Here is a 56,434-nt window from a genome sequence, read left to right as displayed (position 1 = left end):
GAATGGCTTCCAGGGTGTCGATGAACAACAGGTTGGACAGCGAAGGCACCAGAACCACCACCGAATGGCTCTGGGCCGAGGCCAGAGCGCGGGCGGCGGGGTTGACCACATAGTTGAGTTCCAGCGCGGCTTTCTGGACTTTCTCCACCAGTTCGGTGGCAACCGTGCTGACCCCACGCAGGGCGCGCGAGGCGGTAATCGGGCTGACGCCGGCCAGACGGGCGACTTCATTGAGGGTGGGACGGCCGGTGGTGCGGGTGTTTTTATCGTTTTTAGGGGTGGTCATCGGGCGGCTTGCCAAACAAAAATCAAGGCACTAAGGTAGCGCTGTCCTTATGCAGCTGCAAATGCGTAAGCGAGGTCCTGCCTGATCCTCGCTTTTTGGCGTACCGACAAAACCTGCTGCAACCCAAAAAAACGACAAGAAGGCGTCGGCAACTTCTGCCTGTGCACTAGAGTCATAGCTAGCAAAGGTAGCGCTGTCTGCGCGCTGAGGTGTTACATGAATCATCCCATCACCGCCCTGGTCATCATGGGCGTTGCCGGTTGCGGCAAGACGTGCGTCAGCGAGGCCCTGTGCCAATTGAGCGGCGCCACTGCCATTGAAGGCGATACTTTCCATCCGGCCGCGAACATCGAAAAGATGAGCGCGGGGATCCCCCTGAATGACGAAGACCGTGCCGGCTGGCTCGACAGCCTGTGCGATGAACTGCGTCGCGTCGATGCCCTGGGCGAACGCCCGGTGCTGACTTGCTCGGCCCTCAAACACAGTTATCGCGAAGTGCTGCGCAGCGCCTTGCCGGGCCTGGGTTTCGTGTTCCTCGAATTGACGCCTGAAGTCGCCGCCGAACGTGTGTCCCACCGTCCGGGCCACTTCATGCCGGCCACTTTGATCGAAAGCCAGTTCGCCACCCTCGAATCGCCCAAGGGCGAGCCGTTGACCCTGGCCCTGAATGCTTCGATCCACAGCGTTGAAGAACTGGCGTCGCAAGCCCACGTCTGGTGGCAGGCCCATGGCCTGAAACAGGCGGTATGAGTGTGATTGCGAAGATAGCGCTGTCCTTTCGACTTCTGATTAACCCGCTTTAATAACAACAACAAACCAGGAGACACCCCCAATGTTTGGCATGTCCCATGACGCCTATCTGCTGCTCGATGCAGTGGTTACGGTGATCGGACTCATCGTCCTGATCACCAAATTCAAGATTCACCCCTTCATTGCCCTGACCATCGCCGCCGCGTTCCTCGGCCTGACCTCCGGCATGCCGATCGGCACCATCATCAAGGCGTTCCAGGACGGCTTCGGTGGCGTGCTCGGTTTCGTCGGCATCATCCTTGCGCTGGGTACGATGCTCGGCAAGATGATGGCCGAATCCGGCGGTGCCGATCAGATCGCCCAGACCCTGATCCGCGCCTTTGGCAAGGACAAGGTTCAGTGGGCGATGATGTTCGCCGCGTTCCTGGTGGGCATTCCGCTGTTCTTCGAAATCGGCTTCGTGCTGCTGATTCCGCTGGTGTTCATCGTGGCTCGCCGCACCGGTGTGTCGATCATCAAGATCGGTATCCCGCTGCTCGCCGGCCTGTCCGCCGTGCACGGCCTGGTGCCGCCGCACCCGGGCCCGCTGCTGGCCATCGGCGTGTTCGGTGCCGACATCGGCAAGACCATTCTGTACGGTCTGATCGTCGCGCTGCCGACCGCCATCATTGCCGGTCCGATCTTCGGTACGTTCATCGCCAAGCACATTCCCGGTACGCCAAATCAGGAACTGGTCGATCAACTTGCCCGTGAGTCGGACTCGCAGGATCTGCCAAGTTTCGGCATCACCCTGGTCACCGTGCTGCTGCCGGTGTTCCTGATGCTGCTGAAAACCTTCGCCGACGTGGCGCTGCCGGACGGTCATTTCTTCCGCACCTGGATGGACATGATCGGTCACCCGATCTCGGCACTGTTGCTGGCATTGCTACTGTCGCTGTACACCTTCGGCTACAAGCAGGGCATCGGTTCTCAGCAGATGCTCAAATGGCTCGACGCGAGCCTGGCGCCAACTGCCGCGATCATCCTGATCATCGGTGCCGGCGGCGGCTTCAAGCAGATGCTGGTGACCAGCGGTGTGGGCGACGTGATCGGCCACATGGCGGTCAGCGCGCAGATCTCGCCGATCCTGCTGGCGTGGCTGGTGGCAGCGGTGATCCGCATCGCGACCGGTTCGGCCACCGTGGCGACCATCACGGGAGCGGGCATTGTGGTGCCGGTGGTGGGGATGATTCCGGGCGTGAACCGTGAGTTGCTGGTGCTGGCCACCGGTGCTGGCTCGCTGATCCTGTCCCACGTCAACGATGCCGGTTTCTGGCTGGTGAAGCAGTACTTCAACATGACCGTGGCCGAGACCTTCAAGACCTGGACGGCGATGGAAACCATCCTGTCGGTGGTGGGTTTGGGCTTTATTCTGTTGCTGTCGCTGTTCGTTTAACCTCGAACGCCAGACACAAAAAAACCGCAGCGATGCGGTTTTTTTGTGCCTGGATCGTTCCCACGCTCCGCGTGGGAATGCAGCCCGGGACGCTCTGCGTCCCAAAGCGGACGCGGAGCGTCCATTGAGGCATTCCCACGCAGACGGTTCGACGCCTCGACGTGGGAACGATCATCACCTCAGGATTTGGTCACGAGGCCATCCGCCCGGAACATCCCGCGAATCCCGCGTACTGCCTGGCGAATCCGGTCCTGGTTTTCGATCAGCGCAAAGCGCACGTGATCGTCGCCGTACTCACCAAAGCCGACACCCGGCGAGACGCAGACCTTGGCCTCGGCCAGCAGCTTCTTGGCGAATTCCAGCGAGCCGAGGTGCGCGTAGGCTTCGGGAATCTTCGCCCAGACGTACATCGAAGCTTTCGGGTTCTCGACCATCCAGCCCAGTTCATGCAGGCCTTTGACCAGTACGTTGCGGCGCTGGCGATATTGCTCGGCGATGTCGCGTACGCACTGCTGATCACCTTCCAGCGCAGCAATCGCGGCCACCTGCAGCGGGGTGAACGTGCCGTAGTCGTGGTAGCTCTTGATCCGCGCCAAAGCGCTGACCAGTTCCGGGTTGCCGACCATGAAGCCGATGCGCCAGCCCGCCATGTTGTAGCTCTTGGACAGGGTGAAGAACTCCACCGCGATGTCCTTGGCACCCGGCACCTGCATGATCGACGGGGCTTTCCAGCCGTCGTAGACGATGTCGGCGTAAGCCAGGTCGTGCACCACCAGCACGTCGTACTGTTTGGCGAGAGCAATCACCCGCTCGAAGAAATCGAGTTCCACGCACTGCGCGGTCGGGTTGGACGGGAAGCCGAGGATCATCATCTTCGGTTTCGGGATCGAGCCGCGAATCGCCCGTTCCAGCTCGGCGAAGAAGTCCACGCCCGGCACCAGCGGCACCGATCGCACCTGGGCGCCGGCAATCACGGCACCGTAGATGTGAATCGGGTAGCTCGGGTTAGGCACCAGTACCGTGTCGCCCTGATCCAGGGTCGCCAGCATCAAGTGCGCCAGGCCTTCCTTGGAACCGATGGTGACGATGGCTTCGCTTTCCGGGTCGATCTCGACCTCGTAGCGTTCCTTGTACCAGTTGGAAATCGCCCGGCGCAGGCGCGGAATGCCCTTGGACGTGGAGTAACCGTGGGTGTCTTCGCGTTGTGCAACCTGCACCAGTTTTTCAACGATGTGCGGCGGCGTGGCGCCGTCGGGGTTGCCCATGCTCAAGTCGATGATGTCTTCGCCGCGACGTCGGGCGGCCAACTTCAGCTCGGCGGTGATGTTGAAAACGTAAGGGGGGAGTCGATCTATGCGCGCAAAGCGGCGCGGCGAACCTTGTTCAGCCATTGTTGCCTCGGATAACGTAAGCGCCCGGAACCGTCCGAGCGACGCTGGTCACTGCGGTGACCTGTGGCGGACGATAAGGGCAGCGATGGCAGACTGTCCAGCGCCTTTGTAAACAAATTTTTCCCAAGGAAAACGGTTAATGGAATTCACCAGCGGCTTCTTGCTGAGCCTTTCGCTGTGCCTGGACATCGGCGTGGCCAACATCGCGATGATCACCCTGGCGATGCAGCGCGGCTATTTTCAGGGCTTCGCACTGGGCCTCGGCACCTGCGTCGGCGACCTGATCTACGCGGTGCTGGCGCTGGCCGGGATGACCGTTCTGCTGCAATACGAAACCGTGCGCTGGGTGTTGTGGATCGGCGGTTCGGCACTGTTGATCTACTTCGCGGCGAAGATGATCTATTCGGCGATCCATCACGAAGCGCAATTGGCGGCGACCGCCGAAGTGGGCCAGAACTCCCATCGCAAGGAATTCTTCCGTGGGATCTTTCTCGCCATGTCGTCACCCAGCGCCATCCTCTGGTTCGCGGCAGTGGGCGGCACGTTGATCGCCCGTTCCGGCGGCGGCGGTCCTTTGAGCTCGGCGCTGTTCCTCGGCGGCTTCCTGTGCGCCGGGCTGTTGTGGTCGGCAGGCCTGTGCTTCGCCGCGAGCCATGGCGGCAAGTTGCTGGGCGACAAACTCCTGCGCTATTCCTACATGGCATCTGCAGCGATCTTCTGCTATTTCGCGGTCTACGTGATCGTATCCGGTTATAACGAGTTCGTCGGTTCCGGCGCCGCCGAGGCCCTGCATACGCTGTAAATGTGCGAATCGGGTTTGGCTTCTATACTCCCAGCCGAACCCACTTTTTTCGTTCAAGGAGTCGAGTCATGGATGAGCAAAAACGCGTCGAAGTGGCTGAACCTCGCTTCGAACATGGACACTTCCTGCTGATTGCAGGATTTCGCGATCGCTTCACTCAAGAGACCGTTCAGGACATCCCTGCGCTGTGGGAAAAACTGATCCCGCACATCGGAAATATTCCGGGGCAGAAGGGTGAAGTGACCTACGGTGTCTGCAGCAATTTCGACGGCAACGGCGGTTTCGATTACATGGCCGGGGTCGAAATCCGCAAGCTGGACGACTTCCCGCAGGAAAAGTATCCGTGGATCGAAGTCCTGCCGCGTCAGTACGCGGTGTTCGAACACAAGGGTTCGCTGGATCAGTTGCCGCAGACCATTGACTACATCTACAACACCTGGCTGCCGAATTCCGAATACAAAGGGCTCAACGCCCCGGAGCTGGAACGCTACAGCGCCGATTTCAACCCGAAGCTCAATACCGGCAAGCTGGAAATCTGCGTCCCGGTGGAAAAGAAAACCTGATCGGCAACCGGCAGCGCGAACCCGCTTCGCGCTGCCGGTCGAGTTTCACTTGCCCTTGATCCGTCGTGCCCGCAACAGGTCGATGCCCAGGGTAATGAAGCCGAAGAAGCTGATGCCCAACACCATCAACAAACCGATTTCCACGCTGCTCATAAACGGTTCCCTCCTCGGGTGATCAGAGACAGGCGTCAGAAATAGACCGTCCCGAATCCGAAGAAAAGCGCTTATACGCAGGCTTTACGCCCCCTGCGCGGATCGATATGAACACCTTATTCCTTTATCCTTGGCGGCCTTGTTTCCACTGATTTCGAGCCGCCATGAACACCGTCATCCGCCACGTCACCGCCGCCGACCTGGACCGCTGCTACGCCATCGAAACCCTCGCCTATGAGGGCGACGAAGCCGCGACCCGCGAGAAGATCGCCACGCGCATCGCCACCTGGCCGGACGGTTTCATCGTCGCCGAGGTGGACGGGCAGGTGGCAGGGTTCATCAACTCCGGCGCGGCGTTTGATGTGCAGATGTCCGATGAGGCGTTCAAGGAACTGATCGGCCACGACCCGGCAGGGCCGAACGTGGTGATCATGTCGGTGGTGGTGCACCCGGACTATCAGGGCCTGGGCCTGGCCAAGCGTCTGCTGGGGGAATTCATCGAACGCATGCGCGAGCAGGGCAAGGCGACGATTCACCTGATGTGCAAGGAACGGCACATCCCGCTGTACGCCGGATTCGGTTTTGCCTACATCAAACCGTCCGAATCCGACCACGGCGGGATGGCGTGGCACGAGATGATCCTGACGCTCTGAAGAAGAACCCCTGACCTGATCGTTCCCACGCTCTGCGTTTGGGAATGCAGCCTTCGACGCTCTGCGTCATGACGGTGCCAGGCGTTGCATCAGCGGTGCGGCAGGAACGCGGAGCGTCCCGGTATGCGTTCCCACGCAGAGCGTGGGAACGAGGGTGGGCGGTGTCAGTAGAGGGTGTCCCGCACCCGCGTCGGGGCCTCGCGATCATAAGCCTCGGCATCAAACTGCCCATCATTCAGACGCTTGTGAAACGCGCCCGCCGTCGGCAGCGCCGAGCGCGGCAAGTGGGTTTCAGGGTTCCACGCATCCGAACGCACGAACGCTTTCGAGCAATGAAAGAACGCCGCCTCCACCGTCACCAGCAACACCGTACGCGCCGGTTTGCCGTTCACCGCGAAGCTTTCCAGCAACTCGGGATCAGCGCTGATGGTCGCCGTACTGTTGACCCGCAACGTCTCGCCGATCCCCGGAATGATGAACAGCAGCGACACCCGCGGATCGTGCAGCACGTTGCGCAAGGTATCGATGCGGTTGTTGCCCGGGCGATCCGGCAGGGCCAGGGTGCGCTCGTCGATGATCCGCACAAACCCCGGCGCATCGCCGCGCGGGGAACCGTCGATGCCATCGGCACCCACCGAGCTGACAATCACCAACGGCGAAACCCGGACCATCGCCTGATAGTCCTCGTTGAGAAAACCGATCTGCTTGCGCAGCGCCCGTTCGTGGGGCAAGCCGTAGATGGCTTCCAGCGCTTCGATTGAATCGATCATCGTTGCTCCCTCGACGATTAGAAGAACAGCCCCATGCGCCGCTCGTAACCGATGCGACCCTTGTAGGCCTCGCCGCTGTCGACAAAGCCGTACTTGGCGTACAGCGCAATCGCGGCGTCATTGTCGGCGTCCACCGACAGTTCCAGTCCTTTGATTTCAGGCCAGGCCTGGCGCGCAACTTCTGGCAACGCCAGCAGGCAGGCCTTGCCATAGCCCTTGCCTTGTGCGCGGTGATCGACCTGCAATGCATGCAGGGTGGCGCTGTGTTCATCGGCCCATTCCGGCAGAACCGGCGGGCGCTTGAGCAGCAGGAACGCCACTGGCTCATCTTCTGCCAGCAGGGCAAAACCCTTCACGCCAGGACCGGGTTTCGACAGCAGCGTATGCAGGGCGCCGTGGATATCGCCGGAGAACTTGATCTGCTCGGCGTGGATTTCAATCGCTTCGACTTGCTGACGCTGCAAGGCGTTAAGGCTCTCGTACGGTACGAGTTTGGCTGACACGGGAATTTCCTTTTTCCTACAAAGATGAGCCTCGGATTCTAGCGATTTTGTCTTCTCCGGAATTTTTTTGTTTCAACTGTCGATCCGGCAAATCGCCGAACGACTAAGGGTGTCTTCACAACAAAAACCAGGGAGAAACCCCATGAGTACGCAAGCGCAGATTCAAAGCCTGATCGACACCTACCGCGAGGCGGTGATGACCAAGGACGTGGAAAAAGTCATGGCCCTGTACGCCGACGACATCGTCTCCTTCGATGCGATCAAGGCCCTGCAATTCAAGGGCAAACCGGCCTACCGCGCGCACTGGGTGGATTGCATGGAAATGTGCCCCGGCCCGCACATTTTCGAATTCCACGAAATCGCCATCGAGACCGCCGACAACATCGCCTTCGCCCACTGGGTCGCCAACTGCGGCGGGACCAATGAAAAGGGCGAAACCCAGAGTTGCTGGATGCGCGTCACCGCGTGCTACCGGCAGGTGGGCGGGGCGTGGAAGATCGCCCACGAACACTGGTCAGCACCGTTCGACCCGATGAGCGGCGCGACCCTGTTCGATGTGAAACCCTGATCTTCAGCCATAGTTGATCCGTCCGATTCAGGAGAACGCCATGAAGTATTTATGCCTGGTCTACAGCGATGAGCGCCTGCTGCATTCGTCGCCCGACAGCCCGGAAGATGCCGAGTGCTGGGCCTACGCCGAGTCGATCCAGGGCAGCGGCCGGATGGTCGCCGCCGAAGCGCTGGAGTCGGTGCAGACCGCCACCACGGTGCGCATGCGCAACGGCAAGCTGTCGATCACCGACGGCCCGTTCGCCGAGACCAAGGAGCAGTTGGCCGGTTTCTACCTGATCGACGCACGGGATCTCAACGAAGCGATTCAGGTCGCCGGCAACATTCCGGCGGCCCGGGTCGGCAGTGTCGAAGTGCGTCCCGTGCGCCAGTTGAATGTCTGAGGTCGCGGCCCGGGTCGAGCAGGTCTATCGCGAAGACTCGCGGCGGATCCTCGCGACCCTGATCCGCCTGCTCGGCGATTTCGACCTCGCCGAAGAAGCCTTGCACGAGGCGTTCTTCGTCGCGGTCGAACGCTGGCAGCGCGACGGCGTGCCGGACAATCCGCGAACCTGGCTGGTGTCCACCGGGCGCTTCAAGGCGATCGACGTGTTGCGTCGGCGGGCGCGGTTCAAGGCCTCGCAGCCGTTATTGCTGGCGCAACTGGAAGAACTGGAACAGTCCGAATGGGACGCCGAAGACGTGGAAGACGACCGCCTGCGCCTGATCTTCACCTGCTGCCACCCGGCGCTGGCGGCGGACGCGCAAGTGCCGCTTACCCTGCGTGAAGTCTGCGACCTCACCACTGAAGAAATCGCCCGGGCATTCCTCTCGGCCCCGGCGGCGATTGCCCAGCGCATCGTGCGCGCCAAGGCGAAGATCCGCGATGCGAAAATCCCTTATCAAGTGCCGAGTCTGAGCGAACTGCCCGAGCGCCTCGACAGTGTGTTGCGGGTGATTTATCTGGTGTTCAACGAAGGCTATTCAGCATCCGGCGGCGCCCAGGTGACACGCGAAGACCTGACCCGCGAGGCGATTCGTCTCGGGCGATTGCTGCTGGAGTTGTTGCCGGATCCAGAGGTCATGGGGTTGCTGGCGTTGATGCTGCTGCATGAATCGCGGCGCTCGGCGCGCTCTTCGCCTGATGGTGAACTGATTCTGCTGGATGATCAGGATCGCGGATTGTGGAATGCCGAGTTGATTGCCGAAGGCTGCGATCTGGTGGAAAAAGCGCTGACCACGGGGCGCTTCGGGCCGTACTGCCTGCAGGCAGCGATTGCGGCGGTGCATGCCGAAGCGCCGACGGCAGGGGAGACGGACTGGGAGCAGATCGTCGGGCTGTATGACGTGTTGCTGCGGGCGGTACCGTCGCCGGTGATCGAGTTGAACCGGGCGGTGGCGGTGGCCAAGCGGGACGGGGCGCTGGCGGGGTTGACCCTGGTTGAAGGGATTCTGGACCGTGGGGAATTGCAGGATTACCACTTGGCGCATTCGGCGCGGGCGGAGTTTTGTCGGCAGTTGGGGCGGGTTGAGGAGGCGCGGGTGGCCTATTCACGGGCACTGGAGTTGACGCGGCAGGAGCCGGAGCGGCGGTTTATCGAGGGGCGGCTTTCGGCTTTGGATCGCTTGCCCTCACCCTAGCCCTCTCCCGGAGGGAGAGGGGACCGATCCGGGGATATTGGGGATATACGCCGACCTGAACGGTTCGCTGTGAATCCATAATCGACCAGATCTTTCAGGTCGATGTATGACGTAAGACACCTCGGTCAGTCCCCTCTCCCTCCGGGAGAGGGTTAGGGTGAGGGCGCTTTTGATTTTGCCTTTCGCCTTTCGCTTTTAGGCCTGCTGCCGAGTCGCAGCCATCACAATCTCGCGAATACAAACGCCCTGCGGCTGCCCATACGCATAAGCAATCGCCGTCGCCACATCCTCGGCACTCAACACCGTGCCACCCATGTCCTGCTTCCAGGCCTGATACCCGGTCTTGATCGCCTCATCCGTGGTGTGGCTCAGCAACTCGGTCTCCACTGCACCCGGCGCAATCGTGGTCACCCGCACATTGTGCGGCGACAACTCCTCACGCAGATTCTCGGACAATCCATGCACCGCAAACTTGGTGCCGACATACGCCACATGGTTCGGGAACGTCTTGCGCCCGGCCACCGAACTGACGTTGATGATGGTGCCGTGCTTGCGCTCGATCATCCCGGCAACCACCGCGTGCACGCCGTTGAGCAGGCCTTTTACGTTGACGTCGAGCATCTGGTCCCACTGCGCCGGGTCCTGTTTGCTCATCTCGCCCAGCAGCATCACCCCGGCGTTGTTGATCAGCGCATCGGCCGGCCCGAACTGCGCTTCCGCTTCGGCCACAGCGGCCAGCAATGCGGCGCGGTCGGTGATGTCGACGCGGCGGCTGAAGGTGTTCGGCAGTGCCAGTGCTTCAAGGCGTTCGATGCGCCGGGCCAACAACAGCAGCGGATGGCCGGCAGCGCTCAAGCGGCGGGCGGTGGCTTCGCCGATGCCCGAGCTGGCGCCGGTGATGATGATCAATGGCTTGCTCATGGTTGAACTCCTGAGATAAGAAAAACAAATGACCAGATTCGTGACGCAGTATATTTAGTCCGCTGGAGGCTGAAAAATGCCTTATTCCTCTGTCTGCTATCGGAATCTCCTATGGATATCCGCCATCTCAAAGCCTTCCTCGCGGTGTTCGAGGAACGCAACATCACCGCTGCCGCGCAACGGCTGTTCATCAGTCAGCCCACGTTGTCGGTGACCATCAAACAGCTGGAAGAAGAGCTCGGTGCGACGCTGTTCGTACGTCAGCCCCGTGGTGTGGAAGTCAGCGACGAAGCGCGTCTTCTATACCCGCAGGCACGGCGGATGGTGGCCGAGTCCGAGGCACTGAGCCGGATGTTTCGCGGCCGCGAAAACCGTGCGCCGCTGACCCTTGGTATCGAGGGCGACATCGCCGCAAGCCACATCGAAGCCTTTGTGCGCATGGCCCATCAGGCGTTGCCCAATCTGTTGCTGACCCTGGAAGAGGGCTGTCACGGCGATGGTCGATTGGCGGTCGAGGAAATGTGCTGCGAGGACGAACTGTTCCTGCCGCTGTGGGAAGAGTCCTATGTGATGGCGCTGCCTCTCGATCATCCGATGGCAAACGCGCAGGCCGGCTGGGCGCCGATCGAGGACTGGATCACCTGCCCACAGCATCCTTCACATCAGCGGTTGATGGCGCTGTACGGACGCTCGCCGGAAGCGGTGGCGGGGCATGCCGGTTCACTGCAACAGGCGTTGCACATGGTGGCGGCGGGTGTCGGCGTGGCGATGTTGCCGCAGTCACTGGTCAGCGGGCATGAACGCATCGTCGTGCGCGCGCTGCACCTGCCGGCGCCGACCCGGCGGGTGGGATTGTGCTATGCAGCGCAAGCGCTGGAGTTGCCGACGATGCGCGGGTTGCACGCGTATTTTCAGGTCAATCGCCCGGCAGCGATCGAGGCGGCCTGAGCTATTCCAGCATCTTGCTCAGCAACCAGCTGCCCGCCGGCCCCGGCGGGTACAGCCGCGACCACAGCGCATCGACGAACACCGGTTTCGGCCAGCCGCGCACCTTCAGTTCCACCAGCAAATCATTGCCGAAACGCTCCACCAGCCAGCGTGGCAGCGGGGCCCAGCCAAAACCTTTCTCGGCCATTTCCAGCAGCATCAGGTAACTCGGTGCCGACCACACCCGGCCTTTGCCGCGACTGTCATAGGGATTGACGATGGTGGCCAGGCGCAGTTCGCGATGCTGCTCAAGGACCGTTTGATCGATGGATTCCTGAGTCGCCAACGGATGCCCACGACCCACAAACAAGGCGATTTCAGTGCGCTCGGCGACGGTCGCGCTCGCCAGATCCGGCGGGTAGTTGTCCTGCATCTCGGCGAACGCCAGGTGCGCCCGACCGCGCTGCACCAGTTCGACCAGGTCATCGCACTCGGCGATCAGGCATTCCAGTTCCAGATCCGGATAACGCTGCTCGAAACCCACCAATGCGGCTTCGAAACGGTCGGACTGATAAGTGTCGGAAATCGCCACCGTGAGTTTCGGCTCAACACCTTGGGCCAATTGCCGGGCGGTCATTTCCAGTCGGCTGGTGGCGGACAGAATCGCCTCGGCCCGTTGCAGCATCACGTGCCCGGCCGGGGTCAGCGTCGGCTTGCGGCTGCTGCGGTCGAACAGCACCAGGTCCAGATCGATCTCAAGACTGGCCACCGCCGCACTCACCGTCGACTGACTGCGCCCGAGTTTGCGCGCCGCCGCCGAAAACGAACCTTGAGTCGCCGCCTGGACAAACGCCAGCAACACTTCCTGAGATGCCATGAACTATCGCCGTGATCGATGGTTATTGGTTATGAAGTATCGGTGTGGTGCTGGATCATGGCAACCATCTTCACAGAGGACTTCGGCCATGACTGCCAACAAATCCATCACTGAGCGTATCTTCCAGGCCATCGGTTTCGAACTGCTGGCGATCTTGATCTGTACCCCGTTGCTGGCGTGGATCATGGGCAAACCGCTGGTCGAAATGGGCGCCGTCACCATCGCAATCGCGTTGCTGGCCCTGGGCTGGAACGTGGTGTTCAACGGCTTCTTCGACCGGATGCTCAAGCGCTGGAACATCGCTCACAATGCCTGGGTGCGAGTGGCGCACGCGCTGCTGTTCGAGGGCGGGTTGATCGTGATGGGCGTGCCGCTGATTGCCTGGTGGCTGTCGGTCAGTCTGTGGCAGGCGTTCCTGCTCGACATCGGCGTGCTGCTGTTCTTCCTGCCGTACACCTACATCTACCACTGGGGTTATGACGTGGTGCGCGAGCGGCTGGTGATGCGCAGCGTCTGCCAGAACTGAAAAAAAATCGCAGCCTGTGAGGGCTGCGATTTTTTGTCCTGGGTTTTTGCAGGGTTTAGAGAAACATCCCGCCCGACGCTTCAATCCGCTGACCGTTGATCCACTGCGCCCCCGGCGACAGCAACAGCGCCAGCGCACCGCCAATGTCATCCGGCTGCCCGGCCCGGCCCAGCGCGGTGTTGCTGGCGACCATCGCATTCAACGCCGAATTGTCGCGCACCGCGCCGCCACCGAAGTCGGTTTCGATGGCGCCCGGTGCCAGGATATTCACGGCGATCTGCCGCGCCCCCAGCTCCTTGGCCTGATAACGGGTCAGCACTTCCATCGCGCCTTTCATCGCCGCGTAAGCCGCGTAACCCGGCAGGGTGAAGCGGGCCAGACCGCTGGAGATGTTGATGATCCGCCCGCCATCGTTGATCAGCGGCAGCAGTTGCTGAGTGAGGAAGAACGGCCCTTTCAACTGCACGTTCATCAGCAGGTCGAACTGCTCCGGCGTGGTGTCGGCGAAGGAGGCATGCACGCCAATCCCGGCGTTGTTGATCAGGAAATCGAAGCGCGGACGTTCAAGTTGTTGCAGCGCCTGCTCGACCCGCACAGCAAACTCGGCAAAACCTTCGCTGCGCCCGACATCCAGTTGCAGCATCACGGCTTGGGCGCCGAGGGTTTCCAGTTCCTGCACCAGCGCTTGGGCTTCATCGGCGCGGCTGTTGTAGGTGCCGATAATGTCCACGCCTTGCGCGGCGAGGTGCAGGGCGGCGTTCTTGCCGAGGCCACGGCTGGCACCGGTGATCAATGCGATTTTGCGGTTCATGGGTCTTCCTCGATGGCAGTGACGGTTGATGGGGCACAGTTTATTTATCCGCCATGGGGTGATAAACAGACTGAAACCGGAATCACTGGTCGGAATATCCGAACAATCAATGGGTGACCCATGAACAAACTGGAACTGCTGCGCACCTTCGTCCGGGTCAGCGAATTGTCGAGTTTCACGATGGCGGGGGAGAGTCTCGGGCTGCCGCGTTCGACGGTGTCCGAACAGGTGCAGGCGCTGGAAAGCCTGCTCGGCACGCGTCTGCTGCAACGCACCACGCGCAAGGTCCAGGCGACTCAGGACGGCCTTGCGCTGTACGAGCGAAGCAAGGATCTGCTGTCGCACATGGACGAAATCGAGAACCTGTTCCGCCAGGACGAAGCGTCGCTGACCGGGCGGATCCGGGTCGATATGCCGAACATTCTGTCGCGACGGCTGATCATGCCGAAGCTGCCGGAATTCATGGCGCGTCATCCGAATCTGGAGCTGGAAATCAGCAGCACCGATCGCCGGGTCGACCTGCTCGCCGAAGGTTTCGATTGCGTGGTGCGCATCGGCGCGCAACCCGATCAGTCGGTGGTGGCGCGGCATCTGGGGGACTTCAGCATGATCAACTGCGCCAGCCCCGCGTATCTGGAGCGCTATGGCGTGCCGCAGACACTTGAAGATCTGGCGCAGCATCGGTTGGTGCACTACGTCGGTGTGCTGGGTTCGCGTTCCGAAGGGTTTGTTTACGAGCAGGACGGGCAGGTTCACCGGGTGCCAATGGCGGGCAGTGTGACGGTCAACAGCACCGATGCCTACGAGTCGGCGTGTCTGGGGGGATTCGGTCTGATCCAGGTGCCGCGAACCGGGATGAATACTTATCTGGATACCGGAGAGGTGGTGACGGTGCTGCCGCAATACACCGCGCCGGCGATGGGCATTTCACTGCTGTACGCGAGGCAGCGGCATCTGCCGTTGCGGGTGCGGGTGTTCATGGACTGGCTGGGGGATTTGATTCGTTCGACGCTCTGATTTCTGCCGCAAATCCCTGTGGGAGCAACGGCTCTCACAGGGATTCGGCTGGATCAGAAAATCTGGGTAAACAGCCAATACAGGCTGCCCGACAACAGAATTGCCGCCGGCAAGGTCAGCACCCACGCCATCAGCAGATTGCGGATGGTCTTCATCTGCAAACCGCCACCGTTGGCGACCATGGTCCCGGCCACGCCCGAGGACAGCACATGAGTGGTCGACACCGGCAGGCCGAACATGTCGGCGGCGCCGATGGTCAGCATCGCCACGGTTTCAGCAGAGGCGCCTTGGGCGTAGGTCAGGTGGGTCTTGCCGATCTTCTCGCCGACCGTGACCACGATCCGCTTCCAGCCGACCATGGTGCCCAGCCCCAAGGCAATCGCCACTGCGATCTTCACCCACAGCGGAATAAACCGCGTGGCGTTGTCGATCTGTTGCTTGAACAGTTGCAGCTTGCCGCTGGTGTCGGCGTCGAAGGTGCCGACCTTGTTCTTGTCCATCAGGCGAATGGTTTCGCTGGCCAGGTACATGTCGTTACGCACGTTGCCCATGGCCTCGGCCGGGACTTTCGCCAGCGAGCCGTAGCCCTTCACTTCTTCACCGATGTGTCCGGTCAGGGAGGCGAGGGCGGGGATCAGTTGCGGCGTGGCTTCCTTGCTGCGCACGTAGTCGGAGAGCACAGCGCGGGGATCGGCCGGTGCCGGCAGTGGCGCACTTTTCACCAGCGCTTGCTGGGTCACTTGGGCGACAGCGGCGAATTGCAGCGACTGTTCTTCCGGCATGGTGCGGTTCAGCGCATAAGCCATCGGCAGGGTGCCGACCAGAATCAACATGATCAGGCCCATGCCTTTCTGGCCGTCGTTGGAACCGTGAGCGAAGGACACGCCGGTGCAGGTCAGGATCAGCAGACCGCGAATCCACCACGGTGGCGGGGTGTTGCCTTCCGGCGCCTTGTACAGCGAACGGTTCTTCACGAACGCGCGCAGCGCCAGCAGCAACAGCGCCGCACAACCGAAGCCCACCAGCGGCGACAGCAGCAGCGCGTAACCGATCTTGGTTGCCTGAGCCCAGTCCACACCGCTGGTGCCGTCGCGGCCGTGCATCAAGGCATTCGCCACGCCGACGCCGATGATCGAACCGATCAGCGTGTGCGACGACGAGGCCGGCAGGCCCAGCCACCAGGTGCCGAGGTTCCACAGGATCGCCGCGATCAGCAGGGCGAAAATCATCGCGAAACCGGCGGACGAACCGACTTGCAGAATCAGCTCCACCGGCAGCAACGCAATGATGCCGAACGCCACCGCGCCGCTCGACAGCAGCACCCCGAGGAAGTTAAAGAAACCCGACCACACCACGGCCACATTAGGCGGCAGCGAGTGGGTGTAGATCACCGTGGCCACGGCGTTGGCGGTGTCGTGGAAACCGTTGACGAACTCGAAGCCCAGCGCAATCAACAACGCCACGCCGAGCAGCAGGAACGGCGTCCAGGTGGTGACCACCGTGCCGAGTTCGTGCATGTCGTGCATCAGGCTGTAGGCGGTGAACAGCATCCCCATCGCCAGTACCGCGAAAAACACTACGTAGGTGAACGGGCCGGTTTTCTTGTCGAGGGCCGGCCTGCCACTGGCAGCGGGGGCCGGGCTGACGGTCAGGGAGGGAGTAGCCATGGGCGGACAATCCTGAGCGGGGGAAGGAGTGTCGCCCATGATCGTTGCTAAATATTACAGAGAGGCTGCGACAGATCAGTGTTTGGGGTTTTAGCTTCACCGCTGATCTGAAGGCGGTGATCGTTCCCACGCTCCGCGTGGGAATGCATAAGGTGACGCTCTGCGTCACAGGGACGCGGAGCGTCCCGGGCGGCATTCCCACGCGGAGCGTGGGAACGAGCGGCAGGGGCAGTCGGCTCTTAGTAATCCCGCCGCTTGCGAAACGCCCAGCGCCCGGCGATCACGGTGAACGTCGCCACCAGCGCCACCAGAATCCAGAACCCTTCCGGATCGGTGGCCAGCGGCACGCCGCCGACGTTCATGCCGAAGAAACCGGCAATGATGTTGATCGGCAGCGCCAGCACCGTGACCACGGTCAGGGTGAACAGCGTGCGGTTGCTCTGTTCGTTGAGGTTGGCGGCGATCTCTTCCTGCAACAGCTTGATCCGCTCGCCGAGGGCGGTCAGGTCGTTGATGATCAGCGCGAACTCCTCGGTGGATTTGCGCAACTCCTTCACGTCTTCCTTCTGCAACCACGGCGGTGGCCGGTTGAGCAGGCGCAGCAGCGAACCCGGCTCCAGCGCCAGCAGCCGTTGTAGGCGCACCAGCACCCGTCGGTTGGCGCCGAGTTCGGCGCGGTTGGTCGACAGCCGCGAGGACAGCAATTCGTCCTCGACCTGATCGACGCTCATGCTGGTCTTGCGCACGATCTGGGTCAGCACTTCGCCCTGGTCGCGCAGCAGGTGCACCAGCAGTTCCAGCGGCGAACGAAAACACTCGCCGGACTTCACCGACGAACGCAGCTTGTCCACCGAATGCAGCGGTTGCAGACGCGCACTGACGATCAGTTTGCTGCGCACGCATACCCACAGCGTCGACACGTCCGATGACACCATGCTGCTGAGGTTGAACACCACGTCGTTGACCACCGCCAGCAACGCCGAATCGACATGCTCGATGCGGGTCGAACGCGAACCTTCGTGCAGCGCTTCGAAAAACTCTTCGGGCAATTGCAGGTGGCTTTTCATCCAGCGCTCGCACGCGGCGTGGGCCAGATTCAGGTGCAGCCAGAGAAATTCATCGCCCTCGCTGTCGTCTTGCAGGCAGCGCAGGGCGGTCGCCGAATCCACCTCGCGCCCGCGTTCGCCGGGGCGAAAACGAAAGCCGTAAAGCAGGCCGAACAGGTCAGGATCACGATGACTGATATCGAGGCTGTGGTTCATGAAGGCTCGCTGCGAGGAGGCGTCTGTCGCGGGATTTGCAGATTCACCTGAGCCGCATCATCGCCATGTCACATGACGCTTGTGTGACAGTAAAATGACGTCAAATCAATGCGTTACCGGCGGTCGGATTTTTCTCAAGAAGGGCGCTGGAACGCCGATCACGCATGAGTTAGGTTGCGCGCCTTCGCCATGAGCCAAGGTCCGCCGACACGGATGTCCGGCAACAATTCACGTCTTACCGGGCGTGCCTCATCCCTGTCCTGAGTACCTGTGATGCTGCAAAAATCCCTGAGAGCGCAAATTCTCGCCCTGCTGAGCGGCAGCCTGCTGGCGATGCTGTTGATCGCGCTGGCCTGCTTTCATTTCCTGTCCAACGGCGTGCAGAACTACAGCCAATTGATCGCAGGTCCGTTGCACACCTCGCAACTGATCGATGAAGCCAACCTGCAATTCAAGGTGCAGGTTCAGGAGTGGAAAAACGTTCTGCTGCGCGGCAAGCAACCGGCGGATCTGGCCAAGTACTGGGGCCAGTTCGAAGACCGTCAGCGCGATGTGCAGGGCATCCTCGGTGAGCTGGCCAACCAGAAAGGCCTCGAGCCTGCGCTGAAAACCCGCATTGATCGCCTGCGCGAAGAACACCGTCTGCTTGGTGCTGCGTACCAGAAGGGCCGTGATGCCTACGTCGCCGCCGGTGCCGATCCGACTGCGGGGGACGCCGCCGTCAAAGGCGTCGACCGTGCCGCCAGCGACCAGATGAGCGAGCTGGTCGCCGAGCTGCGCAAGCAGGGCACCGAGCAATCGGCGCAGATCAGCGCCAGTGCTGACCGCACTGTGTGGCTGGGGCTGTTGGTGATGCTCGCGTCAGGCTTGCTGATCGGTCTGCTCAGCCTGTGGCTGGTCAACCGCAACCTGGTCGAGCCGATCCGCAAACTCATCGACTACGTCACCCAGTTGAGCAAGGGGCGTCTGGTCGAGCGTGTGTCCAGCGACCGTCAGGACGAGCTGGGTAACCTGGCCGCAGCGGCCAACACGTTGCGCGATTTCCTCGCCGAAACCTTCAATCATCTGCAACGCAGCGCCAAGGATCTGGACAGCGCCAGCGGCGAGTTGAACGCCATCGCCACCGTGATGGCCGGCGGCACCAACGAGCAGTTCAGCCGCACCGATCAGGTGGCCACGGCAATGAATGAAATGTCCGCCACCGCCCAGGAAGTCGCCCGTCATGCGGCTGACGCTGCACGTGCGGCCGACGATGCCGACCAGTCCGCGCAACAGGGCGAGAAGGTCATGCAGAGCACCATTCACAGCATCACCCAGATGCGCGGCGAAATCGCCAACACCGCCACCGTGATCCGTCGTCTGGAAGCTGACAGCGGTCGCATCGGCAAGGTGCTGGAAGTGATTCGCGGGATCGCCGAGCAGACCAACCTGCTGGCGCTCAACGCCGCCATCGAAGCGGCCCGTGCCGGTGAAGCGGGGCGTGGTTTTGCGGTGGTCGCTGACGAAGTACGCAACCTCGCGCAGCGTACGGCGGAGTCGATCATCGAGATCAACCAGATCATCCACAGCGTGCAGACCGGCGCGGTGGACGCGGCCCAGGCCATCGACAGTGGCCAGACCCGCAGCGATGAAAGCGTCGAGCAAGTGACCCAGGCCGGCGCCATGCTCGAGCGCATCACCCACGCGGTGGAAGCGATTCGCGACATGAACCGCCAGATCGCCACCGCCGCCGAGGAACAGACCTCGGTCGCCGAAGACATCTCGCGCAACCTGACCGAGATCACCTCGATCGCCAGCACCAACCTCGACAACGTGCAGCGCACCGAAAGCGCCAGCCAGAACCTGCACGGCCTGTCCGGCCAACTGAACGACGTCACCGCTCGCCTGAGCGTCTGACCGGCCAGTGACTGTGTACCGGTTCGGTTACCGAGTCGGTACACAGTCGATCTCAATTGGTGCAGACCGCCGCCGATGCCCGGTTATCTATAACCGGCATTGGAGATTTCCCATGGTCAGCATCACGTCTGTTTCGATCAATCAGACCGCCACCACGCCCACCAGCAAAACCTCGATTGCCGACACCGGTGACGACACCTCGATCACCGCGGCAGCCAGCACCGGCGTGAAGGCCGACACCAGCAAAGTGGCGGCGGGCGGTGGCGCGGCGCCGGCGGGGGACAGCAGTTCCAGCAGCGAAGAATCGGATACCGTGAAAGAACTGCGCAAGCAGATTGCCGAGTTGCAGAAGCAGTTGCAGGAAGAGCAAAAGGCGCTGCAAGCGGCTCAGGCGAAGCAAGAAAGCCAGGATGCCAAGGCGGCGGATGTTGCGGCGGCGCAGTCGCAGATCGCGACGACATCGGCTTCGTTGCAGACGGCGACGGCGGCGTTGTTGGCGGCTTTGCAGGATTCGGATTCGAGTACGTCGGGTTCGCTGGTCAGTACCTCCGCGTGAAGCCTTTTCCCCTCACCCTAGCCCTCTCCCCGAGGGAGAGGGGACTGACGGAGTTGAATGTTCGAGTTACGCCGACCTGAAAATCTTGTGTCGAACTCAGGTTTAGAAACCCATGGAGATCGGCTCCCTTTCCCCCTCGCCCCCTTGGGGGCGGTCCGACGTTTCGGGAGGGCTGGGGTGAGGGGGTAGGGGCTGACTGACGAAACATGATTTCAGCCAGACACCAGACACAAAAAAGCCGCACAACCCAAAAGTCATGCGGCTTTGTTTTATCAACCAATCAAGTGTCTTGCTTGTCGCTCAGCACCTTGCCAGTCGTTGCATCGAAGTCCACATCAAACTCCTTGCCATCAGCAGTACGCAACTCAACTTCATACTCATAACCATTGAAGTGATTATCCAGATCCGTGTCAGTGATGGTCGCACCCGGATGCAGTTTCAGCGCTTGTTCGTTCATCGATTCCAGCGACTTGATCTTGCCGGACTTGACCAGTTCAGGGATCTGGTCAACGCGAACGTCAGCCTGGGCCAGGCCAGCGGTGAGGGTCAGGGCGGCAGCAGTAAACAGGGCAGTCAGGGTTTTCATCGGTTATTCCTTTGGGTGATTCGTTTAAGTGAGTTCAGGTTAATCGCCGCAACTTAACTCACCCTTAAAACGCAGCGAGCAGGCTGGACTCCCGAGGGAGCGAGCCTGCTCGCGATACTGACTGACGCGCGGATTTACAGATCAGAAGCCGTTGTTCTTCAACACCTGATCCACACTGGCGGCCGGGCGTTTGTAGAACTTCAGCAGTTCGCTGGCGCGGTTGGTGAAGATGCCGTCGACACCAGAGGCCATGACTTTCTCGAAGTCCACCGGCTCATCCACGGTGTAGACGTGGACCAGCAGGCCCTTGTCGTGGGTGTACTTGTTCATCCATGGCTGCACCAGATCCGAATAGCTCTGATCGCCGCCGTGAGTCAGCTTCGCCGAAGGGCCGGTGCCGATGGCGCCCTGTGCCTTGGCGTAGTCGATCCATTGCTTGAATTCGGCTTCGGATTTCGGCTCCTGCTTGCCGTAGAACGCGTTCTTGTCCTTCTCGCCGGATTCGGCAAAGGTCACTTTGGATTTCGGCTCGATGCTGCCTTCACCCACCCACAGCAACAGGATCTTCGGCACCTGCGGCATTTCCTTTTGCAGCATTTCCAGGCTGCTCTTCTCGAAGGTTTGCAGGATCACCTTGCCGTTGCTTTCGCCGACGCTGGCGGCGTTTTTAGCCGGTTTGGCGCCGGCCGGAACCAGCCAGCCACGAGCCTGGAGTTTTTCCTTCAGGTCATGTTCGATCCCCGGGAACAGCTTCGGCTCCTTGGTTTCGATGTACAGGCCGGGTTTGTGCTTTGGGTTGGCCTGGGCGATGTCGATGATTTCGTCGAGGGTCAGAATCTTCAGGCCGACGTAGGACGGGCGCGCGCGATCCGGGTACTTGGCGTTGTACCAACTGCCGGCGTCGAGGGTTTTCAGTTCGGCCATGGTGAAGGCATTGGCCGGGCTGTCCTTGCGTTCCGGGAACTTGGTGGCGACGTCGGTGGTGCGCTGCAGATTGTCGTCGTGCAGGGCGAACAGCACGCCGTCCTTGCTGCGCTGCAGGTCCATTTCCAGGTAATCGGCCCCCAGGTCGCGCGCCAGTTTGTAGGAGGCGGCGGTGGATTCCGGGGCATCGAAGGACGCGCCACGGTGGGCGATCACCGCCGGGTGCGGAATGCCCTCGGAGGCAGCGAGCGCAACCGGGTTTGGCTGGCTGGCGGCGTGAGCCTGACCGAGGCCGAGCATCAGGCTCAGCAGCAGTGCGCTTTTGGTAAACGTGGCGGGCATGTCGAGGTCCTTTCGCAGGTATTTTCGAAGATGTCCCTTTTAGCAACTCAAACGAAAACGTGCTATCGCAAGACCGACATAAACGTACTGAAAGCGAAAATTTGCGCACTTTTGTGCGTTCGTTTGCAGTACGCTTGGCCACGGCAACCGCCCCGGCAGAGGGCGCGCCTCAATGCCCTGCGTGTAAACCTTCGATCACTCTTGTGAGGTTTACCATGCGCATCACATCGCAACTCATCTGCCAGGCCGCCGACGACCTCAAGGGCTTCGTCGGCCTCAACCGCAAGACCGGACAGTACATCGTGCGCTTCAGTGAGGACTCGTTCGGCATGGACGTGGCCGATGACGGCATCATTCCGTGCAGCGAATTCGTCTGGGCACCGACCACCGAACAGACCATGACCCTCAAGCGCGAACTGATCCAGTTGCTGCTGGATCAGAACATCGATGACCGGATCAACATCACCGAGCCGTTGCGGGTTTACATGAGTAAACGCGAAGTGCCGGAGATTGAGGCGGTGCGTTGTCTGGTGAAGGGCTGAGGTTCTGCAGCGACTGTTCCGGCCTCTTCGTCGGAACGCCGCCCGGGGCAAGCCCGCGAAAGGGCCAGTGAGTACACCTCAATACTCACTGGCCGAACCGATATTCCCGCTCCACCCGACACACCCGCGTATGAAACGCCGAATACCACTCAGCCCGCCCGCGCGCCTGAATCACCCAATGCTCCGGATGCTCGCGCCAGGCCAGAATCGCTGCCTCACTCTCCCAGTACGAAACCGTAATCCCCACCCCGTCCGCGCCTCGGATCGAATCGATGCCTAGAAACCCCGGTTGCTCGGCAACCAACTGCATCATGTGCTCGGAAGCCTCGGCATAGCCGTTGTCACCTTCGGTGCGTGTCGAAGTGAAGATCACGGCGAAACACTCAGTGTCCGGTTTCATCGACATTGCTCCGAGCAGGCTTCAACAAATGCTCGCACCAGCGGTGGCAAGTTCCCCTTGAGCGCCGCACGTTCCGGCTGGAACAGTGTGGCGACAAAGAACACATGGTTTTTCAGTTCGATGGCGCGCAGATCGCCTGCCGAATCGTGACCCACGGCGTGTAGTTCATGGGTCAGCAACTCCCGTTCGAACTGCGGATTCACACCGTAGCGGCAGCGATAGCCTTCGTGAATCTCCGACGTTTCGTACGCCTTGGCGATCAACGAACCGGGCACCAGATGAATGCTGTCCACCGCTTCCACCAGCGAGCAGGTAAGCGGTGTGAGCACTGCGCGGCTCGAGTCAGGCGAGGTTTCGCCATGTTCGGCGTCGGCCCAGCCCAGCACGTGGCGGGAAAACTCCAGCACCGCATGCTGAAAACCGCCGCAGGTGCCGAGGAAAGGGCGCTGCTGCTCGCGGGCAAAGCGGATGGCTCGCAGGGCACCGTCTTCGCTTTTGTAGGGGCTGGCCGGGACACACCAGAAGCCGTCGAATTGTTCCAGCGGCGTCTCGGGCAGGATTCGGTCGGTGGCCAACCATTCGAAATCGACCGGACGGCGAAGGTGTTCCGCCACCAGTCCGAGGGCGGCCGGGATGGCCTGGTGGGCGGTGACTTGCGGATCGAAATCACCGATCAGGGCGATGCGCAGGGCTCTGGATTCCATGAGTACTCTCTGTGCTTGTTGAGGGATGACGCTCACTATAGATTGGCGTTCACGCACTCTAAATTGGCGTTTGCCCAAGTGATCAATGCAGCCACGCAATACCGACTCGACTTCCCGGATCTGGCCCTGATCCTCGCTTTAGTGCGCGGCGGCTCTCTGGCCCGGGCCGCACAGCTGTTGAAGGTCGATGTTTCGACGGTGTTTCGCGCCGTGCGCCGACTGGAAGCTGCACTCGGCCAGCAATTGTTCGAAAAAAGCCGCGCCGGTTATTTGCCCACCAGCCTTGCGCAGACCCTTGCCGAGCAGGCCGAACGCGCCGAGCAGGCACTCGAAGCTGCGCGTATTGGTGTGGAGCAGGGCGGCGAAGTAGTGAGCGGCACGGTGCGCCTGACCTGTACCGATTCGGTGTTGCAAGGTCTGCTGCTGCCGGCGCTGGCGCAGTTCATGCCGAACTACCCGGCGCTGACCATCGAGCTGAGCACTTCCAACGATTTCGCCAACCTCAGCCGCCGCGATGCCGATATCGCCCTGCGCCTGACGCGTACACCGCCGGAGCATCTGGTCGGACGGGAGCTGGCGAAGATTGCCTACCGGGTCTGTGCCAGCCAGCGTTATCTACAAAATGTTGAATCGGCCGATCTGGCGGCGCTGACCTGGATCGCCCCGGACGACTTTCTGCCCGATCACCCGACCGTCGCCTGGCGCCGTCAGCAGTTGCCCGGTGTGACGCCGAGCTATCGCTGCAACAGCATGCTGTCCGTGACCGAACTGGTCCGCGCCGGACTGGGCGTGGCGGCGTTGCCGGACTTTCTCATCAATGAAGGGCTGCAGGCCTTGAGCGAACCCTTGCACGGTTACGACACCGCGCTGTGGCTGCTGACCCGCCCGGACTGCCGCGCGTTGCGCTCGGTGGTCACGCTGTTCGACGAACTGGGGCGGGCGCTGCGATTGCCGTGATCGTGTTTAACCCGGCGCGCGGTCATTGGCGAACATGCTCACGGCTTCCACCGCTTCGCTGGCGCCGTCACGGATCTGCAAAATCACCGTGCCGGCCTGATCCGCCAACTCAACACCTTGCGCTGCTCGCCCGCGGGTGCCGTCCATGCTTTTGATAGCTTGACGGGTTTCCGACTGGATCAGACCGATCATGTTGGAAATTTCCGCTGTCGACCCGCTGGTGCGCGCTGCCAGTTGCCGCACTTCATCGGCCACCACGGCGAAGCCGCGACCTTGCTCACCCGCTCGGGCGGCTTCGATGGCGGCGTTCAGGGCCAGAAGATTGGTCTGATCGGCAATCGCGCGGATGGTGTTGACGATGGCGGTGATTTGCTCGGAGCGTTCGCCGAGCTGCGCGATCAAGGTTGAAGACTCGGCGATGTCGTCGGCAATTTCGCGCATTTCACTGGCTGCTTGCTGAATGACTTGAGTGCCTTGTTCGGCGACTTTTCGGGTGGCGACGGAGATGTGATAGGCGGCACTGGCGCTGCGTGCATCCTGCTCGTGTTGCTCGACCCGAGCGGTCACGTCCGACGCGAACTTCACCACTTTGCACAAGCGACCGGCGGCGTCGTAGACCGGGTTGTAGTTGGCTTCAAGCCACACGGTCTGCCCGCGTTTGTCGACGCGCTCGAATTGGCCCTGAAACAGTTCGCCCTGATTCAACCGGCGCCAGAAATCCTGGTAGGCGCTGCTGTTGACCAGTTGTGCGGGGCAGAACAAACGGTGATGTTTGCCTTTGAGTTCGGCGAGGGTGTAACCCATGCGCGTCAGAAAATTCTGATTGGCGGTGAGGATATTGCCGTCGAGATCGAATTCGATCACCGCCATGGCGCGGTCGATCGCCTGCAATTTCGCATTGGCTTCGCTTTCCTGCTGCACTTTGGCAGTGACATCCATGGCGTACTTGACCACTTTCACCACGCGGCCCGAGTCATCCTTGATCGGGTTATAGCTGGCCTCGAGCCAGATCGGACGGCCCTGGCTGTCGATGCGTTCAAAGGTGCCGGACTGGAACTCGCCGCTTTTCAAGCGCGACCACAACTCGGTGTACTGATTGCCACGGGCAAACTCTGGCGAGCAGAAGTGGCGATGGGCCTGGCCGATCACCTGTTCGCGGGTGTAACCCATGGTTTTCAGGAAGTTGTCGTTGGCGCGCAGAACCACACCGTCGACGTCGAATTCGATCACTGCCATGGAGCGGTTGATCGCCTCCAGCAGGCCGGCTTGTTGGTTGATGGTGTTTTGGAGATCGACGAGGGCAGTCTTGTGGCGGTTGAAAATCATGTTCATGGCACTCTGGAAATAGGACTGAAGGTGGGGTCCCTGTTTCCGCGTCAGCCAGCCAGATATATCAATGGCTGGAAGCAGTGTGCCAGCATCCCGGCTGGCGGATTAACTTATACAAAACTTTATAAACTTGTACAAGAAATCGATTTTTCTCAATTTTGTACAAGTTTTTCAGGCGGGTGTTCGGCTCAACGCTACGCTGATTGTGTTACGTCCCATGTGCTTGGCCGTGTACAACGCCTTGTCGGACTCTTCGAACCACTCAAGGGCATCGGCGTAAGAGGTTTGATAGCGAGCAAGCCCGATACTCAGGCTGACCCGCAGCTCGGAAACGTCGGGATGGCGGTATCGATCCAGTGCCTGACGCAGTTGCTCCATCAGCGCTTCAGCCTTGCTCAGGGGCAGGTTGGGCAGGATCACGCAGAATTCATCGCCACCGTAACGCCCGGCCAGCTTGCTTTCGTCGAGTACGAATTTCAGCTCGTGACTCAATTGCCGCAGCACCGCATCGCCGACGATGTGTCCGTAACTGTCGTTGATCGACTTGAAATGATCGATGTCGATCAACGCCAGAATGGCTTGGGAATTGTGCTGCCGGCACTGCTGGAACTTGAGATGCAGCAAGTCTTTCCAGGCGCCGTGGTTGAGCAGGCCGGTCAGGCTGTCGGTGCGGCTCAGGGCGCTCAAGCTGCGTTTGTGCTCGGCGAGTTTGATCGCCAACCGGTAACAGACCATGCCCAGCGCCAGCGGATAAAGCGTCAGCATCGGCAGGCAGGCCCAGACCTGAGTCTGCGTGGCCGTCAGGGTGAAATGGACGCCGAACACTGACCAGCCCAGCAGCACGCCGATCACTTGGGCGAGCGCGCCAAGCCAGAACAGGCGCACGCCACCGGCGGCCACGTTGTTCATGGTCATCATCGACAGGATGGTGACGGTAGTCAGCGGATTGAACTGAAAACACGCGGTCCAGAAACCGCCGCACACCGAGTCATAGAGCAGGTTGCGGCGTTCGGCGCGATAGGGGAAAGCCGAGCGGGTCGAACATTGATAGGCCACGTGCGGCCAGAGAAAACCATTGAACAGCAACAGCGCCCAGAGCCAGCCCGGCATGTTCAACGGATACAGCGCGGCGCCGACACTGAAGAAACCGATGCCCAGTCCGATGGCCCTTGGCAAGTAAATGCGTCTGGCGAATGACAAGCCTTTGCCGCGTTGGTTTTCCATGGTGTTCTGCGCCAGATTCATTCTGAAACACTTTGCAGTGTAATTCTTCAGACTGACCGTTCATCGGCCAATGACAGACATTGTCATTTATTCCAGCGGGAAAATTCAGTGTCCTTGTGAGCCATTTACCGTGGCGCAGGCCCAATCTAGAGCTGATAGCAAGCCAGGAACATGTCCAGTGCAGAGTCGACCACGGCATTTTGCGCTGTGCTGTCGAGGGAGGGCTGGCCCATGGAGATCTGCGGCCAGAAGGCAAAGGTCTTCAGCAATCCCTGCACCTGATGCGCGGCGAACTCCGGATCGACCGGTTTCAATCGACCATCCGCCTGGGCGGCGCGAATCCACACCGTCACGCTTTCCTCACGTTCGCCCATACGCGCCACCATGTTCTGCGCGCGCTCCGGCGAATGGATCGCGGCCGCGATGGCGACACGGGCCAGATTCATGAAATTGTCGTCCGCCATCATTTGCAGTTTGGCCAACAGCATTTGGCGCAACTGCTCACGCAAAGGCAGATCGGGCTGATATGACACGGCTTGCTCGGTGCTGATCCGTGCCCACAACTGGTTGAGAATTTCGGCGAACAGCTCTTCCTTGCTCGGAAAATGGTTATACACCGTGCGCTTCGACACCCCGGCAGTGGCCGCAATCTTGTCCATGCTGGTGACTTCGAAACCGTTGGCCCGGAACTCGGAAATGGCCGCGAGGATGATGGCTTCGCGTTTACGGTCGGTGAGGCGCGTTGGAGCTGTCATAAATTCGATTCGGCAGAAAAAGGGTGAAATTACACTCGGCAGTTTACTTGTCATCCGGTTTGTTGCAACCTAGAAACTACACCGTTCAGTGTAATGTTGCCTTAATCGGTGCACCCTAAAACCAGATGTCCGGCTGATGCGTGCGTGCCTTGGCCCTCTATCGTCCCACCGTGGAAAACCGTGAATTGTGCGGTTTTCCTGGAGTCTTTCAGTCATGGCCAAATCAATTTCTTCCGCGGTTAGTCCAGCACCTGAAGCTTCGCGCCAGGCCGAAGGGACTTTCCGTAACCACGCGCCGGTGCAGCGTGAAGGCTTGCGCAAAATGCTGCGGATCATGTGGAACATGATCTTCCACAAACCGCGCAACACCCGGCCGGCGGCGGCCATTCCAGTGCAGCCACTGACCCGCGCCGACCTGATCGCGGCGCCGAACCACAGCGTCTATCGCCTCGGTCACTCGACCTTGCTGCTCAAACTGCAGGACAAGTTCTGGATCACCGACCCGGTGTTCGCCGAGCGTGCGTCGCCGGTGCAATGGGCCGGGCCGAAACGCTTCCATCAGCCGCCGATCAGCATCGATGAATTGCCGTCGATCGAAGCGGTGATCCTGTCGCATAACCACTACGACCACCTCGACTATGAAGCGGTATTGAAACTGGCGGACAAGGTCAACGTGTTCCTGACCCCGCTGGGTGTCGGCGACACCCTTATCAAGTGGGGCATCGATGCCAGCAAAATCCGCCAGTTCGACTGGTGGCAGGGCACAGAAGTCGCCGGCATCCGCTTCATCGCCACACCGTCGCAGCACTTTTCCGGGCGCGGCCTGTTCGATGGCAACCAGACCCTGTGGGCTTCGTGGGTCATCATCGACGGCGACAAACGCATCTTCTTCAGCGGCGACAGCGGCTACTTCGATGGCTTCAAACGCATCGGCGAACAGTACGGCCCGTTCGACGTGACCCTGATGGAGACTGGCGCCTATAACGTCGAATGGCCCCACGTGCACATGCAACCTGAGGAAACCCTGCAGGCCCACATCGATCTCAAGGGCCGCTGGCTGTTCCCTATCCACAACGGCACGTTCGACCTGGCGATGCATGCGTGGCATGAACCGTTTGACCGCATTCTTGCGCTGGCTTGGGAACGCAGTGTTTCCATCACCACGCCGCAAATGGGCGAGGCATTCAACCTGGCACAGCCGCAACGGGGGAATGCGTGGTGGTTGGCGGTTGAAGGGGAGAGTGAGGCGGTGGTGCAAGGAGCCTGACTCACCGGTGCAGGTTCGCCTCGATGAGGCGAACCGAATCACTCCGCCATCGCATAATCCCCACGCACTGATTCGGCTGTCGAACCATTGCTTGTCGAACGCCCCGGCGCAAACCCCGGAAAGAACACCAGCCCCTGCGCCTCAAACCGATAGGTCAACGCCAGCCGCGCCGAATCCGCCACTTCCTGCTGCGCTTCGAACCGCTGAATGTCCTCTACTGAAACCTTGGCCTCCCGCGACAACTGTTCAATGCTCCAGCCCAACATCCCTCGGGCCTGGGCGCAGTGGGTCGGGGTGAACTGGAAAAGGGCGATACGTTCGAGGATGAGGTTCATCGCTGAAGAGGCCATGGTGTGCTCCGGGCTCGAGAGTGCTGATGGAAAATGTACTGTGTTTTTGTACAGTTGTTTTCGGCCGGGATCAAACGCATTTTTTGATTTCCCCTAGTTCGCCGCCTCTAACCAGACGGACGGTGCCTGACCGAGGATGCGACGGAACATCGTCGAGAACGCCGCAGGGCTGTCATAGCCGAAATCCAAGGCAATCCGCGTCACCGCTTCACCCGCCGCCAGGCGTGCCAGCGCCAATACCACGCAGGCGCGCTGGCGCCATTGACTGAAACTCAGGCCGGTCTGCTGACGAAACAGTCTGTTGAAGGTGCGTAAGCTTACGTGCAGCTGATCGGCCCATTGCTGGGGTGATTGGTGGGTATTCGGCTGATGCAGAAAGGTCTGACACAGTTCGAGCAGTCGTCCGTCAGACGGCAGAGGGATATGCAACGGAAGTGGTGCACTGCGCAGCAATTCATGCAACAACAAGTCGACCAGCACGCCATCACGCCCGGTCAGGTCATAGGTCAGCGGCAGCTCCACGGCTTCCATCAGCAAGTGCCGCATCAGCGGCGACACACTGATCACCTGACAACGCTCGCCCAGATCCACCGCCCCCGGCTCGATATACAAACTGCGCGTGCTGACCCCCAGCATTAACACCTCATGCGCCACACCCGGCGGAATCCACACCGCTCGCTGCGGCGGCACCACCCAGTTGCCATCATGCGTGCTGACCTGCATCACCCCGGTCGCGCCGTACAGCAATTGCGCCCGTCGATGCGTATGACGTGGCAACAGATAGCCGTGGGAATAATCCGTACCGATCGCCACCACCGGGCGCGGCGTGTCATCCAGCAGATTGATCGAAACATTGCGCATCGAGCGGCATCCAGCGATTGGCGTAAACGCAAACATTATTGGCTCGGTTGCTGAAGCAGGCCAAGCGCTGCCGCTCTATCGTCGACCGCTCCCAAACAACGGACGATGCGCCATGTTCTACCTCCTGCTGACACTTTTCGGCTGCCTGACCGGCGTCACCGCCGTGCTCTTCGGCTTCGGCGGCGGCTTCGTCGTCGTGCCGCTGCTGTATCGCATGCTCACCGCGAGCCACGGCGCCGACGACCCAATTAGCCAATCCGCCATGCACATCGCCGTCGCCACCTCGACCTGCGTGATGATCGTCAACGCCTTGGTCGCCACCGGCAAACATCGCCGCGCCGGCAACCTCATCCGTGATTACCTGTGGCCCTTGGGCGGGTTCATCGGGTTGGGCGCGGTCGTCGGCGCAATCGCAGCGGTGTGGGTCAGCGGCGAAGTCATTCGTTATGCCTTCATCGCCTACCTCGGCGTGACGATTGTCGACTGCCTGCTGCGACGCGGCTTTCTTACTCGATCCGAAGGCGTTATCCCACGGCGACTGGGAACGCTGGAATCGTCCGGCGGCGGTGTAGGCATCGGCGCCATCGCAACCTTTCTCGGTGTAGGAGGAAGCGTCATGACCGTGCCGTTATTGCGGCGTTGCGGGTTGAGCATGTCGCAGGCGACGTCGATGGCTAACCCGTTGAGCGTGCCGGTGGCGCTGGCGGGAACGCTGACGTACATGCTGATGGCGGGGTTCAGCGAGACAAAACTCGGGCCATGGTTTGTCGGGTATGTGGATCTGCTGGCATTTGCGGTGCTGACGCTGGGCTCGATGCTGGGGATTCGACTGGCCACACGGTGGATCGGGCGGATACCGGATCGGGTGCATGCTTGGGTTTATATTGGATTGTTGGTTATTGTGATGGTGGTAATGTCGGTTAAGTAGTCGTCAATCGACAGCCCCATAATCGACCACTTCCAGTATTTATTAGAGAACAAGGATGCTGATCTTCAACTGCACCGAAGCCGTCAGCAAGTTCTTCAGTCGTGTCCACCAAGGCAAAAAGATCACCCCGGTGGATTTCGCCCCGCCGTCATCAACCATCGAAGATGATGAGATGGACAGTGCTGTCGAACAGTGGCTGGTGCATGCGATCACTGTGCAACGAAAGCATGTGCTGTTCGCCATGCACATCAAGACTCGCTATTGCATGGTTTTCGCCGACATGAAAAAGGCGGATCTGGATGCATTTGTGGGGCAATTCGCTGATCGCTGGTTCAACGGTGTCATGCTTCATGCAACCCATCACGGACTCTCCGAGTGGATTGATATCGAACCGTTGATTGAGCGATTCCAGTGGATGTGTCGACCGCAGCAGTTCTATCGCCGCAGCCATCGCAGCGCACAAAAACACATCGATGAAATTGCCTGGGTCTTCCAGGACAAGGCCGCAGGGGCCGGTTGTTTACCGCCTGATGAAGTCGCAGCCATGGTGTTCGACGCGCAGATGAACGACACCCCGAGAAACAGCAAGGGCGCCAAGGGTTACTACTACCCGGATGAGGAGATGACCGTTCATTGGCTTCGTCGTTATTGCGCTCTGGATGAGGACGAAGTTCAAGCGGCAAAGACGCGCCGCATGCAAGTGTATCGGGAGATAGCAGCAGTCGAGCGCGAAGCCTGGCTGGAAGAGTACAACCGACAAAACTCGATTACTTAAGCCACCCCCGCCATAATCCGCCCCGCATTCACTAGCGCCGGCACTCACGTCCCGGCGCGACCTCCGACTCACTCAGGGATCGATCCATGCTCAAGGGACTGTTGCGCCTGGCGCCATACGCCGCCGTGCTGTTTTCACTGCTTTCCACCGCTCAGGCTGACGACGGCAGACGTGTGTTCACCGGCACGCTGGGCAAGACGCCGATTGTGGTGGAACTCAACACTCAGCAGCCGGATGAAGTGACCGGTCGTTACTTCTACGAGAAATACCATCGGGACCTGCCCCTCAGCGGGTCATTGCAGGACAGCACTCTGACGCTGGTCGAAGGCAACAATCGCTACAGCGACGACAAGCCACTGCCAACTTTGAAACTGGAAGAAACTGCCACTGGCTGGCAGGGCGAGTGGCAACGTCCGAAGGGCAAGAAGCTTTCAGTGCAACTTTCCGAGGCCAGGCTTCCAGCGCCGACAACTTCTACGCTGCCCTTCATCGCCGCGCTGCCAAACGGCGAGCCGTATGAATATTTGCGACTAGAGGGACTCAAGCTCAAACCGCTGAAGAAACAAGACTTCATGGGTTACACCCTGCAATGGTGGACAGAGCCGGAGTCAAAGATTTCGCTGTTCAGCGTAGAGTCCGGTCTGCCAAAAGACGATCTGCAACGGGTTAACCGGCAGTTGCTTGGACGGTTGTGGAATGAGGTCATCCGCTATCACGGTTGCCAACTGCAGGGCGGGGAATACGTCGAGTTCATGCAGGACGCAGAACCCAAAATGATTTCGCCAGCCGTGGTCAGCCTGAACATCTCGACCAGCTATTTCTGCGGTGGCGCGCATCCGGACTTCGGTGATTCACCCCTCAACATTGATGTAAGCACAGGCCATCCGTTATCACTCGAAGATGTGTTGTGGGTAGGTGAGGGCAAGCCACTGCTGCATGCCGAACGAGACAGTCTGGGTGACAAGCCCTTGAGCCAAGCCGAAAGTGACGCGCGTTATCAGTATGAAAACAAAGAGCTGGTGCCTTGGTTGATCAAGCAATTCACCGTCCTGTACCCCGCAGAAATGAAGAAGCCGACGCAAGATGACGATTGCGACTTCACGGAAGAAAGCGTTTGGGGTTCTTCGCCGTGGTACTTCACTGCGAAAGGCTTGTACCTGGGCGCCTACTTCGCCCGCGTTCAACGCTCTTGCGATAGACCAGACTGGTCAGTCCTGCCGTACTCCCTCATCAAACAACACCCCGGCGCCGTCAAACTGCAACTGCCCCAGAACTAACCATCACACCAGACCCGGCGCTTCACGAATGATGAAGTGATCCAGGTTCTCGATATTGGCATTGAAGACCTCGAAAGGCTTTTCGGGGTTCTTCTTGCCCGGCACCTGCTTCAACTCCGGCGTCACGCCATAAAAGAAGCAGAACAATTCCTTGTCGCTGTCGATGGCGTGCTTGATCTCTTCCAGAAACGCCTTGCGCTTGCGGTAGTTGTCGATCAGCTTTTTGTTGAGATAGACACTGACCGGATAAGGCTTCTTCTTGCTGTCATCCGGTTTCTTGAACCAGACCTTGTCCTCGAAATCGATCCGGAAACTGGCGCTGTGAAAGTCCTCGATCTTCTTGATCCGGCCCCAGTAAATCAGCCCCTTGTTGTCCATCAAATACTCGATCTTCTTGAAGAACGAACTGTACGGCGCCGTATGCTCGCCAATCTTCAACGGCATGCGCTTGAGCAAATCCTTGTCCGCGAAGTTCGACACAAAACACTCCACTGGGTGAGCGAAGACACTGGTCTTGTCCGGCGCCGTCTCACGACTCGGCGACTCTTTTGAGGGGGCAGTTGCCACCCGCACCGGATCATCCCGCAACACATCCGCTGCCCCCGCTGGCGCGGCAGGCTTGCGCACATACTCACGACGCGTCAGCAACAACTCCGACGGGAAATGCTCCTCCCGACCGTCATCCGCTTCCCCATCCGTCGCCTCAACCCCCGACGCCGACGTCTTCAAACTCACATACGGACAACCCGCCACATGCTGCGTACCGGGCAGATTCTTGAAGTGCGGCGTGCGCACGTAATTCACGTTCTTGGCGTTGAACGTACCCAACTCGTTGGACGCATCGAACGCCGAACGACAGGCGTCGTTGGGGCATTGGAAGTGTTCCTTCGCAGAATCGAACGCCACAGTCTCATCGAAATTGAGATCGCGAACGTCATAGATCGACAACTTGTCGTCGAGGCTGAGGCAGTAGGCGAGGTCGAATTTCATGGTGGGGCTCGGGTCCTTGAGTGGGGGAAGGGGTATTAATAGCGGGAGGTGGGGTGGGTTGCACTGATTGTTTTCAGAATGATGCGGAATCTTTAGAAGCCAGCCTGCTGGTGATCGGTGGCATCAACTCAATACTGAATCCAGACACCCACTCAGCAGCAAAAGCTCTTCCTAGTCACAGAGTTTTATTCCTCTGGAATCAGCCTTTTCACCCGTTTATAAAGCGAGGCTGTAAACGCCAAGCGATCATTCGAATGGTGGCAACGACGATGGCAATTCGGACAAAGTGCGACAGCGTTCGAGACTTGATCCGAACCCTTATCTGCAAGTGGTTTGACATGGTGGACTTCTAGAAACGGCAGGTCATGCATTTGAAACGGAGCCGGGTCACCACAGCCTTCGCAATGTCCCTCGGCTTCATTTCGGACCCAGGCTCTAACCTCGGGATCGCGTACGTAATCCGTGCGATTACTCGACGCTTTCTTTGGTTTCTTTATGCCTTTCGGCGGCTCTTTTATGTGCTTCTTCTGAATTGCAGCAGCGCGACGCTCTAGTGTTTCTTCATCGGCTGTCGGAATCGCCGGGTCGCCCGGCTGGATGCCGCGATTTGTGAGAGCTGTTTGAATTAACTGCTCAACGTTCGAACCAACGTTTTTCGCCGGTTTGTAACCCTTGATGGGTTTCCGATCCATCGTCATCAGGACTCTGGAAATGTTCTGCATTCTGAATTCGACGGAGCCTTTTGTGCGAGTCAACAAGGCTGATGCGCGTAGTTCGCGATTCTCATGTGCCTTGTTGAATTTTTGGCCCGCGAGCTCTAGGTCAAGCATTTTGAGATAGGTGTAAACCGCTGCCTCAATCTCAGCAACAGTCCAGTCAGTGTCTTTTTTCTTGTCGCTCATAAAATCGCCGAGGGTTGAAAACCCTCGGACGATACTGAGTGGCCATTACAGATGTCTACGAAAATTCCTACAGAAAATAACGACGGATCTCGCGAAGTCCTACAGCCAGCATCACTAACCCATCGAGGGCCCCGAAGGCTGAAACATCTGCGCAACCCTTCGCCACCAAGGCTTCCCCGGTCTCCGCCGTTGCGTCTGATCGTTCAGCAGATAAGGCATATCCCGCAGTCGAATCCAGCCTTCATCCTGCCAATGCAGCAAACTCAACGACATCTCCGGCCAATCCAACAAACTCAACATCGGTCGTTCTGAATGTCCTGAGTGCTCTGCATCGCGCAAGGCCGGCACCACCTGCAGAGTCAACCACTCCCGCAACAACCGGTTCCCCGGAACGTAGTGGTACACCAGCAGCGCATACACACCTGATTCGCTGAGCATCAATTGCTTTTCGGGTTGCCGAAAATACTCAATCCACAAAACGCGACGTTGGTCCTTATCTAGTTTGTTGACCATGCGTTCGCACAGATGGACACCCATCAAACGACCCACATCGCGGGCGCAGAACCACGGTTGGTTTTCGAGCAGAAGGGCGCGTAGTGCGAGGTTGTGACGTGAGAAGACTGCTACAGAAAAAGGATCGGGCATATCCATTACCTCTACGTTTAGATTTTTGGAGGGCCTGACCCCAACGTAGAGTGGACTTAAGAAATCCCAACGAGCAGGTAATCACTGCCGACGACATGCGCGTCCGTGAGTTGACCATGCTTTCTACGTTGGGTGTTTCTTAGGCACCTGCGAACAAGTTAGTACAGTTTTACAGAAATTTGAAGGTAACCACTTCTTCGAGTGCTGTCGGATATTTCGCTTCTACAAAATTTTTTGTAAAAAATGCACTTTTTACAGGATTTTGCTCTTTTGTGGGAGCGCAAGATAGTGAGAGCTGTTGTTGCTCCATCGCAAGCTGCTATAGCCTGCGAGTAATCGGTGTCCTATCCATCGTGTATCAATTATCTGGACTTCATTAGGTTTTGAAATTAGTAAAAGTCGACCCATAAAACTCACCCAGTCAGTATGTTTTATTAATTTTAAACTATAAGCGTGGCATGATCTGCCCGAGTTGAAAAAGGACATTTCTTTGAATATGTCCCGGGGTAGTATTTGTCTGATAAGATTGATTTTTTCTAATATTTCATGTTCGGAAGCGACAAAATCTATCATTGGAATGTGGAATAATTTTTTGTTAATTCTAACTGATGAGTGTATCGCAAGCTCGTTGTTGTTAGGTAAAGCGCTTATGATTTTTTCAATGATATCTTTAGATAGTTGGTTTGCACTTATGCGAATTATTTCGCGATGATCAAGGATGGATTGAGGTTCGTATTCATAAATGCTGAGCTCAAACTCGGCATCATAGCTCAGGCTTGATGCCAAGTCTTTTAATAGATAGAAAGGGTGGTTTTCCTCTAATATCATGTTGTCCGAATGCCCATTAGTTTTTGATACATTTCTAGTGCAAAATCATCTGTCATTCCTGACAGGTAGTCGATAATAAGGTGTGCTCTATAAATCCATTCTTTTTCCGGGTTTGCGGTTGCTTCATGTTTGTATGATTTTTTACATTGCGATGGGAGTAAATTTATTAGGCGGGAATGAATTTGTAAGCCCAGCTCTTTTGTTTTTTCGGTGTCTTTATTTAGGACGGTTTGGAAATTTTCGCAATCTATTTCGAGTAATGGTGATAATTTGTCTAATAGGCCGGTTATTATGCTGTTTCCTGAAAGCTCAATTACCTCTGCTTCTCTCGATGTGTAAACGTTGAGTGAGACAAAGTTTCTTACTGCTTTGAGTATCTTATATTCTGAAGACTGTTTCTCAATCAGGGTCTCGTGAAAATTCCCTTGAAAAATCCCATCGGCGTTTTTTAGAAATGACTGTTTCGCTATGTTTGTTGCTCTGTTTATTATATTGGTTCTAATGTAGATAAATTCGTTGATGGTCTCTTTGTTCTCTTTTGCTTTTAAAGTGAGCTCTTCCCAATCCTCTTTTGCTTTTCCATCTAAAGCATTGCTGACATCTTTCAATACGTCGTCGAGACGAATAATTTTTTTCTCTATCCCATCTTCGATGTCGCTTAGGCAGTAAGCTATGTCGTCTGCAGCTTCCATGATGAACGTCAATGGGCTCCGCACGTAGTGAGGGATTTTTAGTCTGTCCCAGACGTCTTTGATGGACGCGTCTTCAGTTAAGAAATATCCTGGTTTTTTGTGAAAGTTGTTTTTGCCCGCCTCACGGGTGCTTTCGGGGTGGGGGTACTTCAGATAGGCAGCAATAGTTGAACAGGTCAGATTCAACCCATACTGATCTTCCCCTTGGAGCTTGGTAATTATCCGAAGCCCTTGAGCGTTGCCGTCGAAATTTTCGAAGTCGACATAGTGAGACGTTATGCTTTTTCTATGCTGCTCGAATGGTTGGTTTTCTAAACCTTTATTTTTAAACCAATTGGAAATTGCAGCTTCACCGAAATGTCCAAAGGGAGGGTTGCCTATGTCATGTAGAAGACAGGCACATTCAACAATGTTAACTAGTGGGTCCGAGTCGCTGATCTCATTGGTCTTAACTAACTCTTTTGCAATTTTCTGAGCGATTTGTCGGCCAATTGTTGCCACTTCTAATGAGTGTGTGAGTCGACTGCGAACTGCGGCATTTGACTCAAGAGGAAATACTTGAGCTTTTTTCTGAAGCCGCCGGAACGGAGCTGAAAACAAAACTCTCGCCTTGTCGCTCTCTGTTTCCGATGTTAAATCGTGCTCCCTAACAGTGGTAGTCGGCCGAAGGCGCTCAGTACTAATTATCGTGCCGTATTTCATTGTTTTCTCCTTAAAAAAAACCCCGCATTGCGGGGCTTTTATTACCCAGCGTCCATGCGCAGGTAAAACCGTTCAGATTGTATTGATGGGATCAATCCCAGCTCAACGCCCCACCAGTCTGATACTCAATAACCCGAGTCTCAAAGAAATTCTTCTCTTTCTTCAAGTCCATGATCTCGCTCATCCAAGGGAACGGGTTAGTCGTCCCTGGGTACTCTTCCTTCAAACCGATCTGCGACAGACGACGGTTAGCGATGAACTTCAGGTAATCCTCCATCATCGCAGCATTCATACCCAACACACCGCGAGGCATGGTGTCGCGGGCGTATTCGATTTCCAGCTGAGTGCCCTGCAGGATCATCTGCGAAGCTTCTTCCTTCATTTCGGCATCCCACAGGTGTGGGTTTTCGATTTTGATCTGGTTGATCACGTCGATGCCGAAGTTCAGGTGCATGGATTCGTCGCGCAGGATGTACTGGAACTGCTCGGCGACGCCGGTCATTTTGTTGCGGCGGCCCATGGAGAGGATCTGGGTGAAGCCGCAGTAGAAGAAGATGCCTTCCAGAACGCAGTAGTAGGCGATCAGGTTGCGCAGCAGTTCTTTGTCGGTCTCTACGGTGCCGGTGTTGAATTCCGGGTCGGAGATGGCGCGGGTGTATTTCAGGCCCCAGGCGGCTTTTTTCGCGACCGACGGGATCTCGTGGTACATGTTGAAGATCTCGCCTTCATCCATGCCCAGCGATTCGATGCAGTACTGGTAGGCGTGGGTGTGGATCGCCTCTTCGAATGCCTGGCGCAGGATGTACTGGCGGCATTCCGGGTTGGTGATCAGGCGGTACACGGCCAGGGCCAGGTTGTTGGCCACCAGGGAGTCGGCGGTGGAGAAGAAGCCGAGGTTGCGCATCACGATGCGGCGCTCGTCGTCGGTCAGGCCTTCCGGGTTTTTCCAGAGGGCGATGTCGGCGGTCATGTTGACTTCTTGCGGCATCCAGTGGTTTGCGCAGCCGTCCAGGTATTTCTGCCAGGCCCAGTCGTACTTGAACGGCACGAGCTGGTTGAGGTCGGCGCGGCAGTTGATCATGCGCTTTTCGTCAACGGCGACACGGGCGGCGGAGCCTTCGAGTTCGGCGAGGCCTTCGGCGACGTCGAGGGAATCCAGTGCAGCCTTGGCGCGGGCCACGGCGGCCGAGTCTTCGGCGGTCACGGCGCGGGCTTCGAGGGCGGCGGCACCGCCGGCGCTGTCGAGGCGGTCCATGTTGGCTTCGCTAGCGTGGCCGGCGTTGGCGCCTTTCACTGCTGCTACTTCACTGTCTTCTTTGTCGAATTCGTCCCAGCTCAGCATGACGTGTCGTCTCCTGCGTGAGGGCCTGTGCCCGTGTGAAAACTGATTGGTTGGTTTTTCACACGGCCGTACAGGCCGCGTTGGATGTCGTTTTTTGCAGCGGTGCTACGCAGGCAATAAACAGAAAATTTTTACGGGTTTCCGAGAGCCTCTGACGGGCGCAGGTCAGCGTTGTCGCTGCTGCGGGGCTTCAGAATGGCTTTGATCCCTGTAAGGGAATATTGCTGACCCGATTAGGGCGGCATTATAGGGAAAAAAACACGGGCGTGGGGGAGGGCGAAACAGCGCAGGGCGGTCGAGCGCGCGGGTGATTTCGATCGGAGCGAGGGTTTACAGGGCTTTCGCCGGGATTGGCCCCGGAGAAAATTTTTTCATTAATTTTTTGGCGTGTGATTGATTGCTCAAAAAACGAGCAAAAAACCGCGTTTTTCACTATATCTTGTGTTTTGCAACCCTTTTGCGCCGCTTCAAACACAACTGAGCCCGACCGAAGCCGGGCTGGAATCGACTCTCGATGTTGCGCTGAGTGATCCGATTCGGTGCAGTCTCAACGCATCAATTGGTGCAGCCGTTACCCATGATGCTGTAACGCAGGATGTGACGCTGACCCTTGGAGTCGTCGTACTCCATTTTCGCCGGAACAACTTCGCAGACATTCGGAACTTCGCTCATGGAAACAACTTTGGCGATGTCCAGGTGAGTGGAGTAAGTGTATTCCTCGATAACCGGTTGTTGCTGTGCGACATCAGTCGGAACCTCGTCTGCCATGGCGGTTGCGCACAGACTGCTGAGGGCCAGAACCAATAAAGCTTTCATTTGACATTTACCTTCTTGAGGTCGAGTGGGGGCACGCAACCTTTTTGGGGTTGCGTGTGGAACTTCATCGTTTTGCTTTGTTACTTCAGAACTGGATTAACGGCCTTCGTGGGGGCTGTAACCTTGTTAATCGCTTTGCCTTGTCGGCGAGGTGAATTTTAGGGAGGCGGGGCAGGGGTAAACAGACCCGGTTTTGATAAACACCTTTGGCAGATTTGGTAACAATCCTTGGAGATGGTGTTACCAGCGCTGCGGCTTTCCCGGGAAAACGAGGCGTCTGAATCGCTGGCAGGCCAGCTCCCACAAGGGTTGCGGGGTTTGCTTCGGAGGTGGTTCGGGCATTTCTGGATGTTTTGTAGGGGCTTGTTACTACCATCGTCGAATGGTTCTATACGGGCGCCCCGGCTACAACAGGGTCATACAAAAACAACTATTACACCGAGGTAGGAAAGATGAGTGCGGCTTCCCTGTATCCCGTTCGTCCCGAGGTTCTGGCCAGTACGCTGACCGACGAGGCGACCTACAAGGCCATGTACCAACAGTCGGTCGTCAACCCTGACGGTTTCTGGCGCGAACAAGCCAAGCGCCTCGACTGGATCAAGCCTTTCACCACGGTGAAACAGACTTCGTTCGACGATCACCATGTCGACATCAAGTGGTTTGCCGATGGCACCCTGAACGTTTCCTACAACTGCCTCGACCGTCATCTGGCCGAGCGCGGCGATCAGGTCGCCATTATCTGGGAAGGCGATGATCCTTCCGAAAGCCGCAACATCACCTACCGCGAACTGCACGAACAAGTGTGCAAACTCGCCAACGCCCTGCGTGGCCAGGACGTACACCGCGGCGACGTGGTGACCATTTATATGCCGATGATCCCCGAAGCCGTGGTCGCCATGCTGGCCTGTACCCGGATCGGCGCGATTCACTCGGTGGTGTTCGGCGGCTTCTCGCCGGAAGCCCTGGCCGGTCGCATCATCGACTGCCGCTCGAAAGTGGTGATCACCGCTGACGAAGGCATCCGTGCCGGCAAGAAGATTTCCCTCAAGGCCAACGTCGACGACGCCCTGACCAACCCTGAAACCAGCAGCATCCAGAAAGTCATCGTGTGCAAGCGCACTGGCGGCGACATCAAGTGGAACCAGCATCGCGACATCTGGTACGAAGACCTGATGAAAGTGGCGGGCACCGTCTGCGCGCCGAAAGAGATGGGCGCCGAAGAAGCGCTGTTCATCCTTTATACCTCCGGCTCCACCGGCAAGCCGAAGGGCGTGCAGCACACCACCGGCGGTTATCTGTTGTACGCGGCCATGACCCACGAGCGCGTGTTCGACTACCGTCCGGGCGAAATCTATTGGTGCACCGCCGATGTCGGCTGGGTCACCGGTCACTCCTACATCGTCTACGGCCCGCTGGCCAACGGCGCGACCACGCTGCTGTTCGAAGGCGTGCCGAACTATCCGGACATCACCCGGGTGGCGAAGATCGTCGACAAGCACAAGGTCAACATCCTCTACACCGCGCCGACCGCGATCCGCGCGATGATGGCCTCCGGCACCGCCGCTGTTGAAGGCGCGGACGGCAGCAGTCTGCGTCTGCTCGGTTCGGTGGGCGAGCCGATCAACCCGGAAGCCTGGGACTGGTACTACAAGAACGTCGGCAAGTCCCGTTGCCCGATCGTCGATACCTGGTGGCAGACCGAAACCGGCGGCAACATGATGAGCCCGCTGCCGGGCGCCCATGCGCTCAAACCAGGTTCGGCGGCGCGTCCGTTCTTCGGTGTGGTGCCGGCGCTGGTGGACAACCTCGGCAACATCATCGAGGGCGAGGCCGAAGGCAATCTGGTCATTCTCGATTCGTGGCCGGGTCAGGCGCGCACCCTGTACGGCGACCATGACCGTTTCGTCGACACCTACTTCAAGACCTTCCGTGGCATGTACTTCACCGGTGACGGCGCCCGTCGCGATGCCGATGGTTACTACTGGATCACCGGTCGCGTGGATGACGTGCTCAACGTGTCCGGCCACCGCATGGGCACTGCCGAGATCGAAAGCGCGATGGTCGCTCACCCGAAAGTCGCCGAAGCGGCGGTGGTCGGTGTGCCGCACGACATCAAGGGGCAGGGCATTTATGTCTACGTCACCCTGAAAAACGGCGAAGAGCCGAGCGAGCAACTGCGCCTGGAACTGAAGAACTGGGTGCGCAAGGAGATCGGGCCGATCGCTTCGCCGGACGTGATCCAGTGGGCGCCGGGGCTGCCGAAGACCCGTTCGGGCAAGATCATGCGCCGCATCCTGCGCAAGATCGCCACGGCCGAATACGAAGGCCTGGGCGACATCTCCACCCTGGCCGATCCGGGTGTGGTGCAGCATCTGATCGATACGCACAAGACCATGAACGTCGCCTAAGCGGCGGGTCTGAAGGCTGAAAAGCCCCGTCCGGCATTGCGCCGGGCGGGGCTTTTTGTTTTCCAATAATTATCGAATTGCTCCGTCAGCCCATTCCCACTGTTACCCGTCCGCCTTCAAGTAACTGAATGTGTAACCGCCCGCTCCGCAACGGGGCATCCGGAAACGCATCGCCCCGTTTTAGAGCCTTAAAACACCCGGTGAAAAATAAGACATAACCCCGCGCTTGCCGGATTAGAAGGGTTTGCGAATAATAGGCCCGCAATTTGCAGTATAGATCGGTTCACTGTCTTTCGCTCTTGCATGAAATTGCAGGGCTGTCAATGTGCTCAAGCGGGTTTCTCGGTGCATCTGTAATTAGTTGTCGCATTGAAGAAATATCGGCTTCGGGCCTGTCGTTAGAATGCCGATCACTCGCTCGTCGTGGCTTGCGTTGAAGCCTTCGCGGTTTTGACTGGAAATGTCCCACGCACGCAGCAACCGATTTCGTTACACCCATTCGCATATTGGGCTGTCGCTCACTCTGCCGTTTTTGCCCTTTACCGATGGAGTCCCAAGATGAAGAAACTTGTGCTGCTTGGCGCCCTGGCACTGTCCGTGCTGTCCCTGCCGACATTCGCCGATGAAAAGCCTCTGAAAATCGGTATCGAAGCGGCTTACCCTCCATTCGCCTCCAAAGCGCCGGACGGCAGCATCGTCGGTTTCGACTACGACATCGGCAACGCGCTGTGCGAAGAAATGAAGGTCAAGTGCCAGTGGGTCGAGCAAGAGTTCGACGGTCTGATCCCGGCACTGAAAGTGCGCAAGATCGACGCGATCCTGTCGTCCATGTCCATCACTGACGACCGCAAGAAGTCCGTGGACTTCACCAACAAGTACTACAACACCCCGGCCCGCCTCGTGATGAAGGAAGGCACTCAGGTCAGCGAAGGTCTGGCTGAGCTAAAAGGCAAGAACATCGGCGTACAACGTGGTTCGATCCACGAGCGCTTCGCCCGCGAAGTCCTGGCCCCGCTGGGTGCCGAGATCAAGCCATACGGCTCGCAGAACGAAATCTACCTCGACGTGGCCGCCGGCCGCCTCGACGGCACCGTGGCGGACGCTACGCTGTTGAATGACGGCTTCCTGAAAACCGACGCCGGCAAAGGCTTCGCGTTCGTCGGCCCGGCGTTCACCGACGTCAAATACTTCGGCGACGGCGTAGGCATCGCGGTACGCAAGGGCGACGCTCTGAAAGACAAGATCAACACCGCCATCGCGGCCATCCGCGAGAACGGCAAGTACAAGGCAATCCAGGACAAGTACTTCGACTTCGACATTTACGGCAAGTAAAGACGTCGCTCGACCCGTCCGAAATGGCGCAAGCAACAGGATCTCTGCGGTTTGCGCCATTTTTTCATCCCAACTTTCGAGGACCTGAATCATGTTGAAAGGCTACGGGGCTGTCATCCTCGATGGCGCTTGGCTGACGCTTCAGCTCGCCTTGTCGTCCATGGCCCTGGCCATCGTTCTCGGGCTGATCGGCGTCGCGTTGCGCCTGTCGCCGGTGCGCTGGCTGGCGTGGCTGGGCGATCTGTATTCCACGGTGATTCGCGGGATTCCCGACCTGGTGCTGATCCTGCTGATCTTCTACGGCGGTCAGGACCTGCTCAACCGCGTCGCACCGATGCTCGGCTATGACGACTACATCGACCTGAACCCGCTGGCCGCCGGTATCGGCACCCTCGGTTTCATCTTCGGTGCATACCTGTCGGAAACCTTCCGCGGCGCGTTCATGGCGATCCCCAAAGGTCAGGCCGAAGCCGGCATGGCGTACGGCATGAGCAGCTTCCAGGTGTTCTTCCGGGTGCTGGTGCCGCAGATGATTCGTCTGGCGATTCCGGGCTTCACCAACAACTGGCTGGTGTTGACCAAGGCCACCGCGCTGATTTCCGTGGTCGGTCTGCAAGACATGATGTTCAAGGCCAAGCAGGCGGCCGACGCCACCCGCGAGCCTTTCACCTTCTTCCTCGCAGTGGCGGCGATGTACCTGGTGATCACCAGTGTCTCGTTGCTGGCGCTGCGTCACCTTGAGAAGCGCTACTCGGTAGGCGTAAGGGCGGCTGATCTATGATCTTCGACTACAACGTCATTTGGGAGGCCCTGCCGCTGTACCTCGGCGGTCTGGTCACCACCCTCAAGTTGCTCGCGCTGTCGCTGTTCTTCGGTCTGCTCGCGGCCCTGCCGCTGGGCCTGATGCGTGTGTCCAAGAACGCTGTGGTCAACGGTGCGGCCTGGCTCTACACCTACGTGATTCGCGGCACGCCGATGCTGGTTCAACTGTTCCTGATCTACTACGGTCTGGCCCAGTTCGAAGCGGTGCGTGAAAGCTTCTTGTGGCCGTGGCTGTCCAGCGCAACGTTCTGTGCGTGCCTGGCGTTCGCGATCAACACCAGCGCCTACACCGCTGAAATCATCGCCGGCAGCCTGAAGGCCACGCCGAACGGCGAGATCGAAGCGGCCAAGGCCATGGGTATGTCGCGCGTCAAGATGTACAAGCGCATCCTGCTGCCATCGGCCCTGCGCCGGGCGCTGCCGCAGTACAGCAACGAAGTGATCATGATGCTGCAGACCACCAGTCTGGCGTCCATCGTGACCCTGATCGACATCACCGGCGCGGCCCGTACCGTCAACGCGCAGTTCTATCTGCCGTTCGAGGCGTACATCACCGCCGGCGTGTTCTACCTGTGCCTGACCTTCATTCTGGTGCGCCTGTTCAAGCTGGCCGAGCGTCGCTGGCTGAGCTATCTGGCCCCGAGGAAGCACTGATATGGAACGCATCGACCACGTTCTGCCGTGGAGCCACCTGGGCAGCGAGCGCCGGATTTCGGTATTTCGCTTCGGGAGCGGCGAGCGCAAGGCCTACATCCAGGCCAGCCTCCACGCTGACGAACTGCCCGGCATGCGCACCGCCTGGGAACTGAAAAAACGCCTCGGCGAGCTCGAAGCCAAGGGCCTGCTCAACGGCGTCATCGAACTGGTGCCGGTGGCCAATCCGCTGGGCCTCGGCCAGTTGCTGCAAGGCAACCATCAGGGCCGTTTCGAGGCCGGCAGCGGCAAGAATTTCAACCGTGATTTCGTCGAGCTCAGCGCCCCCGTGGCCGCCAGGCTGGAAGGACAACTCGGTGATGATCCGCGCGCCAACATCCGTTTGATCCGTCAGGCGATGGCCGATCATCTGGCCGAATTGCCTGAGGCGAGTAGCCAGTTGCAAGGCATGCAGCGCATCCTGCTGCAACACGCCGCCACCGCCGATGTGGTGCTGGACTTGCATTGCGACTGCGAAGCCGCGCTGCACATGTACGCCTTGCCGCAGCACTGGCCGCAGTGGCGTTCGCTCGCCGCGCACCTGGACGTGAAGGTCGGCCTGCTGGCGGAAGATTCCGGCGGCAGCTCGTTCGATGAAGCCTGTTCGCTGCCGTGGCTGCGTCTGTCGCGGCTGTTCCCGGACGCGCAGATTCCACTGGCGTGCCTGGCGACCACCGTTGAGCTCGGCGGTCAGGCTGACACCACGCCGGCGCAGGCCGAAGCCTGGGCAGCAGGCATTCTGGCGTTCCTCGCCGAGCAGGGCCTGATCCGTGGCGAGTGGCCGAGCGCGGCACACGAACCGTGCGAAGGCATGCCGTTCGAGGGCACTGAATTGCTCCTGCCGCCGCATCCTGGCGTGGTGAGTTTTCTGCGCAAGCCCGGCGAGTGGGTTGAAGCCGGTGACAAGATTTTCGAAGTGATCGATCCGCTGTCGGATCGGGTCAGCACGGTGTGTGCTGGTACGTCCGGGGTGCTGTTTGCCATTGAGCGGCTGCGTTACGCCCAACCCGGTTTCTGGCTGGCCAAAGTGGCGGGGCGCGATGCGCTGCGCGACGGCCCTTTGCTCAACGACTGACTGTTTTTGTGAGAACCGACCGCATGTACAAACTTGAAGTCCAAGACCTGCATAAACGCTATGGCAGTCACGAAGTGCTCAAGGGCGTTTCCCTGAAAGCGGCCGCCGGCGATGTGATCAGCATCATCGGCTCCAGTGGCTCCGGCAAAAGTACTTTCCTGCGCTGCATCAACCTGCTCGAGCAGCCGCACGCGGGCAAGATCCTGCTCAACAACGAAGAGTTGAAGCTGGTAGCGAACAAGGACGGCGCGCTGAAAGCCGCTGATCCGAAACAGCTGCAACGCATGCGTTCGCGCCTGTCGATGGTGTTCCAGCACTTCAACCTGTGGTCCCACATGACCGCGCTGGAAAACATCATGGAAGCGCCGGTTCACGTGCTGGGCGTGTCCAAGGCCGAAGCCCGCGAGAAAGCCGAACACTACCTGAACAAGGTCGGCGTGGCTCATCGCAAGGATGCGTTCCCGGGGCACATGTCCGGTGGCGAGCAGCAGCGCGTGGCAATCGCCCGTGCGCTGGCGATGGAACCGGAAGTGATGCTGTTCGACGAACCGACTTCCGCCCTCGACCCGGAACTGGTCGGCGACGTGCTGAAAGTCATGCAGGCCCTCGCTCAGGAAGGCCGGACCATGGTGGTGGTGACCCACGAAATGGGCTTCGCCCGTGAAGTGTCGAACCAGTTGGTGTTCCTGCACAAAGGCGTCGTCGAAGAAAGCGGCAACCCGCGTGAAGTGCTGGTCAATCCGCAGTCGGAACGTTTGCAACAATTCCTCTCGGGCAGCCTCAAGTAATCGCTCCCGTTATGCACCAGATTAGGTCATGCTGCGCAGCGCGCCAGATGGTCTAATTTGGTTGCAGCCGATTTCGGTTTTTCCCTCTGTTTACGTTTCGGATCGCCCGCCATGACTGCCCATCGAATTGGTTTCCTGATTTGGCCCAGCACTAAAGCTCTGACTTTGGCGCTGGCAGAGGAGGCCTTGCGTGTTGCCCAGCGTGTGCATCCGGACGTGGTTTACGAGTTGTCCTTCCTGCAGGCTGAAGCACCGGCCGAGGGTGAATGGCAACTGCCCGGCGAACCCTGGGCCGGCAAACTCGAAAACTTCCAGAAACTGTTCCTGCTTGCCGATGAGCCACCGACCACGTTGGCGCCGGCGCTCAGCAGCGCGCTCAAACAACTGGTGCGTGCCGGTTGTGTGATTGGCGGTCTGTCGGCCGGTGTGTACCCGCTGGCGCAACTCGGTCTGCTCGACGGTTATCGCGCGGCGGTGCACTGGCGCTGGCAGGACGATTTCGCCGAACGCTTCCCGAAAGTCATCGCCACCAGTCATCTGTTCGACTGGGATCGTGATCGCCTGACGGCGTGCGGCGGCATGTCGGTGCTCGATCTGTTGCTGGCGGTGCTGGCCCGCGATCATGGTGCGGAACTGGCCGGTGCGGTCTCTGAAGAACTGGTGGTCGAGCGCATCCGCGAAGGCGGCGAGCGTCAGCGCATTCCATTGCAGAACCGCCTCGGCTCCAGCCATCCGAAGCTCACTCAGGCGGTGCTGCTGATGGAAGCCAACATCGAAGAGCCGCTGACCACCGACGAAATCGCCCAGCATGTGTGCGTGTCCCGTCGCCAGCTGGAGCGGATCTTCAAGCAATACCTCAACCGCGTGCCGAGCCAGTACTACCTCGAGCTGCGCCTGAACAAGGCCCGGCAGATGTTGATGCAAACCAGCAAGTCGATCATCCAGATCGGCCTGTCGTGCGGTTTTTCCTCGGGACCGCATTTCTCCAGCGCCTATCGCAACTTCTTCGGCGCCACGCCGCGGGAAGACCGCAACCAGCGGCGCAGCAGCAGTCCGTTCGAACTGTCGTCGGTGCCGCCAGAGCGCGGTTGATCCCTCACCAATTACGCCATGGCATTGGCTGCCATGGCGCTGTATCGGTCAGTCCTCGATTTCCAGATCAGGCCTCATTTCAGCCGGGCGCGGTGCATCGTCGATGCCGGCGACGTTCAGGTTGTTGCCAGTCTCCTGATAGTAGGCCCGGATTCTTGCTTTGCTCTCGGTCGACAACGGGTTATCGCGCAAGTCGTAGCGGTCGCCGACTGCCGCGGGCACATCCATGATTTCTTCCGGCACGTCTGTGATCGCATTGCCGGACAGATCAATCTCGTTCCAGTGCAGGTTTTCCAGTACGCCTCGCGGTATTTCGGTAATTCCGGTATCGCTCAGGTCGAGGTCGGTCAGGCCATACAGGTTGCTGACGTCCGGCGTCAGCCCCAGCGGGTTGTCGCGCAGGTTGAGTACCTCGAGTTTGTCCATGCTCGCCAGTGCTGCTGCCGATTCGGGTGTCAGCCTGATTTTGCAGTCCGGCAGGCTCAGGGCGGTCAACTGATTCATGGTGAAAATATCCTCGGGAATATCGCCGAGATCGCATTCGCGAATGGCCAGGCTGTCCAGGCCGGGAAAAGCTTCAAGGAAGCGTCCGAGCCTTGATGAGTGGCTTTCACCCACCAGGAACAGGTCCGGCACGTAGGGCAATGGGGCGCCGAGTGTCGGCAACTCGCCGATGAAACTCACAGTGTGGCTGAACCCGAAACTGTCGAGACTCGAGTCCTCCATCGGGATCTGGCGCCAGCAGGTCAGCAGTGCTTCGGCGAACTGCGTACGCAGTTGTTCCTGACGTAGTCGCTCGGTTACGGGCAGCGGTTGGCCGTCAGGCGCACTCACAGGGACGTCGCTGCTCCAATGAGCGAGGCTGCGGGTGAGATCGCTCAGCGCCATTTCCCTTCTTGCTACTTCCTGACGGCCATCGGCCAACGTGCCGCTCAGGCGATAGAGGAAGGTGCTGGCCTGATCATCGTCCAGCGCCGGATAAAGCGTTTGCACCCGAGCCCGATCTGCCTCTTCGGCAAGCACGCCCAGATCACCCCCGGTGCGCCGGAAGTAATCCTTGATGCGCTCTCGCGACGCCGGGCTCAGAGGGTTGTTGCCAAAGTCGTAACCGTTACCGATTTCCGCCGGCAGGTTGAAAACTTCGTCAGGAATTTCGTTGAGCCGGTTGTTGTTGAGGATGACGATTTCAAGTTGCGGATGGTTGATCATTCCGTCGGGAATTTCGCTGATCGCGGTGCCGGCCAGATCGAGAAAATCCAGCGCTGGCAAGGAGCGGATGTCTGGCGCCAGTCCCAGAGGGTTGTTGTACAAGTCGAGTTTTTTCAATCGTGTCAGCGAAGCAAGGGTGGAACGGCCCTCGACATCCAGCGTCACCGCGCAATTGCTCAGTATCAGATTTTCCAGGGCTGGCATACGCCGGAACGAATCCGGTATTTGCTGCAATCCAAGATCGCGCAGCTCCAGTGTTTTCAGCCCTGAAAAGGCGTCGAAGAAGCCATCGCCGGCGCGCAATTGGGCGTTGCCGGTGATCGACAATGTAGTGACATGGCTGAAGTCAGCGCTCAGTGAGGGCAGCTCGCCGATGAAAGAGAGATTGAGGATCAGCCTGTCTGATCGCATCTCCGGTTGTGCGGTCGAGCGTGCGCGCCAGAACGCTTGCAGGTCACGGCGATATTGATCGCGGCCGGTGCGTTCAACGATTTTGTCCTCATCTGTGAGTGGCGTACCGGTTGACGGATGTTGCTCGGGAACCTCACTGACCCAACGGTTGAGGGGTGTATCGAGTTGCTGCCATTGCGTTTCCCACTGAGCGATTTGAAGTCGACCCTGAGCGACGGTTCCCGGCAACAAATACAACATTCGATTGGCTTGTTCGGCGTCGAGGGTCGGAAACAAAAGGCGCACGCGGTCGATGTCCGCCGTCGGCATCGGTACTCCAAAGTCTTGCCGGGTGTGCTGGTAGCGGGTCTTGATCCGCTCGCGAGTGGCGGGTGAAAACGGGTTTTCGCCAAGCATGAATTGGTTGGGTGAAAGCGCAGGGCGATCGAGCAGGCTGTCGGGAAGCTCGCTGATCCGGTTGTGTTCGAAGTTGGCCATGATCAGCGTCGGGTGCTCGACCAGGCCTTCCGGCAGATGAGAGATCCCGGTGTCGATCAGGCGCACGTGAGTCAGCGCCGGCAAGGTCTTCAACTCTGGTGCAGCGCCCAGCGGGTTGTGGCTCAGATTGAGGAACTGTAGACGGCTCATGGACGACAGGCGGGCCTGAGTCGGCGGCGTCAGGGTCAGCTCGCAGTACTCCAGCACCAGGCGCTCCAGCAACGGCATGCGTTCGCAAGCTTCGGGCAATTGCTCCAGTTTGAACTCGTGCAGTTCCAGATGACGCAGGCCGGTGAAAGGCCAAAGAAAAGCATCGATGCCGCTCAGGGCCGGATTGCCGTCAAGGGTCAGCTCGGCGATGTGGCTGAAGTCAGCCGACAGCACGGGCAAATCGCCAATGAACGGCAGCTCTGCGATCAGCACATTGCCCCTTTGCGTGGCTTTTTCGGCAAACCGGAAGCGCCACAGTTCTTCGATTCGTTGGGCAAACAGCTTTCTGTTGGTCTGCATCACGAACACCTGCCGGGGATTGAGCACCTGCCCCGTGTCCGGATGAATACTCGGCCCTGCCGCTGCCCACCGTGCAAGGTCGGCATTCAGTTGGCGGATTTCTGCCTGCCAGTGGCGCAGCTGGCTTCGGCCATGTTCAATCGAGCCCGGCAAGCTGTAGAACACATCGCTGGCGTCTTGCGCGTCGAGGTCGGGAAACAGCTGCTGGGTGGTTTCTATATCTGCAAGGTCGGCGAGTACGGCGAAATCCTGCCCGGTCTCGCGGTTGTATTGTTTGATCCGCTCGCGAGTGCTGGCGCTCAGTGGATTGTTCGAGAGGTCGTAGCCGTCACCGGCCTGAGCCGATAATTCAAACAGGCTCTCGGGTAATTCGGTGATCTGGTTTTCACTGAGGATCGCCGTCTTGAGCGTCGGATGGTCGATCAGGCCAGGCGGGACTTCCAGCAGGCCCGTGCGTGAAAGGTCGAGGTAGGTCAGCGAGTTCAGGGTTTGCAGATCGGGCACCAGATTCAGCGGATTGCCCGGTAACTCCAGTGATTCGAGTCTGGGCATTGCGGCCAGCGCTGTCAGTGATTCGGCTGTAAGGCTCACGCCACAGCTATCCAGCACCAGGACTTCCAGCGTCGACAGGTTTTTGAGCGTCTCGCTCAGTTGATCCAGTTGGCCGTTGCGAAAGAACAGCCGTTTGAGCCGGGAGAAACTTCGCAGAAACGCCGCGTCACCGCGCAAGCCTTTATTCCCGTTGATGGTCAGCGCAGTGATGTGATTGAAGTCCGCGCTCAGTATCGGAAGGTCACCAATGAATTTGGCCTCGGCCGTAAAAACATCGGCCCTGGCGTGCGGATGGATTTTCGAGCGGTGACGCCACAGGCGCAGCAGATTGCCGGCAAACGTCTCGCGTGCATCCTGTTCGGTGAAGCGTTCGTTGGCTTCCAGCATCGCGCCGCTGATCGGGTCGCGGTCGGGAATGTCTCGGGCCCAAAGATTCAGATCGGCACTCAGCGTGGCCAGCTCGGTTTCCCACGCCGTCAGTTGCAAGCGGCCCTGAACCAGTGAGCCGGGCAGGCGATAAATCAGGCCGCTGGCCTGGCCCTCGTCGATATCTGGAAACAGGGCCGTGGTGCGGTTGATATCGGCCTGTTCGGCGCGTACGCCAAAATTGACGCCGGTGCGGGTGAAACAGGTTTTTACCCGCTCGCGTGCGGCGGCAGTGAGTGGATTACCGGAAAAGTCGTATCCGGCAGCCGCAGCAGGCGAGAGTTCGAACAACGCTTCAGGCAGTGTGGTGATCCGGTTATCGGTCAGCCAGGCGCTCCTGATCTGCGGGTGATCGATCAAGCCGGGCGGGACTTCGGCAATCCCGGTGCGGGACAGGTTGAGGTAGGTCAGCGATGGCAGGAAGGTTAAATCGAAGCTGCTGCCGAGTGGGTTGTCCTTGAGATCCAGTTCAACCAGTTCATTGAGTGAAGTGAGCAGCGTCTGGTTTTCCGGGGTCAGGATTATTCCACACTTGCGCAGCCTTAACCGGCGCAGGGCGGGCAGGGTCGAGAGGTTCTGCGGCAGGGTGTGCAAGTCGAAGTTCTGCAGGTCGAGTCGGGATAAACGAGGGAAGCGTTCAATAAATGTTTCGATGCCTGCCGATGCTCCGCTGCCGCTCAGTTCCAGGCTGTTGACATGGCTGAAGTCTGCCGCCAGCACCGGCAGATCGCCCAGCAAGGGTTCGATAAAACGCATGCGATAGCCAAAGCGTTCCGGAGTCTCGCGGCGCCAGCAGCTGAGCAGGGTTCGGGCGAAAAGCTGTCGATCACGAGCGGCTGCAGCTCGTCGGGCGATAGACAGTTCCTGTCCGGTGGCGGGATCGATCCGTACGTCTCTCAGGCGCCATAGATCAAGGTCGTTTTCCAGGCGGGCGTATTCAAGGCGCAGTCGTGACAGCTCGGCGATCGGATTCTCCAGATGGTTTTGCAGGCGTTGCACCATGGCCTGCAGGCCTTCTTGAGTGATCCCGGGAAAAACATCGCGCACCCGCATGTCCAGGGTCGGCGGAGAACCATCGGGTGACAGATTGCGTGAGTAACCGTCAGTGCCCAGCAGGCGCAAAGTGTCGACGTCGGTGGCGGGAGAGGATTCGACCGCCAGTGTGAGTCGCAGACTGTCGCGTGGCAGAGGATTGTCGCGAATGAGCTGGCGGAGCTTTTGTCCTTCGCCGATTTGCAGATTCAACGCCTGACGTCGGTCGTCGGGCAGGGCTTGCAGCACGCTGGTGTAGAAATCCGTCGGGCCGTGCAATTCCAGTCCGGCCTGATCAAACGGCTGCCACGTGCCATCGGCTCGGCGTACCAGGATTTTTTCGATAGGGGCGCCCATGGGACCGGTGGTGTCGAGCCGCTTTCCTGCGAACGATTGGTCACGCACTTCAAGGCTGACGGTGTCTGACCAGCCCGGCAGCAGCGGCAGGCTGTGCAGCGCCAAAGTCTCGGAATCCTGGTTATGCACCGAATCGATTTCCAGTCCTTCATAAGCCCGGGTGATGCGTAGCTCGTGCAATGCGGTTTCAGAGAGCTGTTGCTGACGCTCTGGAAGCACGTCTTCACTCAGCTGCATCAGCTCGGTGCCGGTGGCAGTGTGAATGAGTTCTTCGGTGATCCTGACAGGCAGGTTCGGTACGTGTCGCGCCACCTGTTTCACCAGCGGTGTAGCGCGATGCTGGCTTGACTCATAGCGTTGTTCGAACAGGGCAGGGCGCTGTTGCCTGGCAATCTGCGCGAGTCGGCTGCGAAGTTGACGGACGCGTGCATCCAGGGCGATTTTTTGCCCGAATTCTTCATTGAAAAGGGTGTTGATTTCGGTTTCATCGAGAGCCCGCAGCAATGTCTTGAGCAGGTCGTCGTCGATCAGACGATTAACGTGAACGTCCGTTAGCGGGAGCTGCACATCATCGGAGGATTGCCAGAGCGTCGCTCCCTCGGCATCGATCAGGCGCAGCCTTCTGGTTTTCGGCCACAAGCCTTGTTCGTTCAGCAATTGCAGCTGGATCAGCGGATCTGCCTCGCGATAAACCGTTGGCTCGTCGCTGGTGATCTGCTCGATGAACGCCTGCAAGTCCCGATCGATCCTGAAACGCTCAATGGTGTCGGCCAGCAGTGGCGGAACACGCTCCTGATTCATGTGCATTTTGCGCAAACCGTCTTCGGTGTAGCCGCTGATTTTCAGAATGCGTTCGCGCTGCGCCGGGGTAAATGACTCCACGCTGTGGCCGATTCGCTGCAACGCCGTGGCGGTGTCCCATCGCAGCGGATTTTCCAGCTCGGTGTGAAAAGCCCCTTCGCCGTTATGCCGCACGACAGGTTCGTAGGTGTCGGTGCGTGAGGGGTGTTCGATGCGCAGTTGACCCGGTATCTCGTGATCGTTGACCGCGTAGTGCGTCTGATCCAGCGGTAGCAGTTTTTTGCCCTGATGCCAGTGCAGACCCTGGGCGTCGGGCAGGGAGCCTGCCGCTGGCAGGGTGTCACGGGCGTAGCTGCTCAGATCCGGCTTCCAGTACAGGGTTTTGCCGTTGCGCAGTTTCACGGGTTGAAACCGATCCATGAATGCCACCACTTCGGGCGGCAGTACCTTGGGCAGTTCGGCCATGGCGACACTGGTGCCAATCCCGAAAGCACCCAGCTGAATCAGTGATTCCAGTGCAGCGAAGTAGTGCGCACAGGCTTCAGTGGATTGGTCTTCGGCCAAATCGACATAGAACGTGAAAAGCTCGTCGAGCAGCTGATAGGTGATGTACGCCATCATCATTTCACCCAGAAACGGCACGAACGGCAGAACGACGAACGCGGCGATTTCCAGGATCGACGTTGCGACACTGACAAACGAATCCCAGCGCCTCCAGCGTGCATTGCGATCAACCATGGCAGTGGGAACAGCGATCACTGCGGCATCGTTGAGGATCTTGTTGAGCTTGCGCTGATAAAGATGTTCCCAGAGTTCACCGGCGATGGGGGTGGCCAAGAATTGCAGGTCGGGCCTTTCGATAAGGGTGTCGCGCCACGACGGCATTTGACTGCCGGTCTGTGGCGGATGCCATTTCACTTTGCTCAGACGTTGCTTGAGCTGGCCGAAAAATTGTCCACGTTGTTCGTGTGTGACGAAGCGGCTGAAGAATCGCTGGTACTCCGTATCGCGCAGCTGTCGGATCAGTTCGTGTGCGAGGTCGCCCGTGGAGAGGTATTCCTTGATCGGATGATCGGGGTCGTCTGGTATGTAAGCCACCACTGCAACGGCGGTTTTCGCGCTTTCAAGGTCAGGTGCAAACACCAGGATTCCGGTCAGTGCGACCGACATCATCGTCAAATCGTGGCACAGCATGGGCTGACCGTTCATCAAAACCACGGATGTCCCGTCCAGCAGACTTTCAATCGAATGCAGATTCGCTTCTCCGATGTCGCCATTCATCCGCGCCAGCTTCAGTGCGGCGCGCAGTGCGGTTTTCTGCGCGGTATTGACCTTGTGCCGCAGCACCGAAGCTGCCACCGGGTTGGCGAGCGCGAGACTTTCCTCCAGGTAGGTTTTGTAGCGAGCACCGATATCCAGTTCCCGGCACAGTCGGCTGAAGGCTGGAATGCCGGGTTCTGCATTAAGTGGCGCCAGTGTCTCGAATTGTCCGGTCCCGGTCGGGCGGGTGATGAACGAGGAGCCGCTGGCGTAGGCCCCGGGTTCTGTTTCGCCCGCCTCGAAGTTATGCAATGCCGCGTCCAGCAGCGACACCGTCCACGTCCGGGTGCCGGTGGTAATGCCTGCGGCCTTCACCGGGATGTACAACTGCAGAAAGGTTTCCTTGACGTTCAGCTCGAGGTCGAAACGCGTTTTCAGCGCCTCGGTCAGGATGGGCTCGGCGAAGGTGCTGGCGTTCTGTACCCGTTCGAGCATTTGATCGACGGCGTTCTGCGCGGTCATGTGCTGCGTTATGGCGTTTCTGAGCGCTTGATGTTGATCAACGGGTGCTGACTTGATCGGTTCGGGGAGCGCGCGATGGCTGTTCTTCAAGGCGGCGCGCCGGGCGGGCGACGCCTTGCCCAGCCATTCGGGGATCGCGTTCACCAGCGGTTCATAGTGGGAAGCGGGGCTTTGTGCGGTCGCACCGGGCGTGGGCGAACTGGCGGGCGATTGCCCGGTGGTGGATGGCATCGTTGGCGTCCTTGAGCGTCGAAAAAGAGCTCAAGCAGAGCAAAATGCATCTTGTGTCAGGTGGTACATATGTATGACAGGCCATCCCGCCGCAATTGATATGCTCGCAGGCCTGCTGAAATGGCTGGCGGCAGTTTAAACTGCGCCTTTGCGACGCTATATGTCGCATTGCCGTAAACCCGGGAAAAACCGGGGTTTGCGCTATAAGAAGTTGTCGCTTGGCGACAAGGCCGGGCACAAAACTGTCCTTACAATCCCCCCATCGCTCGCCAGTTTCAGGCGGGTGGCCCTCATCAGGAGACTCCGATGTCCGTTGAGCACGCTGCGGTACAACGCGCCGAT

Annotated in this window: 51 protein-coding genes and 3 pseudogenes (2 of these 54 cut by a window edge); 28 read left to right on the top strand and 26 right to left on the bottom strand. The window is 59.0% G+C overall.

Annotation, left to right across the window (positions count from 1 at the left end; translation table 11 throughout):
• A protein-coding gene (locus tag CAF74_RS02175; RefSeq protein ID WP_039766142.1) for a LacI family DNA-binding transcriptional regulator crosses the window boundary here: on the bottom strand, positions 1 to 286 show its start. It extends 746 nt beyond the left edge of the window; the window shows 286 of its 1,032 coding nt (coding positions 1-286); it begins with the start codon at positions 284 to 286; its stop codon lies beyond the left edge, outside the window.
• Between the two features lie 216 nt (positions 287 to 502).
• Between CAF74_RS02175 and CAF74_RS02170 the strand changes: the two genes are divergently transcribed.
• Entirely contained in the window at positions 503 to 1,036 is a 534-nt protein-coding gene (locus CAF74_RS02170) for a gluconokinase (protein WP_064598881.1), read from the top strand.
• Positions 1,037 to 1,118: 82 nt separating this feature from the next.
• Entirely contained in the window at positions 1,119 to 2,471 is a 1,353-nt protein-coding gene (locus tag CAF74_RS02165) for a GntP family permease (RefSeq protein WP_085745164.1), read from the top strand.
• A 179-nt stretch (positions 2,472 to 2,650) separates the two neighbouring features.
• Here the strand turns inward: CAF74_RS02165 and alaC are convergent, their stop codons facing one another.
• Positions 2,651 to 3,862 (bottom strand): alanine transaminase, encoded by a 1,212-nt coding sequence (gene alaC / locus CAF74_RS02160; protein WP_085745163.1) that lies wholly within the window; start codon positions 3,860 to 3,862, stop codon positions 2,651 to 2,653.
• A gap of 139 nt (positions 3,863 to 4,001) precedes the next feature.
• Here alaC and CAF74_RS02155 point away from each other — a divergent pair, with 139 nt between their 5' ends.
• The 3 genes from CAF74_RS02155 to CAF74_RS02145 all read left to right on the top strand — a co-directional run bounded on the left by CAF74_RS02155 (position 4,002) and on the right by CAF74_RS02145 (position 6,033).
• Positions 4,002 to 4,664, top strand: coding sequence for a LysE family translocator (locus CAF74_RS02155; RefSeq protein ID WP_039766147.1), 663 nt, complete (start codon positions 4,002 to 4,004; stop codon positions 4,662 to 4,664).
• 68 nt (positions 4,665 to 4,732) lie between these two features.
• On the top strand, positions 4,733 to 5,227 hold the full coding sequence (locus tag CAF74_RS02150) for a GyrI-like domain-containing protein (RefSeq protein WP_085745162.1): 495 nt from the start codon (positions 4,733 to 4,735) through the stop codon (positions 5,225 to 5,227).
• Between the two features lie 317 nt (positions 5,228 to 5,544).
• Complete coding sequence (locus tag CAF74_RS02145) at positions 5,545 to 6,033, top strand: GNAT family N-acetyltransferase (protein WP_007951113.1); 489 nt, start codon at positions 5,545 to 5,547, stop codon at positions 6,031 to 6,033.
• A 164-nt stretch (positions 6,034 to 6,197) separates the two neighbouring features.
• Here CAF74_RS02145 and CAF74_RS02140 read toward each other — a convergent pair whose 3' ends face one another.
• Both CAF74_RS02140 and CAF74_RS02135 read right to left on the bottom strand, forming a co-directional pair.
• Positions 6,198 to 6,803, bottom strand: a complete 606-nt coding sequence (locus CAF74_RS02140) for a pyridoxamine 5'-phosphate oxidase family protein (RefSeq protein WP_085745161.1) — start codon at positions 6,801 to 6,803, stop codon at positions 6,198 to 6,200.
• Between the two features lie 17 nt (positions 6,804 to 6,820).
• On the bottom strand, positions 6,821 to 7,306 hold the full coding sequence (locus tag CAF74_RS02135; protein WP_085745160.1) for an N-acetyltransferase: 486 nt from the start codon (positions 7,304 to 7,306) through the stop codon (positions 6,821 to 6,823).
• Between the two features lie 142 nt (positions 7,307 to 7,448).
• On the opposite strand from CAF74_RS02135, the gene CAF74_RS02130 reads away from it, so the two are divergent.
• Genes CAF74_RS02130 through CAF74_RS02120 form a run of 3 tightly spaced genes read left to right on the top strand, consistent with a single transcriptional unit; the run spans position 7,449 to position 9,496 of the window.
• Complete coding sequence (locus CAF74_RS02130; RefSeq protein WP_085606525.1) at positions 7,449 to 7,874, top strand: nuclear transport factor 2 family protein; 426 nt, start codon at positions 7,449 to 7,451, stop codon at positions 7,872 to 7,874.
• A 40-nt stretch (positions 7,875 to 7,914) separates the two neighbouring features.
• A complete protein-coding gene (locus CAF74_RS02125; RefSeq protein WP_007951101.1) occupies positions 7,915 to 8,259 on the top strand; it encodes a YciI family protein in 345 nt (114 codons plus the stop codon).
• The gene (locus CAF74_RS02120) at positions 8,252 to 9,496 is read left to right on the top strand and encodes an RNA polymerase sigma factor (RefSeq protein WP_085745159.1); all 1,245 of its coding nucleotides are present in this window, start codon (positions 8,252 to 8,254) and stop codon (positions 9,494 to 9,496) included. Before CAF74_RS02125 ends, CAF74_RS02120 begins: the two co-directional genes overlap by 8 nt.
• Before the next feature lie 195 nt (positions 9,497 to 9,691).
• Here the strand turns inward: CAF74_RS02120 and CAF74_RS02115 are convergent, their stop codons facing one another.
• Positions 9,692 to 10,417 (bottom strand): SDR family oxidoreductase, encoded by a 726-nt coding sequence (locus CAF74_RS02115; protein WP_085745158.1) that lies wholly within the window; start codon positions 10,415 to 10,417, stop codon positions 9,692 to 9,694.
• 111 nt (positions 10,418 to 10,528) lie between these two features.
• On the opposite strand from CAF74_RS02115, the gene CAF74_RS02110 reads away from it, so the two are divergent.
• Positions 10,529 to 11,365 carry a LysR family transcriptional regulator gene (locus CAF74_RS02110; RefSeq protein ID WP_085745157.1) on the top strand — a complete coding sequence of 279 codons (837 nt, stop codon included), beginning with the start codon at positions 10,529 to 10,531 and terminating at the stop codon, positions 11,363 to 11,365.
• 1 nt (position 11,366) lies between these two features.
• Here CAF74_RS02110 and CAF74_RS02105 read toward each other — a convergent pair whose 3' ends face one another.
• A complete protein-coding gene (locus CAF74_RS02105; protein ID WP_085745156.1) occupies positions 11,367 to 12,221 on the bottom strand; it encodes a LysR family transcriptional regulator in 855 nt (284 codons plus the stop codon).
• Between the two features lie 88 nt (positions 12,222 to 12,309).
• On the opposite strand from CAF74_RS02105, the gene CAF74_RS02100 reads away from it, so the two are divergent.
• On the top strand, positions 12,310 to 12,747 hold the full coding sequence (locus tag CAF74_RS02100) for a multidrug/biocide efflux PACE transporter (RefSeq protein WP_085745155.1): 438 nt from the start codon (positions 12,310 to 12,312) through the stop codon (positions 12,745 to 12,747).
• Positions 12,748 to 12,802: 55 nt separating this feature from the next.
• Here the strand turns inward: CAF74_RS02100 and CAF74_RS02095 are convergent, their stop codons facing one another.
• Positions 12,803 to 13,558: an SDR family NAD(P)-dependent oxidoreductase gene (locus CAF74_RS02095; protein ID WP_085745154.1), complete on the bottom strand. Its 756-nt coding sequence runs from the start codon at positions 13,556 to 13,558 to the stop codon at positions 12,803 to 12,805.
• A gap of 120 nt (positions 13,559 to 13,678) precedes the next feature.
• Between CAF74_RS02095 and CAF74_RS02090 the strand changes: the two genes are divergently transcribed.
• Positions 13,679 to 14,575 (top strand): LysR family transcriptional regulator, encoded by an 897-nt coding sequence (locus CAF74_RS02090; protein ID WP_007951094.1) that lies wholly within the window; start codon positions 13,679 to 13,681, stop codon positions 14,573 to 14,575.
• A gap of 53 nt (positions 14,576 to 14,628) precedes the next feature.
• Here the strand turns inward: CAF74_RS02090 and CAF74_RS02085 are convergent, their stop codons facing one another.
• Both CAF74_RS02085 and CAF74_RS02080 read right to left on the bottom strand, forming a co-directional pair.
• Positions 14,629 to 16,242: an inorganic phosphate transporter gene (locus CAF74_RS02085; protein ID WP_085745153.1), complete on the bottom strand. Its 1,614-nt coding sequence runs from the start codon at positions 16,240 to 16,242 to the stop codon at positions 14,629 to 14,631.
• 239 nt (positions 16,243 to 16,481) lie between these two features.
• Entirely contained in the window at positions 16,482 to 17,504 is a 1,023-nt protein-coding gene (locus CAF74_RS02080) for a transporter (protein ID WP_085606510.1), read from the bottom strand.
• A 273-nt stretch (positions 17,505 to 17,777) separates the two neighbouring features.
• Here CAF74_RS02080 and CAF74_RS29525 point away from each other — a divergent pair.
• The 3 genes and pseudogenes from CAF74_RS29525 to CAF74_RS02070 all read left to right on the top strand — a co-directional run.
• Positions 17,778 to 18,467: pseudogene (locus CAF74_RS29525) on the top strand (methyl-accepting chemotaxis protein); the annotation flags it as partial.
• A 165-nt stretch (positions 18,468 to 18,632) separates the two neighbouring features.
• A complete protein-coding gene (locus CAF74_RS29520; RefSeq protein ID WP_371857319.1) occupies positions 18,633 to 19,400 on the top strand; it encodes a methyl-accepting chemotaxis protein in 768 nt (255 codons plus the stop codon).
• Between the two features lie 112 nt (positions 19,401 to 19,512).
• Positions 19,513 to 19,956 carry a hypothetical protein gene (locus CAF74_RS02070; protein ID WP_085745151.1) on the top strand — a complete coding sequence of 148 codons (444 nt, stop codon included), beginning with the start codon at positions 19,513 to 19,515 and terminating at the stop codon, positions 19,954 to 19,956.
• Between the two features lie 280 nt (positions 19,957 to 20,236).
• On the opposite strand, the gene CAF74_RS02065 is transcribed toward CAF74_RS02070, so the two are convergent.
• Together CAF74_RS02065 and CAF74_RS02060 are read right to left on the bottom strand one after the other, a co-directional pair.
• Positions 20,237 to 20,542 (bottom strand): PepSY domain-containing protein, encoded by a 306-nt coding sequence (locus CAF74_RS02065; protein ID WP_085745150.1) that lies wholly within the window; start codon positions 20,540 to 20,542, stop codon positions 20,237 to 20,239.
• 141 nt (positions 20,543 to 20,683) lie between these two features.
• A complete protein-coding gene (locus CAF74_RS02060) occupies positions 20,684 to 21,808 on the bottom strand; it encodes a glycerophosphodiester phosphodiesterase (protein WP_085745149.1) in 1,125 nt (374 codons plus the stop codon).
• Positions 21,809 to 22,023: 215 nt separating this feature from the next.
• On the opposite strand from CAF74_RS02060, the gene CAF74_RS02055 reads away from it, so the two are divergent.
• Positions 22,024 to 22,350, top strand: a complete 327-nt coding sequence (locus CAF74_RS02055; RefSeq protein WP_085745148.1) for a DUF2025 family protein — start codon at positions 22,024 to 22,026, stop codon at positions 22,348 to 22,350.
• 85 nt (positions 22,351 to 22,435) lie between these two features.
• Here CAF74_RS02055 and CAF74_RS02050 read toward each other — a convergent pair whose 3' ends face one another.
• Positions 22,436 to 22,750 (bottom strand): antibiotic biosynthesis monooxygenase, encoded by a 315-nt coding sequence (locus tag CAF74_RS02050; protein ID WP_085745147.1) that lies wholly within the window; start codon positions 22,748 to 22,750, stop codon positions 22,436 to 22,438.
• The gene (locus tag CAF74_RS02045) at positions 22,747 to 23,454 is read right to left on the bottom strand and encodes a CTP synthase (RefSeq protein WP_085745146.1); all 708 of its coding nucleotides are present in this window, start codon (positions 23,452 to 23,454) and stop codon (positions 22,747 to 22,749) included. The genes CAF74_RS02050 and CAF74_RS02045 overlap by 4 nt, the downstream gene beginning before the upstream one ends.
• 15 nt (positions 23,455 to 23,469) lie before the next feature.
• Here CAF74_RS02045 and CAF74_RS02040 point away from each other — a divergent pair, with 15 nt between their 5' ends.
• Positions 23,470 to 24,411, top strand: a complete 942-nt coding sequence (locus CAF74_RS02040; protein ID WP_085745145.1) for a LysR family transcriptional regulator — start codon at positions 23,470 to 23,472, stop codon at positions 24,409 to 24,411.
• A gap of 6 nt (positions 24,412 to 24,417) precedes the next feature.
• On the opposite strand, the pseudogene CAF74_RS29515 reads toward CAF74_RS02040, so the two are convergent.
• The 4 genes and pseudogenes from CAF74_RS29515 to CAF74_RS02025 form a co-directional block, all read right to left on the bottom strand.
• Positions 24,418 to 24,855, bottom strand: a pseudogene (locus CAF74_RS29515) (methyl-accepting chemotaxis protein); the annotation flags it as partial.
• A gap of 108 nt (positions 24,856 to 24,963) precedes the next feature.
• Positions 24,964 to 25,647, bottom strand: a pseudogene (locus CAF74_RS29510) (PAS domain-containing protein); the annotation flags it as partial.
• A 264-nt stretch (positions 25,648 to 25,911) separates the two neighbouring features.
• Positions 25,912 to 26,964: a diguanylate cyclase gene (locus tag CAF74_RS02030; RefSeq protein ID WP_085745423.1), complete on the bottom strand. Its 1,053-nt coding sequence runs from the start codon at positions 26,962 to 26,964 to the stop codon at positions 25,912 to 25,914.
• Between the two features lie 146 nt (positions 26,965 to 27,110).
• Positions 27,111 to 27,719 carry a TetR/AcrR family transcriptional regulator gene (locus tag CAF74_RS02025; protein ID WP_085745144.1) on the bottom strand — a complete coding sequence of 203 codons (609 nt, stop codon included), beginning with the start codon at positions 27,717 to 27,719 and terminating at the stop codon, positions 27,111 to 27,113.
• Positions 27,720 to 27,933: 214 nt separating this feature from the next.
• Between CAF74_RS02025 and CAF74_RS02020 the strand changes: the two genes are divergently transcribed.
• Positions 27,934 to 28,986 carry an MBL fold metallo-hydrolase gene (locus CAF74_RS02020; RefSeq protein WP_085745143.1) on the top strand — a complete coding sequence of 351 codons (1,053 nt, stop codon included), beginning with the start codon at positions 27,934 to 27,936 and terminating at the stop codon, positions 28,984 to 28,986.
• Positions 28,987 to 29,024: 38 nt separating this feature from the next.
• Here CAF74_RS02020 and CAF74_RS02015 read toward each other — a convergent pair whose 3' ends face one another.
• Positions 29,025 to 29,336, bottom strand: coding sequence for a hypothetical protein (locus CAF74_RS02015; RefSeq protein WP_085745142.1), 312 nt, complete (start codon positions 29,334 to 29,336; stop codon positions 29,025 to 29,027).
• Between the two features lie 93 nt (positions 29,337 to 29,429).
• A complete protein-coding gene (locus CAF74_RS02010) occupies positions 29,430 to 30,197 on the bottom strand; it encodes a helix-turn-helix domain-containing protein (RefSeq protein ID WP_085745141.1) in 768 nt (255 codons plus the stop codon).
• Positions 30,198 to 30,309: 112 nt separating this feature from the next.
• Between CAF74_RS02010 and CAF74_RS02005 the strand changes: the two genes are divergently transcribed.
• The 3 genes from CAF74_RS02005 (at position 30,310) to CAF74_RS01995 (ending at position 33,177) form a co-directional block, all read left to right on the top strand.
• Positions 30,310 to 31,125: a sulfite exporter TauE/SafE family protein gene (locus CAF74_RS02005; protein ID WP_085745140.1), complete on the top strand. Its 816-nt coding sequence runs from the start codon at positions 30,310 to 30,312 to the stop codon at positions 31,123 to 31,125.
• Between the two features lie 55 nt (positions 31,126 to 31,180).
• Complete coding sequence (locus CAF74_RS02000) at positions 31,181 to 31,900, top strand: hypothetical protein (RefSeq protein ID WP_085745139.1); 720 nt, start codon at positions 31,181 to 31,183, stop codon at positions 31,898 to 31,900.
• An 86-nt stretch (positions 31,901 to 31,986) separates the two neighbouring features.
• Complete coding sequence (locus tag CAF74_RS01995) at positions 31,987 to 33,177, top strand: hypothetical protein (RefSeq protein ID WP_085745138.1); 1,191 nt, start codon at positions 31,987 to 31,989, stop codon at positions 33,175 to 33,177.
• Between the two features lie 3 nt (positions 33,178 to 33,180).
• Here the strand turns inward: CAF74_RS01995 and CAF74_RS01990 are convergent, their stop codons facing one another.
• The 6 genes from CAF74_RS01990 to CAF74_RS01965 form a co-directional block, all read right to left on the bottom strand.
• Positions 33,181 to 34,167, bottom strand: a complete 987-nt coding sequence (locus CAF74_RS01990) for a hypothetical protein (protein ID WP_085745137.1) — start codon at positions 34,165 to 34,167, stop codon at positions 33,181 to 33,183.
• 185 nt (positions 34,168 to 34,352) lie between these two features.
• On the bottom strand, positions 34,353 to 35,069 hold the full coding sequence (locus CAF74_RS01985) for an HNH endonuclease signature motif containing protein (protein ID WP_085745136.1): 717 nt from the start codon (positions 35,067 to 35,069) through the stop codon (positions 34,353 to 34,355).
• Positions 35,070 to 35,183: 114 nt separating this feature from the next.
• On the bottom strand, positions 35,184 to 35,714 hold the full coding sequence (locus CAF74_RS01980) for a Bro-N domain-containing protein (RefSeq protein WP_085745422.1): 531 nt from the start codon (positions 35,712 to 35,714) through the stop codon (positions 35,184 to 35,186).
• An 824-nt stretch (positions 35,715 to 36,538) separates the two neighbouring features.
• A complete protein-coding gene (gene dgt / locus CAF74_RS01975) occupies positions 36,539 to 37,936 on the bottom strand; it encodes a dGTPase (RefSeq protein ID WP_085745135.1) in 1,398 nt (465 codons plus the stop codon).
• Positions 37,937 to 38,027: 91 nt separating this feature from the next.
• A complete protein-coding gene (locus CAF74_RS01970) occupies positions 38,028 to 39,278 on the bottom strand; it encodes a ribonucleotide-diphosphate reductase subunit beta (protein WP_007951068.1) in 1,251 nt (416 codons plus the stop codon).
• A 555-nt stretch (positions 39,279 to 39,833) separates the two neighbouring features.
• On the bottom strand, positions 39,834 to 40,094 hold the full coding sequence (locus CAF74_RS01965) for a DUF2790 domain-containing protein (RefSeq protein ID WP_007912695.1): 261 nt from the start codon (positions 40,092 to 40,094) through the stop codon (positions 39,834 to 39,836).
• A 452-nt stretch (positions 40,095 to 40,546) separates the two neighbouring features.
• Between CAF74_RS01965 and acs the strand changes: the two genes are divergently transcribed.
• The 7 genes from acs to argR all read left to right on the top strand — a co-directional run bounded on the left by acs (position 40,547) and on the right by argR (position 48,304).
• Complete coding sequence (gene acs, locus CAF74_RS01960; RefSeq protein WP_085745134.1) at positions 40,547 to 42,502, top strand: acetate--CoA ligase; 1,956 nt, start codon at positions 40,547 to 40,549, stop codon at positions 42,500 to 42,502.
• Positions 42,503 to 43,060: 558 nt separating this feature from the next.
• Positions 43,061 to 43,834, top strand: a complete 774-nt coding sequence (locus CAF74_RS01955) for an ABC transporter substrate-binding protein (RefSeq protein ID WP_011335541.1) — start codon at positions 43,061 to 43,063, stop codon at positions 43,832 to 43,834.
• Positions 43,835 to 43,925: 91 nt separating this feature from the next.
• Positions 43,926 to 44,615, top strand: coding sequence for an ABC transporter permease (locus CAF74_RS01950; RefSeq protein ID WP_007951063.1), 690 nt, complete (start codon positions 43,926 to 43,928; stop codon positions 44,613 to 44,615).
• A complete protein-coding gene (locus CAF74_RS01945; RefSeq protein WP_085697085.1) occupies positions 44,612 to 45,310 on the top strand; it encodes an ABC transporter permease in 699 nt (232 codons plus the stop codon). The genes CAF74_RS01950 and CAF74_RS01945 overlap by 4 nt, the downstream gene beginning before the upstream one ends.
• Before the next feature lies 1 nt (position 45,311).
• A complete protein-coding gene (locus CAF74_RS01940; protein WP_085745133.1) occupies positions 45,312 to 46,424 on the top strand; it encodes a succinylglutamate desuccinylase/aspartoacylase family protein in 1,113 nt (370 codons plus the stop codon).
• A gap of 23 nt (positions 46,425 to 46,447) precedes the next feature.
• Positions 46,448 to 47,212: an ABC transporter ATP-binding protein gene (locus CAF74_RS01935; RefSeq protein ID WP_003227281.1), complete on the top strand. Its 765-nt coding sequence runs from the start codon at positions 46,448 to 46,450 to the stop codon at positions 47,210 to 47,212.
• Positions 47,213 to 47,323: 111 nt separating this feature from the next.
• Positions 47,324 to 48,304 carry a transcriptional regulator ArgR gene (gene argR, locus CAF74_RS01930; RefSeq protein ID WP_011335538.1) on the top strand — a complete coding sequence of 327 codons (981 nt, stop codon included), beginning with the start codon at positions 47,324 to 47,326 and terminating at the stop codon, positions 48,302 to 48,304.
• A 48-nt stretch (positions 48,305 to 48,352) separates the two neighbouring features.
• On the opposite strand, the gene CAF74_RS01925 is transcribed toward argR, so the two are convergent.
• Positions 48,353 to 56,092 carry a dermonecrotic toxin domain-containing protein gene (locus CAF74_RS01925; protein WP_085745132.1) on the bottom strand — a complete coding sequence of 2,580 codons (7,740 nt, stop codon included), beginning with the start codon at positions 56,090 to 56,092 and terminating at the stop codon, positions 48,353 to 48,355.
• Between the two features lie 306 nt (positions 56,093 to 56,398).
• Between CAF74_RS01925 and CAF74_RS01920 the strand changes: the two genes are divergently transcribed.
• Positions 56,399 to 56,434, top strand: partial view of an aspartate aminotransferase family protein gene (locus CAF74_RS01920; RefSeq protein ID WP_085745131.1) — the beginning only. 1,185 nt of this gene lie beyond the right edge of the window; the window shows 36 of its 1,221 coding nt (coding positions 1-36); its start codon is at positions 56,399 to 56,401; the stop codon falls past the right edge of the window.

Source organism: Pseudomonas sp. R45(2017), from assembly GCF_002112305.1.
GTDB classification, from domain to species: Bacteria; Pseudomonadota; Gammaproteobacteria; order Pseudomonadales; family Pseudomonadaceae; genus Aquipseudomonas; species Aquipseudomonas paraglycinae.
Note: the sequence above shows the minus strand (reverse complement) of the source record. Positions and strands in the feature narration are given on the sequence as shown.

Bases quoted from the DNA above. Each gene is read 5' to 3' on its own strand.
- CAF74_RS02170 (WP_064598881.1), top strand. From the start codon at position 503: ATGAATCATCCCATCACCGCCCTGGTCATCATGGGCGTTGCCGGTTGC.
- CAF74_RS02165 (WP_085745164.1), top strand. From the start codon at position 1,119: ATGTTTGGCATGTCCCATGACGCCTATCTGCTGCTCGATGCAGTGGTT.
- alaC (WP_085745163.1), bottom strand. From the start codon at position 3,862: ATGGCTGAACAAGGTTCGCCGCGCCGCTTTGCGCGCATAGATCGACTC.
- CAF74_RS02155 (WP_039766147.1), top strand. From the start codon at position 4,002: ATGGAATTCACCAGCGGCTTCTTGCTGAGCCTTTCGCTGTGCCTGGAC.
- CAF74_RS02150 (WP_085745162.1), top strand. From the start codon at position 4,733: ATGGATGAGCAAAAACGCGTCGAAGTGGCTGAACCTCGCTTCGAACAT.
- CAF74_RS02145 (WP_007951113.1), top strand. From the start codon at position 5,545: ATGAACACCGTCATCCGCCACGTCACCGCCGCCGACCTGGACCGCTGC.
- CAF74_RS02140 (WP_085745161.1), bottom strand. From the start codon at position 6,803: ATGATCGATTCAATCGAAGCGCTGGAAGCCATCTACGGCTTGCCCCAC.
- CAF74_RS02130 (WP_085606525.1), top strand. From the start codon at position 7,449: ATGAGTACGCAAGCGCAGATTCAAAGCCTGATCGACACCTACCGCGAG.
- CAF74_RS02125 (WP_007951101.1), top strand. From the start codon at position 7,915: ATGAAGTATTTATGCCTGGTCTACAGCGATGAGCGCCTGCTGCATTCG.
- CAF74_RS02120 (WP_085745159.1), top strand. From the start codon at position 8,252: ATGTCTGAGGTCGCGGCCCGGGTCGAGCAGGTCTATCGCGAAGACTCG.
- CAF74_RS02115 (WP_085745158.1), bottom strand. From the start codon at position 10,417: ATGAGCAAGCCATTGATCATCATCACCGGCGCCAGCTCGGGCATCGGC.
- CAF74_RS02110 (WP_085745157.1), top strand. From the start codon at position 10,529: ATGGATATCCGCCATCTCAAAGCCTTCCTCGCGGTGTTCGAGGAACGC.
- CAF74_RS02105 (WP_085745156.1), bottom strand. From the start codon at position 12,221: ATGGCATCTCAGGAAGTGTTGCTGGCGTTTGTCCAGGCGGCGACTCAA.
- CAF74_RS02100 (WP_085745155.1), top strand. From the start codon at position 12,310: ATGACTGCCAACAAATCCATCACTGAGCGTATCTTCCAGGCCATCGGT.
- CAF74_RS02095 (WP_085745154.1), bottom strand. From the start codon at position 13,558: ATGAACCGCAAAATCGCATTGATCACCGGTGCCAGCCGTGGCCTCGGC.
- CAF74_RS02090 (WP_007951094.1), top strand. From the start codon at position 13,679: ATGAACAAACTGGAACTGCTGCGCACCTTCGTCCGGGTCAGCGAATTG.
- CAF74_RS02085 (WP_085745153.1), bottom strand. From the start codon at position 16,242: ATGGCTACTCCCTCCCTGACCGTCAGCCCGGCCCCCGCTGCCAGTGGC.
- CAF74_RS02080 (WP_085606510.1), bottom strand. From the start codon at position 17,504: ATGAACCACAGCCTCGATATCAGTCATCGTGATCCTGACCTGTTCGGC.
- CAF74_RS29520 (WP_371857319.1), top strand. From the start codon at position 18,633: ATGGCCGGCGGCACCAACGAGCAGTTCAGCCGCACCGATCAGGTGGCC.
- CAF74_RS02070 (WP_085745151.1), top strand. From the start codon at position 19,513: ATGGTCAGCATCACGTCTGTTTCGATCAATCAGACCGCCACCACGCCC.
- CAF74_RS02065 (WP_085745150.1), bottom strand. From the start codon at position 20,542: ATGAAAACCCTGACTGCCCTGTTTACTGCTGCCGCCCTGACCCTCACC.
- CAF74_RS02060 (WP_085745149.1), bottom strand. From the start codon at position 21,808: ATGCCCGCCACGTTTACCAAAAGCGCACTGCTGCTGAGCCTGATGCTC.
- CAF74_RS02055 (WP_085745148.1), top strand. From the start codon at position 22,024: ATGCGCATCACATCGCAACTCATCTGCCAGGCCGCCGACGACCTCAAG.
- CAF74_RS02050 (WP_085745147.1), bottom strand. From the start codon at position 22,750: ATGAAACCGGACACTGAGTGTTTCGCCGTGATCTTCACTTCGACACGC.
- CAF74_RS02045 (WP_085745146.1), bottom strand. From the start codon at position 23,454: ATGGAATCCAGAGCCCTGCGCATCGCCCTGATCGGTGATTTCGATCCG.
- CAF74_RS02030 (WP_085745423.1), bottom strand. From the start codon at position 26,964: ATGGAAAACCAACGCGGCAAAGGCTTGTCATTCGCCAGACGCATTTAC.
- CAF74_RS02025 (WP_085745144.1), bottom strand. From the start codon at position 27,719: ATGACAGCTCCAACGCGCCTCACCGACCGTAAACGCGAAGCCATCATC.
- CAF74_RS02020 (WP_085745143.1), top strand. From the start codon at position 27,934: ATGGCCAAATCAATTTCTTCCGCGGTTAGTCCAGCACCTGAAGCTTCG.
- CAF74_RS02015 (WP_085745142.1), bottom strand. From the start codon at position 29,336: ATGGCCTCTTCAGCGATGAACCTCATCCTCGAACGTATCGCCCTTTTC.
- CAF74_RS02010 (WP_085745141.1), bottom strand. From the start codon at position 30,197: ATGCGCAATGTTTCGATCAATCTGCTGGATGACACGCCGCGCCCGGTG.
- CAF74_RS02005 (WP_085745140.1), top strand. From the start codon at position 30,310: ATGTTCTACCTCCTGCTGACACTTTTCGGCTGCCTGACCGGCGTCACC.
- CAF74_RS02000 (WP_085745139.1), top strand. From the start codon at position 31,181: ATGCTGATCTTCAACTGCACCGAAGCCGTCAGCAAGTTCTTCAGTCGT.
- CAF74_RS01995 (WP_085745138.1), top strand. From the start codon at position 31,987: ATGCTCAAGGGACTGTTGCGCCTGGCGCCATACGCCGCCGTGCTGTTT.
- CAF74_RS01990 (WP_085745137.1), bottom strand. From the start codon at position 34,167: ATGAAATTCGACCTCGCCTACTGCCTCAGCCTCGACGACAAGTTGTCG.
- CAF74_RS01985 (WP_085745136.1), bottom strand. From the start codon at position 35,069: ATGAGCGACAAGAAAAAAGACACTGACTGGACTGTTGCTGAGATTGAG.
- CAF74_RS01980 (WP_085745422.1), bottom strand. From the start codon at position 35,714: ATGCCCGATCCTTTTTCTGTAGCAGTCTTCTCACGTCACAACCTCGCA.
- dgt (WP_085745135.1), bottom strand. From the start codon at position 37,936: ATGAAATACGGCACGATAATTAGTACTGAGCGCCTTCGGCCGACTACC.
- CAF74_RS01970 (WP_007951068.1), bottom strand. From the start codon at position 39,278: ATGCTGAGCTGGGACGAATTCGACAAAGAAGACAGTGAAGTAGCAGCA.
- CAF74_RS01965 (WP_007912695.1), bottom strand. From the start codon at position 40,094: ATGAAAGCTTTATTGGTTCTGGCCCTCAGCAGTCTGTGCGCAACCGCC.
- acs (WP_085745134.1), top strand. From the start codon at position 40,547: ATGAGTGCGGCTTCCCTGTATCCCGTTCGTCCCGAGGTTCTGGCCAGT.
- CAF74_RS01955 (WP_011335541.1), top strand. From the start codon at position 43,061: ATGAAGAAACTTGTGCTGCTTGGCGCCCTGGCACTGTCCGTGCTGTCC.
- CAF74_RS01950 (WP_007951063.1), top strand. From the start codon at position 43,926: ATGTTGAAAGGCTACGGGGCTGTCATCCTCGATGGCGCTTGGCTGACG.
- CAF74_RS01945 (WP_085697085.1), top strand. From the start codon at position 44,612: ATGATCTTCGACTACAACGTCATTTGGGAGGCCCTGCCGCTGTACCTC.
- CAF74_RS01940 (WP_085745133.1), top strand. From the start codon at position 45,312: ATGGAACGCATCGACCACGTTCTGCCGTGGAGCCACCTGGGCAGCGAG.
- CAF74_RS01935 (WP_003227281.1), top strand. From the start codon at position 46,448: ATGTACAAACTTGAAGTCCAAGACCTGCATAAACGCTATGGCAGTCAC.
- argR (WP_011335538.1), top strand. From the start codon at position 47,324: ATGACTGCCCATCGAATTGGTTTCCTGATTTGGCCCAGCACTAAAGCT.
- CAF74_RS01925 (WP_085745132.1), bottom strand. From the start codon at position 56,092: ATGCCATCCACCACCGGGCAATCGCCCGCCAGTTCGCCCACGCCCGGT.